This window comes from Providencia sp. R33 (assembly GCF_019343475.1).
Classification (GTDB): Bacteria; Pseudomonadota; Gammaproteobacteria; order Enterobacterales; family Enterobacteriaceae; genus Providencia.
In genome coordinates this window covers 4,026,267-4,083,937 of the sequence record NZ_CP072453.1, presented here as the reverse complement: position 1 = coordinate 4,083,937, position 57,671 = coordinate 4,026,267, and the positions used below count along the sequence as shown (strand labels likewise).

At 41.9% G+C, this 57,671-nt stretch carries 50 protein-coding genes and 1 tRNA gene (1 of these 51 only partly in view); 20 read left to right on the top strand and 31 right to left on the bottom strand.

The genetic code is table 11. From position 1 onward, the window contains the following. Positions 1-127 precede the first annotated feature (127 nt). Entirely contained in the window at positions 128-1,543 is a 1,416-nt protein-coding gene (locus J6836_RS19140) for a hypothetical protein (protein ID WP_219245439.1), read from the top strand. A 47-nt stretch (positions 1,544-1,590) separates the two neighbouring features. On the opposite strand, the gene J6836_RS19135 is transcribed toward J6836_RS19140, so the two are convergent. Together J6836_RS19135 and J6836_RS19130 are read right to left on the bottom strand one after the other, a co-directional pair. Beyond that, positions 1,591-2,805: an aspartate aminotransferase family protein gene (locus tag J6836_RS19135; RefSeq protein ID WP_219245438.1), complete on the bottom strand. Its 1,215-nt coding sequence runs from the start codon at positions 2,803-2,805 to the stop codon at positions 1,591-1,593. Between the two features lie 129 nt (positions 2,806-2,934). Continuing rightward, positions 2,935-3,510 (bottom strand): aminodeoxychorismate synthase component II, encoded by a 576-nt coding sequence (locus J6836_RS19130; protein ID WP_102138889.1) that lies wholly within the window; start codon positions 3,508-3,510, stop codon positions 2,935-2,937. A 379-nt stretch (positions 3,511-3,889) separates the two neighbouring features. Here J6836_RS19130 and J6836_RS19125 point away from each other — a divergent pair, with 379 nt between their 5' ends. Further along, positions 3,890-4,141 carry a type II toxin-antitoxin system Phd/YefM family antitoxin gene (locus J6836_RS19125; RefSeq protein ID WP_219245437.1) on the top strand — a complete coding sequence of 84 codons (252 nt, stop codon included), beginning with the start codon at positions 3,890-3,892 and terminating at the stop codon, positions 4,139-4,141. A gap of 360 nt (positions 4,142-4,501) precedes the next feature. On the opposite strand, the gene ppiA is transcribed toward J6836_RS19125, so the two are convergent. Beyond that, complete coding sequence (gene ppiA / locus J6836_RS19120; protein WP_219245436.1) at positions 4,502-5,074, bottom strand: peptidylprolyl isomerase A; 573 nt, start codon at positions 5,072-5,074, stop codon at positions 4,502-4,504. 312 nt (positions 5,075-5,386) lie between these two features. Here ppiA and yihA point away from each other — a divergent pair, with 312 nt between their 5' ends. After that, positions 5,387-5,998 carry a ribosome biogenesis GTP-binding protein YihA/YsxC gene (gene yihA, locus J6836_RS19115; protein ID WP_219245435.1) on the top strand — a complete coding sequence of 204 codons (612 nt, stop codon included), beginning with the start codon at positions 5,387-5,389 and terminating at the stop codon, positions 5,996-5,998. A gap of 112 nt (positions 5,999-6,110) precedes the next feature. Here yihA and J6836_RS23375 read toward each other — a convergent pair whose 3' ends face one another. The 5 genes from J6836_RS23375 to J6836_RS19095 form a co-directional block, all read right to left on the bottom strand. Continuing rightward, positions 6,111-6,158, bottom strand: coding sequence for a hypothetical protein (locus J6836_RS23375; RefSeq protein ID WP_438361642.1), 48 nt, complete (start codon positions 6,156-6,158; stop codon positions 6,111-6,113). A gap of 334 nt (positions 6,159-6,492) precedes the next feature. After that, complete coding sequence (gene polA, locus J6836_RS19110) at positions 6,493-9,285, bottom strand: DNA polymerase I (RefSeq protein ID WP_219245434.1); 2,793 nt, start codon at positions 9,283-9,285, stop codon at positions 6,493-6,495. Positions 9,286-9,703: 418 nt separating this feature from the next. Beyond that, positions 9,704-10,324, bottom strand: a complete 621-nt coding sequence (gene dsbA, locus J6836_RS19105; protein WP_206084827.1) for a thiol:disulfide interchange protein DsbA — start codon at positions 10,322-10,324, stop codon at positions 9,704-9,706. A gap of 33 nt (positions 10,325-10,357) precedes the next feature. After that, positions 10,358-11,353 (bottom strand): serine/threonine protein kinase, encoded by a 996-nt coding sequence (locus tag J6836_RS19100; RefSeq protein WP_275075257.1) that lies wholly within the window; start codon positions 11,351-11,353, stop codon positions 10,358-10,360. A 3-nt stretch (positions 11,354-11,356) separates the two neighbouring features. After that, the gene (locus J6836_RS19095; RefSeq protein WP_206084828.1) at positions 11,357-11,626 is read right to left on the bottom strand and encodes a YihD family protein; all 270 of its coding nucleotides are present in this window, start codon (positions 11,624-11,626) and stop codon (positions 11,357-11,359) included. 215 nt (positions 11,627-11,841) lie between these two features. On the opposite strand from J6836_RS19095, the gene mobA reads away from it, so the two are divergent. Together mobA and mobB are read left to right on the top strand one after the other, a co-directional pair. Further along, positions 11,842-12,429, top strand: coding sequence for a molybdenum cofactor guanylyltransferase MobA (mobA, locus tag J6836_RS19090; RefSeq protein ID WP_219245433.1), 588 nt, complete (start codon positions 11,842-11,844; stop codon positions 12,427-12,429). Positions 12,430-12,431: 2 nt separating this feature from the next. Then, positions 12,432-12,953: a molybdopterin-guanine dinucleotide biosynthesis protein MobB gene (mobB, locus tag J6836_RS19085; RefSeq protein WP_219245432.1), complete on the top strand. Its 522-nt coding sequence runs from the start codon at positions 12,432-12,434 to the stop codon at positions 12,951-12,953. Positions 12,954-13,012: 59 nt separating this feature from the next. On the opposite strand, the gene J6836_RS19080 is transcribed toward mobB, so the two are convergent. From J6836_RS19080 to J6836_RS19060, 5 genes are all read right to left on the bottom strand, one after another. Beyond that, a complete protein-coding gene (locus J6836_RS19080; RefSeq protein ID WP_219245431.1) occupies positions 13,013-14,023 on the bottom strand; it encodes a LacI family DNA-binding transcriptional regulator in 1,011 nt (336 codons plus the stop codon). A gap of 128 nt (positions 14,024-14,151) precedes the next feature. Next, complete coding sequence (locus J6836_RS19075) at positions 14,152-15,198, bottom strand: ABC transporter ATP-binding protein (RefSeq protein ID WP_219249553.1); 1,047 nt, start codon at positions 15,196-15,198, stop codon at positions 14,152-14,154. Positions 15,199-15,219: 21 nt separating this feature from the next. Next, positions 15,220-16,032 (bottom strand): carbohydrate ABC transporter permease, encoded by an 813-nt coding sequence (locus tag J6836_RS19070; RefSeq protein ID WP_219245430.1) that lies wholly within the window; start codon positions 16,030-16,032, stop codon positions 15,220-15,222. A gap of 2 nt (positions 16,033-16,034) precedes the next feature. After that, entirely contained in the window at positions 16,035-16,898 is an 864-nt protein-coding gene (locus tag J6836_RS19065) for a carbohydrate ABC transporter permease (RefSeq protein WP_219245429.1), read from the bottom strand. Positions 16,899-16,954: 56 nt separating this feature from the next. Beyond that, complete coding sequence (locus J6836_RS19060; RefSeq protein WP_219245428.1) at positions 16,955-18,175, bottom strand: extracellular solute-binding protein; 1,221 nt, start codon at positions 18,173-18,175, stop codon at positions 16,955-16,957. 223 nt (positions 18,176-18,398) lie between these two features. Between J6836_RS19060 and J6836_RS19055 the strand changes: the two genes are divergently transcribed. Both J6836_RS19055 and J6836_RS19050 read left to right on the top strand, forming a co-directional pair. Continuing rightward, positions 18,399-19,097, top strand: a complete 699-nt coding sequence (locus tag J6836_RS19055; protein WP_219245427.1) for a helix-turn-helix transcriptional regulator — start codon at positions 18,399-18,401, stop codon at positions 19,095-19,097. A 49-nt stretch (positions 19,098-19,146) separates the two neighbouring features. Then, positions 19,147-19,746 carry a glutathione S-transferase family protein gene (locus J6836_RS19050; RefSeq protein ID WP_219245426.1) on the top strand — a complete coding sequence of 200 codons (600 nt, stop codon included), beginning with the start codon at positions 19,147-19,149 and terminating at the stop codon, positions 19,744-19,746. Between the two features lie 223 nt (positions 19,747-19,969). Here the strand turns inward: J6836_RS19050 and gorA are convergent, their stop codons facing one another. Together gorA and J6836_RS19040 are read right to left on the bottom strand one after the other, a co-directional pair. Then, positions 19,970-21,322 (bottom strand): glutathione-disulfide reductase, encoded by a 1,353-nt coding sequence (gene gorA, locus J6836_RS19045; protein WP_219245425.1) that lies wholly within the window; start codon positions 21,320-21,322, stop codon positions 19,970-19,972. Between the two features lie 138 nt (positions 21,323-21,460). Further along, positions 21,461-22,303 carry a 23S rRNA (adenine(2030)-N(6))-methyltransferase RlmJ gene (locus J6836_RS19040; protein ID WP_219245424.1) on the bottom strand — a complete coding sequence of 281 codons (843 nt, stop codon included), beginning with the start codon at positions 22,301-22,303 and terminating at the stop codon, positions 21,461-21,463. 234 nt (positions 22,304-22,537) lie between these two features. Here J6836_RS19040 and J6836_RS19035 point away from each other — a divergent pair, with 234 nt between their 5' ends. Continuing rightward, positions 22,538-22,942 (top strand): DUF1090 domain-containing protein, encoded by a 405-nt coding sequence (locus tag J6836_RS19035; protein ID WP_219245423.1) that lies wholly within the window; start codon positions 22,538-22,540, stop codon positions 22,940-22,942. A 172-nt stretch (positions 22,943-23,114) separates the two neighbouring features. Further along, on the top strand, positions 23,115-24,104 hold the full coding sequence (gene yhjD / locus J6836_RS19030; RefSeq protein ID WP_219245422.1) for an inner membrane protein YhjD: 990 nt from the start codon (positions 23,115-23,117) through the stop codon (positions 24,102-24,104). A 45-nt stretch (positions 24,105-24,149) separates the two neighbouring features. Here the strand turns inward: yhjD and J6836_RS19025 are convergent, their stop codons facing one another. Next, a complete protein-coding gene (locus J6836_RS19025; protein WP_219245421.1) occupies positions 24,150-25,211 on the bottom strand; it encodes an NAD(P)H-dependent flavin oxidoreductase in 1,062 nt (353 codons plus the stop codon). Positions 25,212-25,296: 85 nt separating this feature from the next. Here J6836_RS19025 and J6836_RS19020 point away from each other — a divergent pair, with 85 nt between their 5' ends. Together J6836_RS19020 and J6836_RS19015 are read left to right on the top strand one after the other, a co-directional pair. Beyond that, positions 25,297-26,178, top strand: coding sequence for a LysR family transcriptional regulator (locus J6836_RS19020; RefSeq protein WP_219245420.1), 882 nt, complete (start codon positions 25,297-25,299; stop codon positions 26,176-26,178). A gap of 40 nt (positions 26,179-26,218) precedes the next feature. Then, complete coding sequence (locus tag J6836_RS19015; protein ID WP_219245419.1) at positions 26,219-27,220, top strand: serine hydrolase domain-containing protein; 1,002 nt, start codon at positions 26,219-26,221, stop codon at positions 27,218-27,220. A 52-nt stretch (positions 27,221-27,272) separates the two neighbouring features. Here J6836_RS19015 and J6836_RS19010 read toward each other — a convergent pair whose 3' ends face one another. From J6836_RS19010 to glyQ, 11 genes are all read right to left on the bottom strand, one after another. Further along, positions 27,273-28,787, bottom strand: a complete 1,515-nt coding sequence (locus J6836_RS19010; RefSeq protein WP_219245418.1) for a M16 family metallopeptidase — start codon at positions 28,785-28,787, stop codon at positions 27,273-27,275. A gap of 169 nt (positions 28,788-28,956) precedes the next feature. Further along, a complete protein-coding gene (locus tag J6836_RS19005) occupies positions 28,957-29,655 on the bottom strand; it encodes a HAMP domain-containing protein (protein ID WP_219245417.1) in 699 nt (232 codons plus the stop codon). A 196-nt stretch (positions 29,656-29,851) separates the two neighbouring features. After that, the gene (gene dppF / locus J6836_RS19000; RefSeq protein WP_219245416.1) at positions 29,852-30,856 is read right to left on the bottom strand and encodes a dipeptide ABC transporter ATP-binding subunit DppF; all 1,005 of its coding nucleotides are present in this window, start codon (positions 30,854-30,856) and stop codon (positions 29,852-29,854) included. Further along, a complete protein-coding gene (dppD, locus tag J6836_RS18995; protein WP_219245415.1) occupies positions 30,853-31,833 on the bottom strand; it encodes a dipeptide ABC transporter ATP-binding protein in 981 nt (326 codons plus the stop codon). Before dppD ends, dppF begins: the two co-directional genes overlap by 4 nt. 12 nt (positions 31,834-31,845) lie before the next feature. After that, the gene (gene dppC, locus J6836_RS18990) at positions 31,846-32,748 is read right to left on the bottom strand and encodes a dipeptide ABC transporter permease DppC (RefSeq protein ID WP_219245414.1); all 903 of its coding nucleotides are present in this window, start codon (positions 32,746-32,748) and stop codon (positions 31,846-31,848) included. A gap of 10 nt (positions 32,749-32,758) precedes the next feature. Next, positions 32,759-33,778, bottom strand: coding sequence for a dipeptide ABC transporter permease DppB (dppB, locus tag J6836_RS18985; protein ID WP_219245413.1), 1,020 nt, complete (start codon positions 33,776-33,778; stop codon positions 32,759-32,761). A gap of 168 nt (positions 33,779-33,946) precedes the next feature. After that, complete coding sequence (dppA, locus tag J6836_RS18980; protein ID WP_219245412.1) at positions 33,947-35,554, bottom strand: dipeptide ABC transporter periplasmic-binding protein DppA; 1,608 nt, start codon at positions 35,552-35,554, stop codon at positions 33,947-33,949. 605 nt (positions 35,555-36,159) lie between these two features. Next, positions 36,160-37,725 carry a ShlB/FhaC/HecB family hemolysin secretion/activation protein gene (locus J6836_RS18975; protein WP_219245411.1) on the bottom strand — a complete coding sequence of 522 codons (1,566 nt, stop codon included), beginning with the start codon at positions 37,723-37,725 and terminating at the stop codon, positions 36,160-36,162. 231 nt (positions 37,726-37,956) lie between these two features. After that, a tRNA-Pro gene (locus J6836_RS18970) sits at positions 37,957-38,033 on the bottom strand. A gap of 220 nt (positions 38,034-38,253) precedes the next feature. After that, positions 38,254-40,323: a glycine--tRNA ligase subunit beta gene (glyS, locus tag J6836_RS18965; RefSeq protein ID WP_219245410.1), complete on the bottom strand. Its 2,070-nt coding sequence runs from the start codon at positions 40,321-40,323 to the stop codon at positions 38,254-38,256. A gap of 9 nt (positions 40,324-40,332) precedes the next feature. Beyond that, a complete protein-coding gene (glyQ, locus tag J6836_RS18960) occupies positions 40,333-41,241 on the bottom strand; it encodes a glycine--tRNA ligase subunit alpha (RefSeq protein WP_004262647.1) in 909 nt (302 codons plus the stop codon). Positions 41,242-41,442: 201 nt separating this feature from the next. On the opposite strand from glyQ, the gene J6836_RS18955 reads away from it, so the two are divergent. After that, the gene (locus tag J6836_RS18955; RefSeq protein ID WP_219245409.1) at positions 41,443-42,006 is read left to right on the top strand and encodes a DNA-3-methyladenine glycosylase I; all 564 of its coding nucleotides are present in this window, start codon (positions 41,443-41,445) and stop codon (positions 42,004-42,006) included. Positions 42,007-42,211: 205 nt separating this feature from the next. Continuing rightward, positions 42,212-43,468 (top strand): valine--pyruvate transaminase, encoded by a 1,257-nt coding sequence (locus J6836_RS18950; RefSeq protein ID WP_219245408.1) that lies wholly within the window; start codon positions 42,212-42,214, stop codon positions 43,466-43,468. Positions 43,469-43,809: 341 nt separating this feature from the next. Here J6836_RS18950 and J6836_RS18945 read toward each other — a convergent pair whose 3' ends face one another. Then, positions 43,810-45,468 (bottom strand): putative transporter, encoded by a 1,659-nt coding sequence (locus J6836_RS18945; protein ID WP_219245407.1) that lies wholly within the window; start codon positions 45,466-45,468, stop codon positions 43,810-43,812. Positions 45,469-45,859: 391 nt separating this feature from the next. Here J6836_RS18945 and J6836_RS18940 point away from each other — a divergent pair, with 391 nt between their 5' ends. Beyond that, complete coding sequence (locus J6836_RS18940) at positions 45,860-46,195, top strand: YceK/YidQ family lipoprotein (RefSeq protein ID WP_219245406.1); 336 nt, start codon at positions 45,860-45,862, stop codon at positions 46,193-46,195. Between the two features lie 280 nt (positions 46,196-46,475). Here J6836_RS18940 and J6836_RS18935 read toward each other — a convergent pair whose 3' ends face one another. Then, the gene (locus J6836_RS18935; protein ID WP_255586264.1) at positions 46,476-47,783 is read right to left on the bottom strand and encodes a DUF3748 domain-containing protein; all 1,308 of its coding nucleotides are present in this window, start codon (positions 47,781-47,783) and stop codon (positions 46,476-46,478) included. 143 nt (positions 47,784-47,926) lie between these two features. Here J6836_RS18935 and J6836_RS18930 point away from each other — a divergent pair, with 143 nt between their 5' ends. Further along, positions 47,927-48,541, top strand: a complete 615-nt coding sequence (locus tag J6836_RS18930; protein WP_206085224.1) for a trimeric intracellular cation channel family protein — start codon at positions 47,927-47,929, stop codon at positions 48,539-48,541. Between the two features lie 23 nt (positions 48,542-48,564). Here the strand turns inward: J6836_RS18930 and ligB are convergent, their stop codons facing one another. Further along, the gene (gene ligB / locus J6836_RS18925) at positions 48,565-50,283 is read right to left on the bottom strand and encodes an NAD-dependent DNA ligase LigB (RefSeq protein WP_219245405.1); all 1,719 of its coding nucleotides are present in this window, start codon (positions 50,281-50,283) and stop codon (positions 48,565-48,567) included. Positions 50,284-50,594: 311 nt separating this feature from the next. On the opposite strand from ligB, the gene gmk reads away from it, so the two are divergent. From gmk to recG, 5 genes are read left to right on the top strand one after another with little or no spacing between them, the layout of a single operon-like run. Then, positions 50,595-51,218 (top strand): guanylate kinase, encoded by a 624-nt coding sequence (gmk, locus tag J6836_RS18920; protein ID WP_219245404.1) that lies wholly within the window; start codon positions 50,595-50,597, stop codon positions 51,216-51,218. A gap of 57 nt (positions 51,219-51,275) precedes the next feature. Beyond that, positions 51,276-51,551 carry a DNA-directed RNA polymerase subunit omega gene (gene rpoZ / locus J6836_RS18915; RefSeq protein ID WP_004262665.1) on the top strand — a complete coding sequence of 92 codons (276 nt, stop codon included), beginning with the start codon at positions 51,276-51,278 and terminating at the stop codon, positions 51,549-51,551. Between the two features lie 19 nt (positions 51,552-51,570). Next, positions 51,571-53,688: a bifunctional GTP diphosphokinase/guanosine-3',5'-bis pyrophosphate 3'-pyrophosphohydrolase gene (spoT, locus tag J6836_RS18910; RefSeq protein WP_219245403.1), complete on the top strand. Its 2,118-nt coding sequence runs from the start codon at positions 51,571-51,573 to the stop codon at positions 53,686-53,688. 5 nt (positions 53,689-53,693) lie between these two features. Further along, positions 53,694-54,410: a tRNA (guanosine(18)-2'-O)-methyltransferase TrmH gene (trmH, locus tag J6836_RS18905; RefSeq protein ID WP_219245402.1), complete on the top strand. Its 717-nt coding sequence runs from the start codon at positions 53,694-53,696 to the stop codon at positions 54,408-54,410. Between the two features lie 15 nt (positions 54,411-54,425). Further along, the gene (gene recG / locus J6836_RS18900) at positions 54,426-56,507 is read left to right on the top strand and encodes an ATP-dependent DNA helicase RecG (RefSeq protein WP_219245401.1); all 2,082 of its coding nucleotides are present in this window, start codon (positions 54,426-54,428) and stop codon (positions 56,505-56,507) included. Between the two features lie 98 nt (positions 56,508-56,605). Here recG and gltS read toward each other — a convergent pair whose 3' ends face one another. Then, a protein-coding gene (gene gltS, locus J6836_RS18895) for a sodium/glutamate symporter (protein WP_206084875.1) crosses the window boundary here: on the bottom strand, positions 56,606-57,671 show its 3' portion. It continues 149 nt past the right edge of the window; 1,066 of the gene's 1,215 nt are visible here — the last part of the coding sequence; the start codon falls outside the window, past its right edge; it ends in the stop codon at positions 56,606-56,608.

The following is a 57,671-nucleotide window of genomic DNA, read 5'->3' as shown; positions in this document are numbered from 1 at the left end:
AACGCTATTTCCCCAAAATACGGTTGTTTTATATATCATTTTTAATGAGTGTCGTTTCTTTATATTTTTCTGACTAATAATCAAACTAAGATAATGGGAGTTAACCATTATTAGGAGATTATTTGTTGTGAAATTAGATGTCAACGTCAATAAATTAGCCAGAATATCGAATAACACAAGTAATAAAAATATTGTTTTCCGAAGCCCGTCAATCATTGATAATTTAAGTATTATTAAGACATTCAATTCTGAGAATTATAAGAAAATAAACTTCGCGACTCTGACTTGTGAGTTTCAAGAAAGAGCACAACCCGAGCTAAATCGCCTCCCCTATTCACCACCTGTTGAAAAACTATTATTACCTTATACCTATCATGAAGATGATTTAATTTCCCCATCAAATATCGTTAAAAACAACATCACTATAAAAAATAATACGCCAATAAAAATTAAACTGGAATATACACCTATGAAAACCACCAACTCTAATGCTGAATTAATTAACATAGACCGAAAAAATTTTTTAATTAACGATTTTGGTATCAATAAAATAAAACAATTCTTTTATAATTCGATTGAAAAAGTACAATCAACAGGGAAGATTCAAGCTTTAGTAGTTAAAAACAAACTTAACCCTAGAAAGGAAGATTTATACAGCGTTAAGTTTTATAATAAAAATGAAATGACTGAAATACAAAAAACTAACAAACAAAATGCAGAAACAGTAAACGAAGAAAAAAACCCTCCTATATCATTTTCAGGTAAGGATAAAGAACAATTTAATCAAGCTAAGAACCTAAAAAATAGAATTCACGAGCTCGAAAAAGAGATATCATCCCGTAAAGATTTTAACAAATTAGGTGATAAATTTAAATATACCAAATCCACCCAAAATTTAATTAATGAATGTATTTCCTCTCCATCTAATAAAAGAGATACTACATTTAGCGCTACCATTGAAACTATGAATGAAGTTATTAATAAATTAAATAACCAACTCAGCGCCCTTAAAAAAAATGAAGAAAAAACCATAAAAATCACATCTGAAAAAAATATTTTCAATAGTAATGAGAGTCTAAATTCTAATTCCTCAGGCTATTATTCAGAAACAACCGATGAATCAGGTTATAGTTCAGAAGAAACTGAGAATCAGAATAAAAATAATATTATTAATAAAAAAAGTCATGAGTTAGAGAATTCAAAATCAAAAAAAATAGAAGAGCACCATAAAAAAACACATATTACGGTGAAACCGAAGAAAATAACGTATCAATTTAATGGGAAAATATATATCAATAGAGCAACAATGTTACGAGACATGCATATTAGCAAGGAATATAACTTCCAATTAAATGAAAATTCAAAACAAAAAATATTAAATGATAAAAAACCAGACACTAAAAATTTAGATGCTAAACTAAAAGGTGTAGAGAAAACCCTTAATGATTTAGGCCACCTTCAAGTAGAAATAAAAAAAGAAGAAACCCGTTTTACTCAATTAAAAAATCAGCTAAAAAATTTAGAGCATAGCGAAAAGGCTTAATTACGATAAAGGTGCAGAGGATCATTTCTGCACCTTTGATATAGAAATTAACCCAGCAACTTCCCAATCGCCGTCTCTAATTTTGCCATTCCGCTGTTGATTTCTTCTTCAGAAATAATCAGAGAAGGCGTAAAACGCAGTACGTTAGTGCCGGCGTTTAACATCATCAGGCCTTCCACTGCACTGGCTTGCAAAATATCTTTCGAGCGGTTTAATAGTTTGCCATCTAACTCCGCGCCGATTAATAACCCCATTCCTCTGATCTCGGAGAAAATGCCGTATTTATCATTCAGCTTATTTAAATGAGTAACAAATAGCTCGCGACGTTTTTCGACACCTTTTAATACTTCTTCAGTATTAATAATATCAAATGCGGCATTGCCCACCGCGCAAGCTAATGGGTTACCACCATACGTTGTACCATGAGAACCAACTTCCATGGTTTTCGCGATTTCTTCTGTCGTAATCATCGCACTAATTGGAAAACCACCGCCCAATGCTTTTGCTGTGGTCAAAATATCGGGTGTCACACCATAGTGCATATAAGAAAATAGTTTGCCTGTGCGCCCCATTCCACTTTGCACTTCATCGAAAATTAATAAGGCGTTATTTTCATCACACAGCTTACGAACACCTTGCAGAAATTCTGACGTAGCCGCAGTGACGCCACCTTCACCTTGTACGGGCTCTAAAACAACCGCACAGGTATTCTCATCGATCACCGCTTTAACTGCATCGAGGTCGTTAAAAGGTACATGGATAATATCCGCAGGCTTTGGCCCAAAACCGTCAGCGTATTTAGCTTGCCCACCAACCGAAACGGTAAATAGTGTGCGCCCATGGAACCCCTGCTTAAATGCAATGATTTTGGTTTTATAAGGACTGTATTTTGTGATGGCATAACGACGCGCTAGTTTAAAAGCCGCTTCATTGGCTTCTGAACCTGAGTTCACAAAAAACGCGCGATCAGCAAATGTCGCGTGGGTGATTTTTTGTGCAAGTTTAAGTGCTTGTTCATTGGTAAAGATATTACTGACGTGCCAAAGCTTTTCACTTTGCTCACGAACGGCCGCAACCAAACTTGGGTGGCAGTGCCCTAATGCTAAAACGGCAATTCCACCTGCAAAGTCAATGTATTCTTTGCCTTGCTGATCCCAAACACGGCTTCCTTCGCCCTTTACTGGAATAAACTCAGCGGGTGAAAATATAGGCAACATGACTTGGTCAAAAGTCTGCCGATTTACTGATTGTTGTTCTGTCATACCCCTCACCTGCTCTAACCTGATGCTTAAGTGAAAATATAAGCATCAAATATGAATAAAAAATCACAAAAGAGCAATAGGCAAGGGTGAAATATGCATAATTAATTTGTTATTAGCAATATTACCAAACTAATACTTTAAGAAATTATTCAATAACTCATGACCTTGTTCACTCAGAATGCTTTCAGGATGAAACTGAACGCCTTCGATTGGCAAGGTTTTGTGCCGTATTCCCATGATTTCATCAACATCACCGTTATTCAGTGACCATGCTGATACATCAAAAGAAACAGGAAGTGTCTCTGCGGCAATAACCAGAGAGTGATAACGAGTCACCGTCAGTGGCCGGTTCAAACCTTTAAACACGCCTTGATGGTTATGATGGATTGCGGATGTTTTTCCGTGCATCACTTCACGTGCTTTGACGACAGACGCGCCGAAAGCTTGGCCTATGGCTTGGTGCCCAAGGCAAATCCCTAAAATGGGCAGTTTGCCCGCAAAATATTTTATCGCCTCAAGGGAGATCCCTGCTTCATCTGGTGTACATGGCCCGGGTGAAATCACAAGATGCGTAGGCGAAAGCTGTTCAATTTCTTCGATGGTAATTTCGTCATTACGTTTTACAACAACCTCTGTCCCTAACTCACAAAAGTATTGGTAAAGGTTGTAAGTAAATGAATCGTAATTATCAATAAGTAGAAGCATAGTAGCCTATCCGACTGATTTTTATCATTATATATTATATCCCATGCATATTTTCCGCATATTAGCAATCAGAACGATGATTAAAACACCACGAAAAATGACAAAGGGCGGCTATCATAGCACAGCCTAAGCAAGAAAATAGCCTATTTAAGTCAAGGAATGCTTTTTATCCATAAAAATTTCCATATAAAAATCATGGGATTATATTTACACTCCCATAACAATTTCATGATGAGATTAAGAATTACTTTAAATACAAGGAAGTAAAAGTATTTACTAAAACGGTGAAATTCAGACAAACTTTTTGTGGATTTAATAGACAAAAATTAAATTGGAGCTAAAATTAGCACTAAAAATAGAGCTAATTATGAGGTTTAATATGTATACAGAAGCTATTCATGCAAAGAGAACCGCTTCAATAAGCGAATTCAAAAAAAATCCTGCAGCGGCGATGAAAGAATCGGAAGGGGAACCTATCGCTATACTTAGCCACAACAAACCCGCATTCTACTGTGTTCCTCCTGCATTATTCGAGCTGATGGTAGAGCAACTCAGTGATAAATTATTACTTGAAAAAGTAACTCTCCGAATGGATGAGCCTGAGTTAGACGTTAGCTTGGATGAAATCTAATCATGTCTCGTTTCAAAGTACAATGAAAGTTCAAAATTACTGCGAAAAAGGAATGGGATTCGCTCAATTCAGCAATAAAAGAAAAATTTAAAAAGATTTTAAAAAAGAGAATGGAGTCTTAAGAATCACTAACATTGCCAAAGAATCGGCTTTCACTACAGCATAGTTGCTATAAAATTAAGCTTAAAAATGACGCGTATCGTCTTGCTTATACAGTGAAAAGTGATGATTCCGGTAATATTAATGTCACCGTAACCGTTATTGCGGTGGATAGACGTGATGAAATCTATAGCGAACTTAAAAAACGACTTATTGACTAGCAAAAGTGGGTAAACTCACTCGCCTACCCACTAAACCACATTAAGGCTTTTTAATCACTTCGGCTGAAATGATAGTGATTGGCTCTACAGGGACATTTTGGTATGGGCCGACATTCTCCGTTTTCACTTTAGAGATTTTATCTGCAACATCCATTCCTTTAACCACTTTACCAAATACGGCGTAGCCAAAGTCACGTTGACCATGATCTAAGAAGGCATTATCTGCAATATTAATAAAGAACTGGCTGGTTGCGCTGTCTTTATTGGCTGTACGAGCCATGGAAATGGTGCCACGTAAGTTACGCAAGCCATTATCCGCTTCGTTTTTAATTGGTGCACGCGTTTGTTTTTGCTGTAAATCTTTATCGAAACCACCACCTTGGATCATAAAACCGGGGATCACACGGTGAAAAGTGGTTCCGTTGTAATAGCCTTCATTAACATATTGAACGAAGTTTTCTGCCGTCACTGGCGCTTTCTTGCTGTTCAATTCTAATTCGATATTACCCGCTGACGTGACTAACTTGACATAAGTTTCACCCGCGGATAATGCAAAAGATGAGGCGCTCATTGCGCAGACGGCCAAAAGTGGCACAAAAATTCGTTTTAACATGTAAGATCCCTTTCGTTATGACGCATTACTACTGCTATTAGGCAATTCTAGAGTGAAGCTGCCCAGATTGCTAAAGATTTACCTATATTTACGCCAACAACATGAAAATCACCAAATGCGTTAAATTGTAGACCTATTTTGATAAAAAGCTTCGCTGATTGTGGTTATTACCTCAATGATGACTTTTTCTACTCTTTCACACCCATTCTTAATCGGATTACACGAACGCGAATGATATTTCAAGTTGTCGGGAGAGGCTAAGCAAAGCTATAATCCCCCAGCCTTATGAGGCTAACTCAGGGAGAAAGACCAATGGCAATTAAAAATCATAACTACCAGATGGCAAAATTTGTCATCAGTGCACCTGATATCCGTCATCTACCTAAAGATACGGGTATTGAAGTGGCTTTTGCTGGCCGCTCAAATGCGGGTAAATCCAGTGCATTAAATGCATTAACGCAGCAAAAAAGCTTAGCACGTACCAGTAAAACACCGGGAAGAACACAGCTAATCAACCTATTTGAAGTTGAAGAAGGTGTGCGCCTTGTTGACCTTCCAGGTTATGGTTATGCCGAAGTTCCTGAAGAAATGAAACGCAAATGGCAACAAGCACTTGGCGAATACTTGCAAAAAAGAGAGTGTATTAAAGGCCTCGTCGTTTTAATGGACATCCGTCATCCATTAAAAGATCTCGATATGCAGATGATTGAATGGTCTGTCGCGATGAGTGTGCCCGTTTTAGTGTTGCTAACAAAAGCCGATAAACTGGCTTCAGGGGCAAGAAAGAAACAGCTGGCAGAAGTGCGTGAAGCACTGGCACCATTAGAGGGAGATATTGAAGTTGAGTATTTCTCTGCGCTGAAAAAAATCGGCGTTGATAAACTGCGAATTAAGCTAGATAGTTGGTATAACACACCAGCTTAACCTGCCGAACAAGTGGGTCGCCGATGGCTCACTTGCCCACCTTAAGTCTAATTCACTGAATTTTAGATAAAAAAATGCTCCAGTCAAAAACTTTGACTGGAGCAGCTAATATTCAGCTAAATCCGATTACGTGAAGTAAAAGGTCTGAAAGATAGAACATCTTACCTCTGTACCCTACGCCTATTAATGTACTTTATTTTTCGCTCGAAAAAAAGTCTTTTTTGTAGTTTTTTTTCAAAGCTTACAACGATTCAGCTACTTTTATATTAAAATTCAGATAAAAAATCGTATTTTTATTACATATTTATGAGAGCTAAGTCGCATAAAAATGTCGTTTATTTTTTTATTTTTCAAGTTAAATTCAGTGAATTATCGAGGAGTTATGCTCAATTTACAGTCAATAATACCAGACGCATAATTACCCGAAACGCATTCATAAAAAAAGCGCCTAATAAAATTTCATTAGGCGCTTCATAAAACTAGACAATCAATGATTAGTGGGCTTCATCCCAGTTATTACCAATGCCGACTTCTACTTTAAGGGGGACATCCAGCTTTAAGCTTTGCTCCATCAAGGCTTGTACCTGAGCTTGAACACGCTCTAACTCAGACTCTTTGACCTCAAAGACCAATTCATCGTGTACTTGCATTAACATATCAGCTTCTGGCTTTTCCGTTTGCAGCCAGTTATCAACAGCGATCATCGCTTTTTTGATGATGTCAGCTGCAGTGCCTTGCATTGGGGCATTGATAGCTTCACGCTCTGCCGCCTTACGGCGCATACCATTGCTGGATTTGATATCCGCCAAATACAATCTACGCCCTTCTAGCGTCTCAACATAACCCTGCTCAGATGCCTGTACACGTGTATTTTCCATGTAGCGTAAAACACCTGGGTAACGTTCGAAATATAAATCCATATAACGCTGTGCTTCACCACGAGGGATGCCTAACTGTCGCGCTAAACCAAACGCACTCATACCGTAAATCAAGCCAAAGTTAATGGCTTTTGCACTACGACGTTGATCGCTCGTAACTTCATCAAGAGGAACACCAAATACCTCTGCCGCCGTTGCTTTGTGGATATCTTTCCCTTCTGCGAAAGCGGTGAGCAAACCTTTATCCTGTGATAAGTGCGCCATAATACGTAATTCGATTTGCGAATAGTCCGCCGCCATGACCTTATAACCGTCACGCGCCACAAACGCTTGGCGAATTCGACGCCCTTCTTCGGTTCTCACTGGGATATTTTGTAAGTTTGGATCCCGTGAAGACAGGCGCCCCGTTGCGGTTACTGCTTGATGATACGAAGTATGAACACGGCCAGTACGCGGGCTAATCATCAGTGGTAGCTTATCCGTGTAGGTCGATTTCAATTTGGCTAAGCTTCTGTGCTCTAAAAGTAATTTAGGCAGCGCATGGTTAAGTGCCAGCTCTTCCAGCACTTCTTCATTCGTTGATGCCGCACCACTTGGGGTTTTCTTAATCACGGGTAATTGCAGTTTTTCAAATAAAATTGTCTGCAACTGTTTTGGTGATGCTAGGTTGAACTCTTCACCCGCCAGCTCGAACGCGTCTTTTTCTAGCTCAGCTAAACGTGCCGTGATCACCTTAGATTGTGCTGCCAATGTCGCTGCATTAATTAATACCCCTTTGCGCTCCATACGGACTAACACAGGCACCAGCGGCATTTCGATATTTTCAAAAATGTGCTTCAGTTTTGGCTCAGCTTCTACCTGCGGATAAAGCGCTTGGTGTAACAGCAAGGTAACATCTGCGTCTTCCGCTGCATAATTTGCCGCTTCTTCTAACGCAATTTGGTTAAATGTCAGCTGTTTTTTACCTTTACCAGCAATCTCTTCGAAACTCACCGTTTTATGGTTAAGGTGGCGATCTGCAAGGCTATCCATATCATGGCGCCCCATACCAGCCACACTATTTAACACATAGGACTCCAGCATAGTGTCATAACCAATGCCTTTGAGTTCAATGCCATAGTTTTCTAAAACTTCTGCGTCATATTTTAAATTTTGACCAATTTTGAGGATTTTTTCACTCTCAAGGATCGGTTTCATTACCTGAAGAACTTCATCCAAAGGCAGCTGGACAGGTGCATCAAGGTAGTCGTGGCCTAATGGTAAATAGGCGGCATGACCCGCATCAATGGCAAATGACATACCGACCAAACGCGCTTCTTGCGTGTCTAAACTGTCCGTTTCGGTATCGAAAGCAAATAAAGAGGCGGCGCTCAGTTTTTCAACCCAGCGGTCTAAATCAGCTTTTTCTAAAATAGTTTGGTAGTTTTCAGCGCTGAGAGTTGGTGTCGCAGGCGCCGCGGCTTTCACCGTTGCCGTTGCTGGCGTTGGAGCAGCTTTAGTACTGGCACCTTTGCCATCCATCCAAGAGCCATTTTCAACATCCGCTAACCAACGTTTAAATTCATAGCGGCTAAATAACTGATGAAGTTTATCTGCATCAATTTCAGTAACTTGTAATTCCTCACATTTTTTATCTAACTCAACATCGGTCTTAATTGTCGCGAGTTGGTAAGATAAAAACGCAAGTTCACGGTTCTCCGCCATTTTAGGGGCTAACGTTTTTGAGCCTCTAAAACCTAATGGCGCGATAGCATCAAGGTCGTTGTAAATGGCTTCTAAGCTACCAATACCTTGTAACAGTGCTAATGCCGTTTTTTCGCCAACACCCGGTACACCCGGAATGTTATCTGACGAGTCACCCATCAATGCGAGGAAATCAATAATAAGCTCAGGAGGAACACCATACTTATCTTTGACTTCATCAGGGCCTAAGATGGTGTTGTTCATGGTATTGATCAGTGTGATATTTGGCTCAACCAATTGCGCCATATCTTTATCACCCGTACTAATCAAAACAGGCATACCTTTACGGCTAGCCTCACGCGCTAAAGTCCCGATAACATCATCAGCCTCTACCCCTGAAACGACTAGCAATGGTAACCCCATAGCCTCAACCATTTCATGTAATGGAGCTATTTGTGCTCGTAAATCATCTGGCATCGGTGGGCGGTGTGATTTATAACTTTCGAATAATTCATCACGAAACGTTTTTCCCTTCGCATCGAAGACAACCGCGACATGGCTGGGCTTATATTGCAACACTAAGCTGCGCAACATGTTGAGCACACCATACATGGCACCTGTAGGCTCACCTGCGCTGTTTGTGAGCGGAGGGAATGCATGATAAGCACGGTATAGGTAGGAAGAACCATCAACCAAAATAAGGGGATTTTCTGCAATCTGAGCCATAGTCTGTCATCATCTTGTTAATCGGGAATGAAGAGTAATAGGATGCCATAATGTGGCTTCGGATACATCCCAAGTTTTACATTACGCCAACCCACTGCCGAAATTCTGTTTAAATCGCGACCAATTTCAAACAAATGATCACTAATACAAACCAGTAAAGTGATTATTCACTCTATGATTAATCACGTTACGTAAGGGAATATCCTGTGGATAACCATGTGTATATATTTACGTTGTTGATTGAATTCAACGACAAAGGCGGCGTTTGTATATAAAAACAAGAAATAAAAATCAATAGGTTAGCTAAGAAATATTTTGATCTAACACAGGATGAAGGGAGTAGTCGAATTGTGGATATTGATTCAGTCACGAAGAAAAATAGCTTGATGGTGGCAGAATTTGCCACCATCAATAAGGCTTACTTTTTATTCACTAAGAAATTCACCACATTGGAGAACTCTTTGCCATAATCTTCAGCTTTATCTGCAGAAATACCGTTGTTACGGACTTGATATTTACCGTCAACAAATAATGCTGGCACACCACGCAGTTTTAAATCTTGGGCAGCATTTTGCTGTTTTGCCACGACAGATTTGACCACGAAGCTATTCAGCGCTGCATCATATTCGTCACCAGAGATACCCGCTTTGATGAAAGCATTACGGATATCGGCTTTACTATTGATAGTTTGTGTTTTTTGGATACCTTCAAACAGAATTGGTGTCACTTTATCTTCCGCTTTCAGTACGATAGCAACCGCCCACGCCTGAGTTAAATCTGCACCTAAAGGCCCTAAGAAATCAACGTGATAACGTTCCATTTTCACGCCTTCCGGTAAGTTTGCTTCTACCGTTTGTGGCACTTTATACACGCTTTCAAACTGGTAACAGTGCGGGCAGTAAAAAGAGAAAAACTCTAAAACTTGTGGCAGGTTTTGCACAGGTTTAACATCGGTATACTCTTTACCTTCCGTGTAATTTGCCGCTGCAGCACCAAAAGACATGGCAATACCAAGCAAAGCCAACATAATTTTTTTCATAGACTACATTCTCCAAAAACAAAGACTTAAATGTTAAAACTGCGGGGTTAATTGCAAAGGAGCATCCTGCAACCGTTCAATTTGCTGCGCAAACTCAATGGATTGCTTTTGCCAAAAATCATCAGCTTGTAGCCACGAAAATGCCCGAGGAAATGCAGGGTCTTGCCAACGGCGAATAATCCATCCGAGATAATGCACCATACGCATTGCCCTAAGCGGCTCAATGAGCTTTAGCTGTTTTACATCAAAATCACAAAACTCATTATAACTTTCTAACAATGTATCTAATTGAATGACTTGCTCTTGGCGTGAACCATTAAGCAACATCCATAAATCCTGAATCGCTGGACCATTTCGCGCATCGTCGAAATCCACCATCCACGCCTCATCACGCCACAAAATATTGCCCGGATGACAATCCCCCTGCAGTCGCAAGGTGGATAAAGTTGTTGGCCATTGCAGTTTGACCTGCGCAATCAGTTTATCTAACGATTCAATAAATGGCTCTTTATCGCGTTCTTTCAACAACGAGCTTGATACAATAATATCGCGCGGCTTATCAAGGTATTCATCCATCCCCATTGTCGGACGAAATGCAAAGTTTTTGCGTTGCCCAATTTGGTGAATGCGCCCTAATAAATGCCCAACACTTTCAAGCTGAAATAAGTTATCTGTTTCATATTGCCGCCCACCAATACTCGGAAAAACAGCAAACATAAAGCCGCCAAACTCCAATACTGTTTGCCCAGCAAACTCAAGAGGAGCAGCAACAGGCAGGCCTTCATCATGTAACTCTAACGTAAAGTCATGTTCTTCTTGAATTTGTGATCGATTCCAACGCTCAGGCCGATAAAACTTCACCACATAGCGTTGGCGATTTTCGTCTTGAAACTGGAAAACACGGTTTTCGTAACTATTGAGTTCTGTCAGCCCTGATTCTAGGTAAATCCCCGCTTCCATAAGCGCGTCTAAAATCAAATCCGGTGAAATTCCACTAAAATGGAAATTCGAATGTTCTATTTCATCCATGATTTAGTCTTTTATGATCCCACGAGCACGCAAAATCGCCGTTTTAAAATCATCTTCATAATCTTTTTTCAGACCAGGGATTACATCGTTACTGTCTGTGCCACGCATTTTCAGATGATAAATCAATACATCATCCGTTAATTCAGATAAGCTGCCTTTAAAGCCCGCTTCATCAGCAAGTTTCTGCAATAATTCAACAAGGTTTAAATCTGAGTTATCTTTCCAAACAGGGTGCAGAAGCTCAATGACTTCATTTAAGCGATGGCATTTCATGTTTATTCCTTTATCACGAATATTCGATACAAGTTATCAATAATCATACAAGAGAAAAAGCGAACTGTTGTCAATCTACGTAAAGTTTAGCGCCAATACGTACGAATATTCATTGATTTTATAGCAAAATAGAATAAATTTTAGCAATTACTATACGCGAAAGTGTTTACAGGTAAGTTGAAACATTTTCTTGAAGATATTCAAGGATATTGAATATGTCATTTCGACAGTCAATTACAGGGGTCATACTGGCAGGTGGCCGCGGAACACGTATGGGCGGGCAAGATAAAGGTTTAGTCCCTTTGTTAGGCAAGCCTTTATACCAATATATCCTCGCACGCCTAGCCCCCCAAGTTAACCAAGTGATGATTAATGCCAATCGCAATCAAGATGAATATCGTCAAAGCCAATTGACGGTTATTACGGATTTAAATACGGATTTTTCAGGCCCTTTAGCGGGGATGCAGGCCGCGCTTCACCATGCAAAAACCGATTGGCTGTTATTCGTGCCTTGTGATGTGCCTTCGTTCCCCTTGAATTTAGCGGAAAAAATGTTCATGGAAAAAGAGCAGCATATAGCCTGTTATGCGCAAGATGCAGAACGCGAGCACCCAACCTTCGCCCTATTACACCGTAGCCTTCGGTCACAACTTGATGATTATCTCGCCAGAGGTGATCGCAAACTGATGCTCTTTATGCAGGAAATCAATGCAAAAGGCATCACGTTCTCGTCAGAAACCGGATCATTCGCTAATTTGAATACACCGGAAGATAGCCGTAACTGGGAGTTACAACAAAAATAGCCATGAAGCAAAATACTCTACCTCTACTCGGAATTACCGCTTACAGCGGCACCGGTAAAACCACCTTATTAAAAAAAGTCATACCGTTGCTTAGGCAACGTAACGTACGTGTCGGTTTAATTAAACATACTCACCATGATATGGAAGTGGATAAACCAGGCAAGGACAGCTTTGAATTACGCAAAGCAGGCGCTGATCAAACCCTTGTCGCCAGTGAAAAACGCTGGGCACTAATGACAGAAACACCCGAAGCCAAAGAGATGGACTTGTATTATTTAGCGAGCCGTTTTGATCCCGCGTCTTTAGATCTGATTCTCGTTGAAGGGTTTAAACATGAAACGATCGATAAAATCGCCTTGTTTCGATCAGAGGTTGGAAAGCCACTGAATGGCCTGATCGATAACTATGTGGTCGCTGTTGCCAGCAATGAAATTATTGATACGCAAGTTCCCCAATTAGACATCAATAATCCCGAGCAAATCGCAGATTACATTGTGTCTTGGTGGCAAAAAAGTCAAAAATAACGCATCGATGAATTACACGGGATAAACGCATTCCCGTGTAAACACCACTTGAGTACGCACTAAGTATTACGACGTTGCAAGTAAGGTTCTAACCGGATATGGGTATGTATATTCTCGGACTTAGCCCAAATTTTCTCTAACAGTACGATGACATTACTCGCTATTTCCACCACCGGCTGGGCAACGGTTGTAAGTTGGTAACCTTGCCAGGCCGCCATTGGCACATCATCACACCCGACAACACTTAAACGCCGAGGTATTGGTATGTCTAAAATTTGCCGACAGCAATCAATCACCCCCATCGCCAGCGCATCTGACGCACAAAAAACACCGTCTAAGCGATGCAAATCATCACTTTTTTGAACTGCCATCGCAAAACCCGCTTGGTAATCATAACTTCCGGCATCTAAACAAATAGGGATGATCCCACCTTTGTTTAGTAGCCGATTTTGAAATCCCATTAAGCGTTCAACCGATGCTTGACCATCAACTCGCCCAGCAACAAAACCGAGCTTTGTAGATCCCTGTTTGAGTAAATAATCTGCGGCTATCTCACCCGCTTTGATATTATCGGTTTGAATAGAAGGAATGATCCCACGTTCATCAGTTCGACCTAACGTAACAAGAGGCAGCGATAACTTAAGGCACTGACTGAAATATTCAACTGGTAGTGATCCCACTATCGCGATCACCCCGTCAACTTGATAGCCTGAGAGTTGCATAATTGCATTTTCTAGATCATGAGCTTGCTTCACATTAAGTAAAATGGGTTGTTTACCATGGGCTTGTAAAGCCGTTGTGAGTGCCTCAAACAAGTAAGATTCATACGGATTTGATAAACCACTCACTAAAATGGCAACAAGATGGGAGCGTTTCCGTGCCGTTGGCGTACTGAGGTTTCTCGCAAAAAAATTAGGTTGATAACCTAATACTTTAGCTGCTGCTAAAATCTTTTCCTGTTTAATCGGATCAATACTTGCACCTTCAGTAAAAGCACGAGAAACGGCTGAACGCGATACTCCCGCATACAGAGCAACATCGGATGCGGTAATTTTTTTGTTCTGCATCATAAATAAAAAACCTTAGTCACTCCGATCCCTTTGCGCTATTCAAAAGTTGACTTGATACGGTTACATCCCCATCAAGCTATAAACTGAAACCTTGCTCTCGCGTCTGCAATACAAGGCTCAATTGCGTACTAGGCAGCATCCACACCGCCTAATACAGCGTTATCTATTCTCACCTCATTTTCATCAAAATAATGGATCACTGAGCGGCCCAAATTAAGTGGTAGTGATCCACCCACCGAGTAAAGTTCCTTGCTCTCGACCAAAAAGGGAACACCGTGAAGCTGGCCATAATACAAACGGGCATGACCTAATGGCTCAACGACAGAAATCGGCATTAACACATCCGGAGAGAGCGGGTCTACGATGACCTGATTCGGTCTTATCCCTAAAAATGCCACATTATTTGATAACAAAAGCGGAAACTTAATCTGCTCTGCCGTTTGTTTATTTAAAAAATTCATGACTGGTGAACCAATAAATGAAGCCACAAATTTATTCGCAGGTTGTTGATATAACGTTTCTGGTGAACCAACTTGTTCAATGCGACCTTGGTTTAGCACCACAATTCGATCCGCTAACGTCATCGCTTCCACTTGGTCATGCGTCACATAAATTATCGTCGCTTTTAATTTTTGGTGGAGCTGTTTGAGATATACACGCATTTCACCACGTAGCTTTGCATCAAGGTTAGATAACGGTTCATCAAACAAAAAAAGGGCGGGATCACGTACTATTGCACGGCCAATGGCGACCCGCTGACGCTGGCCACCTGATAATTCGGAAGGTAAACGGCTCAATAAATGTGTGAGTTGTAAATTCTCTGCAGTTTCTCGTACCTTCTTATTCACCAAAGCCCTACTTTCTCCCGCCATTTTCAGAGGGAAAGCCATGTTCTTTTCCACACTTAAATGGGGATATAACGCATAAGATTGAAACACCATGGCAACTTGCCTCAATGAGGGATGCACATTATTTAAGCAGCGATTATCAAGGTGAATTTCACCCTCAGAGATAGATTCTAGCCCCGCAATCATTCTCAGTAATGTTGATTTACCACACCCCGATGGCCCAACGAATACCACAAACTCCCCTTCATTAACGATAAGATTAACCTTTGGGATAACAGTATGCTGCCCATAAGATTTACCAACATCACGCAATTCCAGTTTTTTTATTGTCGTTTTCATTATAAATACCTACTTCAATCCCATTGAAAAACCACGGAGTAAATAGCGCTGCATATAGCTCGCCAATACCAACATCGGTAACGAGGAAATAATACCAATCGCCATCATTTCTCCCCATGCAGTGCCATCCTCTGTCATAAAATTGGAAATAAACAAAGGAAGGGTGAATTTATCGGGAGTGTGGATAAACAGCAGCGAAAACAGAAACTCATTCCATCCTAAAATCATCGAAAAAATCGCGGTTGCCACAAGGCCTGGCGCACAAAGAGGAAAAACAATATAGGCTAATCGTCGTAGCAAGTGTGCGCCATCCATTGCGCCCGCCTCTTCAATTTCCAATGGAATATCACGAATAAAACCCAGTAGCATCCAAATACAAAATGGTAATGTATACACTTGATAAGAAAGTATTAAACCTATTCTTGTATTCAGTAATCCCACAGAGTTCATCAATGAATATAATGGAATGGCAATTACAATGGGTGGCATCATTTTGATAATTAGAACTGACAATAAAAACACGTTATCGAGCTTTGCAGGAAAACGGTAACGTACCAACGCATAGGCCGCAAAGAAAGCAAAAATGACGGAGACCGCAGTCGCACCCACGGAAATTAATACGGTATTCCACACCATCAAAGGCACATTCCCTTCAAGTAGTTTTTCAAATGACGCTAAGCTCAGTTGATGAGGTAAAATATTGGCACCGGACGCTAAAATATCAGCTGGGGATTTAAAAGCGGTGCCGAACATCCAAATGATTGGGAGTGTCAATAACAGTACGGCAAACCAAACAAGCAATGTATGAAACTTTGCTCTCATGATTATTTCCCTCTCATCACATTTCTGGCGTAAATCAATGTCATCAGAAGTGATATAGCAAGCATGACCAATGCCGCCGCACTGGCCATACCCAAATCAAAAAAGCGAAAACCGTACTTATACACAAACATTGAAAGGGTTTCCGTCGCATTGCCTGGTCCACCGCCCGTCATCACATACACTTTATCAAAGAGCTTAAAGGTATCGATTGAACGAAGCAGGAACGCCAACATAAGTTGCTTTTTAATCAATGGTAATGTGATATAAAAAAAAGCATTTACCCCTTTAGCGCCATCAACCATTGCCGCTTCACCGATATCTTTAGGGATCGACTGTAAACCAGCCAAAATAATCAAAAATGCCATTGGTGCCCACTGCCATGTGTCCACTACCGCGATTGCATACAACGCAAAATCAGGGTTAAAAAGCCATTCTTGAGCCGGCAGCCCAATGGAAACCAACACACTGTTGAGGAAACCAAAATCATAGTTATACCAAGAACGCCAAATCGAAGCACAAACCAATGTTGAGAGCATCATTGGATAGATAATGATAGGTAATGCAAACCGACGACCAGGAAACTGACGATGAAATAAAAGGGCTAATACGAGCCCAAGCAACACTTGCGCAATCGATGCAACAACAGTAAATACAAAGGTATTTTTTATTGCGGCGAGAAAAAAGAAATCATCAAATAATTCAGAAAAATTATTCAACCCTATAAAATGATAAGTATCATCAATGTAGTCAACCTGCCCAAATGCATTATAACCAACTGAAATTATTGGATATAGTGTCAATAGCATTAAGATAATGAGCGCAGGAAGGAGCAATAAGAATAGCTGTTTACGGTTTTCAAATAACATATTGAGCATCCATTATGGTGCTAGCGTCACCGCTTAGCACCACCTTATAAAATTCACTATTTCTTCATTGTGCGTTCAATACGCTTTTGTGCTTGCTGCAATGCCTGATCAGCGCTCATCTGCCCCATCATTGCCATTTGTAGAAAATCACCAAGCGTGCTCTCCACCTCTGCCCAATTTTGGATGCGAGGGCGTGCTTTTCCAGCACTAAGGGCCGCGGCTTGCTGTGGATACCAACGATATTTTGCTGTCAGCTCTGGGTCTTCATACACACTGCTGCGCGTTGGTGGGATCCCAAAATTCAGGGATAATGCTTTTTGCATTTGAGGGCTACTTGCAAACGCAATAAATTGTTCTGCATCAGCCTTATTTTTAGCATCACTAGGAATAGCAAGTTGCCAGATCCCTAGCATTGGCGAAGGTTTTCCTGTTTCTGCAGGTGGTGACATCATTTCCATTTTGCCAACAACTTTTGATAACTGTGGATTATCTAAATCAGGCACCCAAGCAGGCCAAACCTCGATTGCCATTGCCGCCGTTCCTTTTTGGAGCGCATCTCGGACTTCGTCTGCGTTATACACATCGACCCCTTTTGGCGCATATTGTTTCATGGCGAGAAAGGTCTCCAACGCGCGTTTTGCTTCCGGTGTATTTAATGTTGGTTTTCCCTGCTGATCTACGACATCCCCACCATATCCCCATAAGATTGGTAGAAAACCTGTCACAATCGGGTTACCTTTAACCCCACGGTAAACTACACCGCTTGCTTTTCCGCCTTGATTGATCGTTTTTGCCGCATTTATAACATCCGTCCAATTTTGCGGCTGCTTCAATTGGTACTGCTCAAAGAGATCCTTATTCCATGCAAACATCGCCACATTTCCCACCATCGGAACAGCATAAGCCGCACCCTTTACATCGGGGTAACGCCCAAGATTCACCGTCGACGGAATAAAGTCATTGCTGACGATTTCTTGATTCAGTGGCGTTAACCATTGATTAGCAAGAAATTCAGGAGCCCACGTGTCATCCATTAAAATCACATCATAATTACCTGTTTTCTCACGCATGGATAACACAACACTTTCATATAACCCTTTACTTGGGCGCTTCACTAACGTGATGTTTGCTTGCGGATCGGCTTTTTTATACTCATCAACAACAAACTGCATCGCATCCCCATAGCTGCTATCACGTCCTGCAATCACTAACTCTGTTGCATTAGCACCAAACGTTATGGCTAGTAGGGTTGATGCTAATAATGTCTGTTTAACCATTTATTTTTCCTCGCCTCACTTGTTCTTGCTGTTTTTTGCACACGCGTGCAATTCATTAGGCGCAGGCTACGTCTTGAATATGACAAAATAATGAAAGAAAAATGAACGTTTCATGGAGAGCAAAAAAGTGAGATTAAGCACGTCGATTCTTATTGGCATGCACGACATTGTTTTTTATTATGATCCAATAAGCTATGAATTATTCATTTAAGTAGATGACACAATGACTCGCACACAGCGCCTACTCACTTTATTGCAGATCCTAAAAGAAAATCGCTATCCCATTACCGCCGATACCCTTGCTTTACAATTGCAAGTCAGTGTTCGTTCCATCTACCGTGATATTGAGTCTTTGCGCGACCAAGGGGCTGAAATTGTTGGGGAAGCGGGCATCGGTTACCAATTAAAAACAGGGTTGTTATTACCGCCGCTAGCCTTTGACGAAAATGAATTGGAAGCATTGGTTTTAGGTTTACGTTGGGTAAAAAGTAATGCGGATAGTGAGTTGAAAAACTCCGCCATGCGGGCGATCAGCAAAATCAATGCTGTAGTAGCCGGGAATGCCCAGAAAATCCTCAATCAAAATACCTTATTTGCTCCTACAACCCATTATTATGATATCAATGATAAGGTTGCTAAGGATTTACGCTCAAGTTTGCGAAAAGAATGTAAAGCCAAAATGACTTATCTTGATGGCCAAAACCAATCAACCGAACGAATTATTTGGCCAATTGCGATTGGTTATATGAAGGACTCCCAAGTCTTAGCCGCGTGGTGTGAATTACGCGAAAGCTACCGTCATTTTCGCTTGGATCGTATTCAGTCCTATCTTGCACTTTCCGATAAGCTACCGTATCCAAAGGAATATTTATTAGCGCGGTGGCAAAAAGAAGTATTGTGCGTGTCTCCTGACAATTTCTGACACTGCTCTCCCTTATAGTAAGCACTCAACTCCATATAAGGGAATAACCATGAGCGAACTCGTCCTTTTTACTAATTCAATGTCACGCGGCAATACTGTCGATTTATTATTAAAAATCTTAGATGTGCCTTACAAACGCATTGAGTTAGGTTATGGTGCAGACATGCATACTGCTGAATACCTCGCGATTAACCCAATGGCAAAAGTACCTGCGCTAGTTGATGGTGATACCGTTGTGACAGAAACTGCAGCGATTTGTACTTATTTAGCAGACAAGTTCATTGAAAAAGGCTTAGCACCTGCATTGAATGACCCAAGACGAGCTGATTATTACCGTTGGTTTTTCTTTACCGCTGGCCCAATTGAATCCGCCTTTACTATCAGTAATTTAGGTATTCAATTAAACGAAGAACAACAAAAATCGTCTGGCTTTGGTTCTGTAGAACGCACAATGGCTTGCTTAGAAGTCGGTTTAAACAGCGCTAAACCGTTTATTTGTGGCAAACAATTTACTGCAGTGGATGTGTATGTCGGTGCATTTGTGATGTTTTTAATCAAATACCAAATTATGGAAGCCACTCCTGCAATGAAAACTTACATGAAAAGTTTGTCAACTATTCCTGCAATTGCAGAGCTGCTGGAAAAATAATCTCAAAAAAAAGCTAAGCTCATCAGAGCTTAGTTTCAGACTGCTAACAAACCGATTAGGTTTGGCGGCAGGTTAGATTGATTTTGAAAATAAACTAGGAAAATCAATTTATTGATTTTCGGCTGATAACACAAAGCAGGAAAAACCACGTTTTTATCCTGCTTTGTCAACAACCTCAAGCTAAGCTCATCAGAGCTTAGCTTTCAATTCTCGATACCCAAACTTAACGCATCGTTACAAACTCTTCCGCAGCGGTTGGGTGGATTGCCACAGTATTATCGAAATCTTTCTTGGTTGCGCCCATTTTTAATGCAACTGCGAAACCTTGAAGAATTTCATCCATACCAAAACCAATACCATGAATTCCGACAATTTTTTCATCTTCACCGACACAAACAAGCTTCATGCGGCAAGGCTGGCGATGAGAAGTGACCGCGGTATACATCGCTGTAAACGATGATTTATAACTTTTCACGTTATCCGCGCCGTATTTTTCAACCGCTTCTGGCTCGGTTAAACCGACAGTGCCAATTGGTGGATGAGAGAATACAACGGTTGGGATGTTGCTGTAATCTAAATGCTCATCTGGTTTATTGTTAAATAAACGCTCAGATAAACGACGACCAGCGGCTACCGCAACTGGCGTTAACTCAACTGCACCTGTGTTATCACCAACAGCGTAAACACCTGCAACGTTGGTGTTTTGGTATTTATCGACTTTGATGTAGCCTTTATCGTTTAGTGCAACACCCGTTGCTTCAAGATTCAGGTTATCTGTCATTGGCTCACGACCAATAGCCCAAATTAATGCATCAACAGTTTGTTCATGGCCGTTTTCTAATTTCAACGTCAATGAACCATCCGCATTTTTCACCACTTCTTTTGGAACTGACTCGGTGTGCAGTTTTGGCCCTTCGGTGTTCATCACTTCCACCAGCGTTTCGACAATCAGTGGGTCGAATGAACGCAGTGGCGCATGTTTACGAACAAACAAATGCGCCTCCGCTCCTAAACCGTTTAACACACCCGCCAATTCAACCGCGATATAACCCGCGCCAACAACTGCCACACGTTTTGGTAAATCCGCCAGTTCGAAGAAGCCGTCAGATGTCATGCCATGCTCTGCCCCTGGGATCGCTGGGATCACAGGACGGCCACCTGTTGCAATCAAAATATGATCAGCTGTATAAGTTTCTCCATTCACTTCAACAGTATGCGCATCGACAAAACGAGCAAAACCGCTGATCACATCCACTTTATTATTTCCTAATACACGGTCATAAGATTGGTGAATACGATCAATATAAGCAGTACGACTCTCAATTAAGGTTTTCCAATCAAAACGATTGATGGTTGTGTCGAAACCATAATCAGGGCCATAGTTGCGAATGGCTTCTGAAATCTGCGCAGCATGCCACATCACTTTTTTCGGTACACAGCCGACGTTAACGCATGTTCCGCCTAATGCTTTCGCCTCAATTAAGGCACATTTTTGTCCATACATCGCCGCACGGTTCATCGATGCAATACCACCGCTTCCGCCACCAATTGCAATATAGTCGTAATGTTTGCTCATAATTTGGTTATTCCCATTTATTGAATGACTTATTTTTTCATTTTCTCGCAGGTCGCTATCTATTGTCATGAGATAAATGGCGATTTGCGATAGACCACACCTGTTATTTCAATTGGCATGGCCTATTAATTAGGTGAATTACTCAGGCACGATCCACTCGACTAAGGTATGCCCTGTTCCTTCTGGAACCAATGTTTTGTGCAACCATGGCAGCACATTTTTCATTTGCTGCTCGAGTTTCCAAGGCGGATTGATCACAATCATCCCTGATGCCGTCATACCACGCTGGTCGCTGTCAGGACGCACTGCTAACTCAATTTGTAGAATCTTACGAATGCCTGTTGCTTGCAATTGGTTGACCATGCGCTTAATTTGCTGGCGCAATACCACTGGGTACCAAATCGCATAAGTTCCTGTTGCAAAGCGTTTATACCCTTCAGTAACTGCTTTCACTACCGCTTCATAATCTGATTTCATCTCATAGGGTGGGTCCATCAAGGCGAAACCACGGCGGCTGTGCGGTGGTAATTTTGATTTCAATTGTTGATAACCATCTTCGCGAGAAACTTGCGCACGGCTATCTTTCAAGAACTCACCACGTAATAAAGGATAGTCGCTGGTATGTAATTCGGTTAATACCAGTTTATCGTGTTCACGTAATAAAAATTTGGCTAATAACGGCGAACCTGGGTAATAACGTAAACGTCCACCATCATTAAGGCGACGCACGATATTCATATACGGCAATAATTCTTCAGGTAAATCCGGCTGCTCCCAAATACGTGCAATTCCGTCGAGGTATTCACCGGTTTTTTCTGCATGTTCACCCGTTAATTGGTAACGACCCGCTCCTGAGTGCGTATCTAAATACAAAAACGGTTTTTCTTTCTCTTTAAGAGATTCGATGATCAAGCTCTGTACTGTGTGTTTTAACACATCAGCATGGTTGCCTGCGTGAAAGCTATGACGATAACTTAACATGTAACGTTTATTTCCTGAGGAAATTCAACACTAACCACCATTGTGGTTACTATTAAATAAATGCGTAAAAGAGCGCCTTTTTGAATAAAAAATAGGCCGTATTGATTCTTGTGCGCCATTATAGCGAAATTTGCTCATAATTGTCACAGTCATAAAATCAGTAAAATCCGCATGACCTAAATGCGATAAAACGCTATCCTAAACACAAATTTTGACACATTTAAGGGAAAAAAAATGAAAAAGTTACTCATCGTCACCGCAATTTCTGCTGTTTTTTTTACTAGCACATCAGCAATGGCCGCTAAAGGCCAAAATGGCTGCGAAATAAAAAAACAAAATATTGAAGAACAAATTAAATACGCCAAACAGCATGGCAACCAGTACCGCGTTAATGGTTTAGAGCAGGCGTTAAATAATGTAAATCGTTATTGCACTCCTGAGTCTTTATATCGTGATAGCCAAAAAGATGTTGCTGAGAAAACCGAAAAAGTCCAAGAACGTGAAGCAGAATTACAAGAAGAAAAAATCAAAGGCAATGACCGCAGTAAAATAGAAAAACGTGAGCGTAAATTAGCCGAAGCGCAAGAAGAACTGAAACAAGCACAAGCAGAATTACAAACCTACAAAGACGCACTTTAGTCTTTCTCATTTCATTATTAACCGCGCTTCAATGCCTGTTTTCATTGAAAAATAGGCGTTGGAGTAAAGTTATCCCCAAATTTACGCTATAGTAATGGCAGGTTATCGTTAATAAACAGCAAATTGCTCGAAATACTGCATCTATTTAGCAGTAAAAATAAGAGGGACATCAATGTCAGATATGCAGGAAGACGAACAAAAAGAAACCAACAAACTGAAAGCGACACTGACAAAAAGCCTCGATGGCAGTAAAAAAGCCCTCACTGTTTCAATGCGTGTGGTGAATTTTATTACCGCTATCCCTTTTATTGCACACTTAATTCGTACCGCGCAGCGCTTTACTGACCGCATGGGCAACCAGTTTGGTGCTGCTATTACTTATTTCTCTTTTCTCTCGTTAATCCCAGTATTGATGTTTTCCTTTGCTGCCGCGGGTTTTGTGTTAGCCAGTAACCCTGAGCTACTTGAGAAGCTCGTGCGAGGTATCTCTGCCAATATTACTGACCCTACCCTCGCCAATACGTTGGAAAGAACCATTGATACCGCAATTCGCCAGCGGACAACTGTCGGTTTAACGGGTTTAGCATTAGCCGTATATTCAGGGGTTAACTGGGTAAATAACTTACGGTTAGCGATTTTGGCGCAATCAAGACCTGTTTGGGAACGAAATCAAGACGAGCAAGAAAATATCATTTTCCGCTATATTCGCGACTTTTTTGCTTTAATTGGCCTATTAATTGCGTTGATTGTCACCATTACGCTGACATCAGTGGCGGGTTCAGCCCAAGCCACCATCGTCAGCACGCTGGGTTTAGATGGCATTGAGTGGCTAAAGCCGGCGTGGACGCTAATTGGTTTAGGGATATCCATCACCGCGAACTTCCTGTTGTTTTTATGGATATTTTGGATCCTACCGCGCATGCAACATCGCCGCCGCTCCTTGTTCAAAGGCACATTATTAGCTGCGATTGGCTTTGAAATTATTAAATCGGTAATGACGTGGATTTTACCAAATTTAGCGTCATCACCTTCAGGTGCCGCATTTGGTTCTGTACTGGGTCTGATGGCGTTCTTCTACTTCTTTGCTCGCTTAACCTTATTTTGCGCAGCGTGGATTGCGACGGACGAACCTAAAGGCTCACAGCAAGAAGCCACACTCTAGTCATTTGTTTAGGGGGATTTATCCCCCTGATTTCCCTGCACCAAACTATGCTTGTAGCTCTTTAACCAGTGTCTTGACAAGTTCAGCGGCTGGCATTTCACGTACCTTCGCCACGTTTTGCCCAGCCCAATGAGCCGCATATTCATCACTCCCTGATTTTGTCGCGGCGGCATTAAGCTGCTTACCCACATCATAGGCGATTGGGTAATCTGGCAATTTGCTCAGATCATACTGTGCCCCTGTTTCAATAAACGAGTTAACAATCCCCCGAGCTGGACGCCCTGAAATTGCCGACGTCAATGTCGTGTTATCTGCGGTTTGCTGTTTTAAATTGGCACGATACCCCGCATTGGTTGCAGATTCAGGGCATAACAAAAATGCGGTGCCAAGCTGTGCGGCTGCCGCGCCATTGTCTAATGCAACTTTGATATATTGACCATTCATAATACCACCCGTGGCAATAATAGGCAGGTGGGTGTGCTGTGCCAATAATTTCACTAACTCTTGCGTCGTCAGTTCATCATCAGCTGCTTGTACATCAAACATCCCACGGTGCCCGCCCGCTTCAATCCCCTGTGCAACTATCGCATCAATCCCTGACTTTTCAATCGCCTGAGCTTCTTGCAGATTGGTTGCCGCCGCCATGGTGTAAATCCCCTGCGCTTTTAGCTGATTAATTACCTCAACCGATGGCACATTGAAATGAAAACTGACTACAGGGGGTTTCATCTCAAGGAATAGCGCCAACATCTCGGGGTTATCAAGGAAAGAGAGGTAGATTTCCCCCAATTGTTCAGGTGGTTGAGTATTGAATTGAGAGAATTGTGGCGATAGATAATCCACCCAAGCTTGTTCATTTTTCTGGCTACGCTTTGGCGTTAAATGGCAAAATACATTCACATTAAAAGCTTTATCTGTTAACGCTTGGGTTTGTGCAATCAATTGTCGAGCTTGCTCAACAGAGCTCGCCCCTAGCGCCAATGAACCTAAGCCGCCTGCTTCTGAAACCGCTGCAGCCAATGCGGGTGTTGATACAACCGCCATCGGTGCTTGAATAATTGGATAGCGTAAACCTAATCGCTGTAGAAATACATTTGAGTTATTCATTATCTTTCCTTTGTCTCAATGTCAGGGTACACTTAATATTCTTTATTTAAGAATAAACATAGCACAACATTCACATAAAAAGAAAATGAACTCTGAATCGCTGAAAATATTTTGCACTGTTGCCGCCGAACTCAGTATTACACGAGCGGCAACTCGCTTAGGGCGCGTCCCATCAAATATCACCACTCGTATCCAACAATTGGAGGCAGATTTAGGTGAGTCTCTTTTTATTCGTCAAAATAAGCGCTTGGAACTTTCTGAAGCAGGTAGGCAATTTCTCGATTATGCGCAGCGGTTGCTGGCTCTAGAAGAAGAGGCTCGCCATGTGATCAGTGGCCGCCAAGATGGGGGGCAATTGCGTATTGGGAGTATGGAAAGCACAGCGGCCTGTCGATTGCCTTTACCACTAGCGCAATTCCATCAACAAAACCCAACAACGCGCTTATTATTACGCACGGGATCTTCTCTATCACTCCTTGACCGAGTGCATACAGGGAAACTGGATTGCGCTTTTGTTGCCCTACCATCTTCGCTCTATGAGCCTAGCCAGTTTTCACAAATGGGTATCAAAACGGAGGTTATTTGGCAGGAAGAACTGCAATTACTGCTTCCTGAACATGACCAGTATGCGAGCAATAATACCGACATTAAGACACGTTCACTCGCCGCCTTTACTCAAGGGTGCAGCTATCGCAATATTGCTGAGCAATGGTTGGAGATCCCCGCCAATTTGGATTGGAACATTCAAGAGATGAATTCTTACCATGCCATGATTGCTTGTGTCACGGCAGGCAGTTGTGTCGCGCTGTTGCCAAAACAACTCATCGAATCAATGCCAATTTCATCATTACAGTTAGGCCGTATCCCAATCACAACCTGTGACACGCTTTTGATTTATCGTGAAAATTACCACGTCCCCGCATTTAGCGCATTTAAAGCGTGCATCACATCTTTGCATAATGGGTAAGATGGGAAATTCCCAATTGACCGTCTGATGAGGACTTTTGATGACAAACGTAGCCCAACAACTGGAAAGCTTACCCTGCGGGGTGGTTCTCTATTACCATAATCAACTGAAAAATAGTGTTGGTACGTTTTGCGCCAGAGGTGCATCACTGGATAATGCCCCGCTTACCGTTGATACGCCATTACGCATTGCCAGTAATAGCAAAACCTTTACTGCTGCGGCAATTTTGCGTTTAGCTGAAATGGGCAAAGTTAATATTGATGATGCAATCTCCAATCTGATTGACCCACAATATGACGTATTACTGAGCACGCAATACGATACCCAGCAAATTACCGTTCGCCATTTGCTCAATCACAGTAGTGGGTTACTTGACCACGCGGATACGGATTACCTCAAAGAGGTGATTAAGCGCCCTGATTACCAATGGAGCCGCCTTGAGCAGGTTGAGATGTATGTGCGCAAACAATTCCCTTTCATCCCCCCTTCTGAGTCCTTTATTTATTCAGATACTGGGTACATTTTACTCGGCGATATTATTGAACGAATAACGGGTCAATCCCTTGGGCAAGCCGTCAGGGAGTTACTGAAATTTGATAAAATCGGCCTAGAAAGTGCTTACTGGGAATATTTAGAACAACCACCGAAAAGTGCGATGCCAAGGGCAAAACAATATCTAGGTAAATTCGAAGGGACGCATATTCATGCCTCTATGGATGTCTATGGCGGTGGCGGGTTGATTATGTCTTCCAAACAAATGGCTCAATTTTTAGAGGCCTTATTTGAAGGGCAAATTTTTGCATCACCTAAGACGCTAGAAACCATGCTAAGTGTAGGCTCCCATGAAGATGCTGAGAGCTACCGCTTGGGTATTATGGTGAGTGAAGTCAACGGTATCACCCTTTATTCACATTTAGGTTTTTGGGGATCTGTCGCCTACTATTCACCATCAACTAAAGTCAGCGCCGCAGGCTTTGTGGATAACAAAGACTCAAGAGCCACATTGATTAGCGTGATTGAAACATTATTAACTGAACAATAATTGGCGGGAAACAAGATAGCCTATGCATTTACACAGGCTATCTTTTTATCGATTATTGAGCCGCTGGCGTTGCAGGTACAACCTCAGTTGACTCTGGCGTTGCAGGTGTAATATCCGTTGGCTCTGGTGTTACAGGGGTTTGTGGCCAAAGGGTTTTATTGAATTTCTGACGAATTTGCTCTGCATCCATCGTTTGTTTATCTTTCGGTTGCGCTAAAACAAATGCAGGCTCTTGAGACAACAAACGACGGGCTTCCATATTCACTTGTTCAAGGCTTTGCGCAGCTAAAAACGTTTGTCTTAAACGTTGATATTGTTCAGGCGCAATATCCACTACACCATTTTGTTGTGAAATTAAACGCTGGCTAATTAACACATCGGTGCTGGTGCGTGCATATGCCGCAAACAGTTGAGATAGCTGTACTTGTTTCTCTTTAAGCATGCTATTAAACAGTTCAGGATCGATACCATTTTGATTAATCGCCACAAGTTCATTTAGCACAATATCTGCTACTGCAGCCATTTTTTCCGGTGCAGCCGTTACTGTTAGCGTACACGTGGCCTTTTGGTATTGCACTCGGCAATCTAAGCCTGGAGCGACCTCATCTTGATTGAATTTTTGGTTAAATGATTTTTGCAACGTACGATAAACCGCTTCACGCGCTAAATCGCTTGCCCAGTAACGTAATAAAACGTTTGAATCATTAATTGGTAACCAATCGATATCCCAAATTAAAGACAGGGTATCTTGTGCCGGTTGATCTTGCAGGATATCAATGGACTGTGGTTTCACAGTAGATAATACCGCAACAGAAACAGGTTCTGAGCGTCTGCCTTGCAGCCCTGAGAACGTTTGTGAGATTGTATCGGATAGCATCCGTGAATCCACATGCCCTGCCACATACAGCGTCATAACATCTGGGGTGTACCATTTTTGGTAAAAATCATTCACACCAGCAAGGTCAACATTTCCATTCGGCTTCTGACCAGGGTCATACCCCATCATGGCAGATCCTTTCAAACGCGCACGCCAAACTGGGTCATTCGCATTTAAAGGTAATGTGGCAACAGGGACTTTTTGTGCTTCCAACCCATTGCGTAAAGCCGCCTCTGTGTAGGTCGCACCCGCCACAGAATTAGACAACCAGCTAATTGCCTGTTTGAGCAAATCAGGGCGGTTGTTCGGTAAACTTAAGCTGTAAATCGTGTAGTCATAAGAAACTACTGCAGGCGGAATTGGCATATCCGGATCGGTTGCTTGACGCCAAAATTCTTGTAACGTGGCAGCTGGGAATGCTTCTGTTTGCTGAAACAGCGCCATTTTCGGGATCAAATAACTATAGCCTTTTTCGCTCGCTTTTTCGGATAATGAGCCTGTTTTAATCGCTAACCGAAGCTGAATACGGTCATTTGGGCGCTGTGGTGTTTGTAATAATTGCCAGCTAAAGCCATTTTCTAGCTTCCCTTGCTGCCATGCTGGATCGGGTTGCAATGGCTCAGCCTGCGCAAATTGCGCTACTGACAGTAATACAACACTGATAATATACCGAACTTTCAAGCCCTGCATGTAAACCCCTATGTGTTTTATATCTTTATATTTAACCGCAAATTACGACAAATAAATTAACGAAAAACGCGAACTTACTGGGTTAAATGATATCGTATGGCTTTATCCAATCTGTCATTGTCACCACTCTAACGATATTAGACCATAAAGCTGAGAGCATGTTCATGGCTTAGTCTGAATTTTGTTGTTTTCTTTGACGATTATAACCTTTTGCCAATAAACCAAGCTCATCATCGTGATGATAGCGAGATACCGCCACCTGATTAACAGATTCGTTTGTCTGCAATTCAATGGCAATTTTACGCAATGGCCTCACAATCATCCTGCTGACGCACCATGTCATCCCAATTGCAATAATGAGCACTAACAATAAATAGGTGGTCGTCATCAGAGCAAGGGTATTTAATGCAAACCGATAAACACGGTTCGAGTCGACCTGTAGTGTTAAATAGCCTTGGGGCTTGGCTTGCAGCACAACATTACCATAGGCATATAACGGCACTGTCATTTCCACAGGAATACCCACAATATACTCTGCCCATTCAGGTATCGGCTTCGGCGTCGCAAAACTTAAATTCATGACAGTTGCATCATCAACCGTAACAATCGCTTTTCCCATAATGCCGGAGGTTTTTAAGCTCACAAGCAACCTTTTAGCTTCGTTAAGATCTGAGCTTAGCAGAGAATCTGTCAATGGTTTTTGAATTTGCACAACAGCATTACTGAGCTGCCCCAAGTAATCCTGCTTACGTTGCTCTAGTAAGTAACTGAATTGAATAGCTAAAAAAAGCGCAAGTGAGATTAATGTAATCGCAAAAAATGCAACCATACTTTTTAATGTTAGTGAGCGTTGGACTCGCGTGTTCATTTGGCCACAACCTTCCTAATCAAGCCGCTTTTTAAGTAAGAACGAGAAACATCCGTCAGTATACTTGATTTTATCTGCAAAGGAGCAATTTAAAAAGAAAGATTGGATATTTAGGATAAGCGATAGCCTGAAGAGAATTAAACACTAACTCCACAAATAAAAGGGCAGAAAGAGAGACTTTCCGCCCTTCAAAAGGTTAACTTACAACAACCGTTTGTTTTTCGTCTTCATCCACCGCAAAACACGCGACAAGCTGTTGGTCATATTCTTTCAGTGTAGGCTGAAATTGCGTACATTGGCCAAATGCACGACGGCAACGAGCAGCAAAAGCACAGCCTGGTGGCGGGTTCAACGGGCTTGGTAATTCTCCCGTTAATTTAATGCGTTCACGGCGCGAGTCTGGGTTTAACCTTGGGGTTGCAGAAAGTAACGCTTGTGTATAAGGATGTAGAGGATTGTTAAAAATCTGCTCTTTCGTCCCTTTTTCAACACAACGCCCCAAATACATCACCATTACCTCATCCGCAATGTGCTCTACCACCGATAAGTCATGGGAGATAAACACATAAGACAATCCTAAATCTTGTTGCAGGTCCATCATTAGGTTTAATACTTGTGCACGTACAGAAACATCCAGTGCAGAGACGGGTTCATCAGCCACCACAATATCAGGGTCAAGCATCAAACCGCGGGCAATTGCAATACGTTGGCGCTGACCACCAGAAAACATATGCGGATAACGGCTATAATGCTCTGTTTTCAAACCAACCTTTGCCATCATCGATAATACTTTTTCTTTCCGCTCCTCTTTCGAAAGCGATGTATTAATCACTAATGGCTCTTCCAAAATTTGCCCCACTTTTTTACGTGGATTCAAAGACCCATACGGGTTTTGGAAAACAATTTGAATTTTTTGGCGGCGTAATTTTTCAGCCGCTTTATCTTTGATTAACAGGTTTTGATCTTGGTAATACAACTCGCCATCAGAAGGTTGCTCAATCATCGTCAGCAAACGGCCTAATGTGGATTTACCACAACCAGACTCGCCCACAACGGCTAATGTTTTGCCTCTTTCAAGTTCAAATGAAACACCATCCAGTGCTTTTAGCGTTTTTTCTGCACCAAACACACCTTTTTTGACGGAATAATACTTTTTCAAGTCCACCGCTTTTAGCAGTGGTGTCGCATGTTTGTCACTCATAGTGTTGGCCTCCCCATATCATCCAGCGGCATATGGCATTTAACTTGGCGATCACCAACGGTTTGTAACATTGGCTCTTCTTGGCGGCATTTCTCTGTAGCATACGGGCAACGAGGATTGAGCAAGCACCCCGTTGGCCTATCATATTTGCCGGGAACCACACCAGGGAGTGAAGCTAAACGTGATTTATTCGTCGCAAATTCAGGAAGCGCACGTAATAACGCCTGTGTATAAGGGTGACGAGGATGCTTAAAAATATCACTCGCTTTCGCTGATTCAACAACCTGCCCCGCATACATCACGATAATGTGATGTGCTGCTTCTGCAACCAATGCAAGATCATGAGTGATAAGTACGAGAGCCATATTTTCTTGTTGCTGTAATTCCAACAATAATTCAATAATTTGTGCCTGAATAGTCACATCCAGCGCGGTTGTCGGCTCATCTGCAATCAACAATTTAGGGCGGCATGCAATCGCCATCGCAATCATCACTCGTTGGCTCATCCCACCCGATAGCTGATGCGGATATACATCCAAACGCGACTCAGGGTCAGGGATGCCCACCATATCAAGTAGGTCAATCGCACGCTGCTTACGGGTGCCTTTATTACCACCTTGGTGGACCTTAAGCGCTTCCATGATTTGATAACCCACTGTAAAACATGGATTTAAACTGGTCATAGGGTCTTGGAAAATCATCGCGACATCGGCACCGACAATTTGCCGACGCTCTTTTTCAGGGATAGATAATAAATCGCGACCATCGAACTTTAATGAGTCCGCCATCACTTTTCCGGGGTAGTCAATTAACCCCATAATAGCTAAAGAACTCACCGACTTTCCTGAACCTGATTCACCGACGATACCGACGACCTGGCCTTTTTCAACGCTATAGCTGATACGGTCAACCGCGCGAAACGGTGCTTTTTCGTCGCCGAAGTGAACCGAAAGTTGTTCTACATTTAACAGTGCCATTAGATTACCTCATCACTGCTTGAGTTTTGGATCAAATGCATCACGTAAACCATCGCCCATCAGGTTAAACGCTAATACAGTTAATAAAATTGCTAATCCCGGGAACGTCACAACCCACCATGCGCTCTGTGCAAACTGCAACACATCAGACAGCATTGTTCCCCACTCTGGCGTTGGAGGCTGAGCCCCCATGCCGAGGAAACCCAAAGCAGCCATATCTAAAATAGCATTCGAAAACCCTAACGATGCCTGAACAATCAAAGGCGCAAGGCAGTTAGGTAAAATATTGACAAACATCTGGCGAATAGCCCCTGCGCCCGCAACACGCGAAGCCGTCACGTAATCGCGGTTCACTTCAACCAACACCGCCGCTCGCGTCAAACGGATATAGTGAGGCAATGCCACGAATGTCAGTGCAATAGACGCATTCACAATGGAAGGGCCAAAAATGGCCACCAGCACTAAAGCTAATAGCAGGCTTGGCAATGCCAACATGATATCGACAACACGCATGATCAATGCGTCAACGACACCACCGAAATAACCCGCAATCACACCGATTGTTACCCCCATGATCAGCGAAAGCACGACCACAAGGCAACCAACTAACAGGGATAAACGTGCGCCATACATTAAGCGGGATAATAAATCACGCCCAACGTCATCGGTGCCTAAAATAAATTGCCACGTTCCTCCCTCTTGCCAAACTGGTGGCGCAAGTAAAAAGTCGCGGAATTGTTCATCTGGGGCATGAGGAGCAAGAACTCCTGCAAAAATTGCGATTAGCACCATCAGGACGATATAAAACATCCCAGCAACGGCCCCTTTGTTGCGTTTAAAATAGTGCCAAAATTCTTGTAACGGCGTCATCGGCTGCGGGGCGCTGACAACGGTTGGCTCAGTAGATTGAGACATTTAGCGCTCCTTATTTCTTATGACGAATTCTTGGGTTTACAATGCCGTACAGCACGTCGACCACTAAGTTAACGAAGATAATCAATGTGGCGACAAGCAATACACCACCTTGAACAACAGGGTAATCACGGCGTTGCAGCCCTTCGATTAACCAACGCCCCAGACCTGGCCATGAGAATATAGTTTCGGTCAAAATTGCCCCAGCTAACATAACCCCAACCTGTAAGCCAATGACCGTGACGACCGGCAACAAGGCGTTACGCAGTGCGTGAATCAAGATAACCCGCGCACGACCTAAACCTTTTGCTCTCGCGGTACGAATGTAGTCTTCACCTAATACTTCCAACATTGATGAGCGCGTCATTCTCACAATAACGGCTAATGGGATCGTCCCCAATACAATAGATGGCAAGATAAGGTGTTCTAACGCATCGATAAAATCGCCGCTCTCACCCCAAATTAGGGTATCAATAAGCATAAAACCCGTGAGTGGCTGAGAATCATCAAGGAATACTGTGTCACTCACCCGCCCTGCAACAGGCGTTAGGTCAAGCTGTACCGACACTAACATAATGAGCATGATCCCCCACCAGAAGATTGGCATTGAGTAACCCGTTAAGGAAAGACCAATCGCGGTGTGATCGAAAATTGAACCGCGTTTAACCGCGGCTAACACCCCGACAGGGATCCCGACAGAAATCGCAAAAATCATGGCACAGGTGGCTAATTCAACAGTCGCTAAAAAGCGTGGGACAAATTCTTCCCAAACGCCAATACGGCTTTTCAGGGAAATCCCTAAATCACCATGGAATATGCCATTGATATAGTGCAGATATTGTTTCCAAAGTGGCTGATCGAGCCCTAATTCAGCCATTAAATAGGCGTGCCTCTCAGGGGATAACCCTCTTTCGCCCGCCATGATCATGACGGGATCGCCTGGGATCATATGAACAAAAGCAAATGTGAGTAATGTAATACCGATAAACGTGGGGATCACAAGCCCCAATCGTCGGAGGATAAATTGCAGCATATCCTGAATCTCTTTAATAATGCCGTTGACGGCTCTTAGTCCGTTTGGCTACTCAGAAAATCACTTTTCCGGGTGCTCACAAACAACTGAACTTCTCTGCTTCTTTTAAAGAAGAAAACGCCCTTCGTTCCAAACCAGCAACGAAGGGCATAGGCAGATTAGATACGATTACTTCTCGATGTCGACGTTTTCGAAGTGGTGTTTACCTAGTGGATCGACCACATAGCCTTTCACTTCTTTACGCACTGGTTCAAACACGGTTGAGTGAGCAATGATCAGCGCTGGCGCTTGATCATGCATGACGACTTGTGCTTGTTTGTACAGTTCAACACGTTTGTTATGATCTGCTGTCATACGAGCAGGCTGGATCAAGTTTTCAAAGCTTTCGTTACACCATTTGGAGTAGTTTGAACCTTGTTTTTTCGCAGCACAGCTAAATAACGTAGCAAAGAAGTTGTCTGGATCCCCATTGTCACCCGTCCAACCCATCATGACCGTTTGCGGTTCACCGTCTTTAGCACGCTTGAGGTATTCACCCCACTCATAGCTAACAACTTTTGATTTCACGCCAATTTTTGACCAATCTGCTTGGATCATTTCAGCCATACGGCGTGCATTCGGGTTATACGGACGTTGAACTGGCATCGCCCACAGGTCAATTTCAAAACCATTCGGGAAGCCTGCTTCTGCTAACAATGCTTTGGCTTTTTCAGGATTGTATTCGTAATCCTTCACCGCATCGTTGTAGCCCCACATGGTTGGCGGGATCAGGTTTTTCGCTTTTTGGCCAGCGCCTTGGTAAACCGCTTCGATGATTGCATCTTTGTTCACGGCCATTGACAATGCTTGGCGAACTTTTTGGTTATCCAGTGGTTTTTTCTCTACGTTATAAGAGAGATAACCCACGTTCAGACCAGGCTGCTCTAACAAGGTAATATCTTTATCTTGTTTCATGCGCTCTAAGTCAGCCGGATTTGGATACGGCATAACTTGGCATTCATTTTTTTGCAGTTTCGCATAACGTACAGATGCATCCGGTGTGATTGAGAACACTAAACGCTCAAGTTTTGGCTTAGTTCCCCAATACTGGTCATTGGCTTTATACAGAATACGCGAGTCTTTTTGGTACTGTTGCAGAACAAAAGGACCTGTACCGATAGGGTTTAAGTCAACTTTTTCTGGTGTTCCCGCTTTCAACATTTGGTCGGCATATTCCGCAGACAGGATGGAAGCGAAGTCCATTGCCATATCCGCTAAGAATGGTGACTCTGGGCGAGTCAGTGTAATTTTCACTGTGTTATCATCGACTTTTTCAACTTTATCGATAATTTTGTCCATATCCATCCCCATAAAGTATTCATAGCTACCGCCAGAAACTTTATGGTATGGGTGGTTTGCATCTTTTTGACGCATAAACGTGTAAATTACATCATCCGCATTAAGGTCGCGGGTTGGTTTGAATTCTTTGTTTGAGTGCCATTTCACGCCTTTGCGCAGATGGAAGGTATACACTTTGCCATCATCACTCACTTCCCAGCTTTCAGCTAAGCCTGGCTCAATCTCAGTTGTGCCTAATTTAAACTCGACTAAACGGTTATACAGTGGAATTGAGCTTGCATCGTATGTTGTACCCGACGTAAATAACTGAGGGTTAAAGCCTTCTGGCGAACCTTCTGAACAGTATACTAATGTTTTAGCTTGCACTGATGCCGAAACCGCTAATGCTGCGAGCGTTAATCCTACAGAAAGTAGACCTGTTTTTTTAATAGAGCGCATCTGTATGCTCCTGTGGTATTCATGTTGTTTTTGCTCGATGACTAACCCCGTCATTAAAATGACAGAAATAGTGTCTGTATTTTTTGTTATTCATTGAGCAATTAATCAACTGTCACCCACTTCGTCAATAGCCACATTAACGTAGAACACACAAATCTCGTAACATATTAGAAACAATTAGCATGCTAACTTAGGCTAAAATATCAATGAGCAGAGCAATTAGTAGGCATTATAACCATATTATTAGTGGTGATTAGTGTTTTATGCTTAGCTTATTTATTTTTATATTTGTGATTAAGTGCTGAATTACTGAACGAATATAGCGTTTTATCCAACGGCTGCTGAAATAAAACACTAAAGGAAATGAGGATTGAAATTATTTTAGTATGTTATTATTTAGTTTATTTTTTATCCATATTAAAAACATTCGCCTGCTCATACTAAACATAATTTTAACCAATTGATAACCTAAAGAATAAAATAACTTTTATCTGTCCATTTTAATCAATTAGACTGTATGCATAAAATTCTATGATATTGTTGTTAAAAGCTACAATTAGCTAAGACGCTCAACACGCTCTCCCATACTACTGCTAAGCTATTGATTAATAACTTATACTGGCTTGGAAACCTGAATGAAGGTTATTCGCAACAACCTGATTAGCCTGCCAAACGGGCATCTCAATGAAAGCATGATAATTAATTGCCCCTATAGCGCCCCTCACGCCAGCCTTGCAGCCCAATAAGGCATTTTTTCGCCAAAATGTTGCTCTATCATTTGCCGTTACTCCCATCCCAATCGAACTGTACAACTGAATGAATTTCCATGGCATGTCCCAACTAACCTCATTGTGAAGCTTTAAGCTATTGTCCCCCATCTCAATGTCATCGAAGCTTGAAAAGCCCTGTACACCACCTTTTCCAAAAAAAGCGTTTCGCTCTAACAACCCATCAAGCTGAGAACGGCTCAACTGAATATCTAGGCTATTCTGATAATAAACAGGCGAGCTTCCCCACTCAGATGAAAATGATAACTGGTAAATTTGAGGGCGTTCTAGCCCCGTAATTTGAGCTGCATTGGCACCAAACCAACTATTCCCTTGCTTATACCCCAAAGATACCGTCGCTTGACCTTGTGAAAAAACCTGCTGGTAGACAAACTCACCAGACAGATAACTCGCTAGTCGCCTTTGCGTCATCAACCGTTGCCCTGCTAAAAAAGTATCAAGGGTTTGAATTTGCGAGCTAATACTGAATGAAGTCACGCTATTTTCAGCGCGATTAAGAATATATTGAGAGGTGAGTAATAATGCTCGCTGACGTTGCTGCACATCCAGTGCAATATCATTAATTAGAAGCTCTGCTTGGCTATTTTGATAATGGCTGTAAATAGAAAGCAACCAATAGCGATATGGCGCCGAATAACCAAGCGCGATGGCTTGTCGTTTATTTCTTTTCGAAGAACCTAAAGAATGATTTATTTTTAAATAAAGCAGATCATTTATCTGTAATGGATTGGCAAAAATAGCGTCATGGGAGATGACAGTTTTAGTTTTTTCATCAAAGGGATAAGACTCTATAGACAGCTCTCCTCTTTGATCCCGTCGATTCCCGCCAACAACAATAATTTCAGTCGCCTGAGGCTCCAAGCCATCAGACATTAACTCAATACGATAAGGGACCAAGGCTGCATTCTGTAAATTGTACAAACCTTGTTCAATATGTCGTAAATTTAAAACATCACCAATTTCGAAAGGAAGAATATTAGTCACTCCCTGATAGTGAATATTCGAAATTGTCCCTGTAATGACTTCTGCCTGTAAACTCCCAAAAAATAATGCTTGTGCGGGGTAAGACAAATAAGAGGTTAAATAGCCAGCTTGAATGAGTTCTGTATTTATATAATCAGCATAGGTAAGCAACTCAGGCTGAGTCATACATTGACCTTCAATCATTCCACGCCATGTTTTTATTTGTTTAGGCTTAATCTTGGGTAACCGTTCCATTCCCATTAACTTAAATACATTAATGATGATGCAAGGCTGGGTTGTAAGTTGATTGGTATCCATGTTTTGCTGATTTTCCACCGCAAAACCCTTAGGCATTACAGCTATCAATGCAGCTAGATAAACGATAAGAAAAATAGAGGGATTAATAGGTTTGGTTTTCATTAACGGGTCCTTGTCATGAAAAATACATTTACTAGCAACTCAAGCTAATAAATAAGCGTTACTGTAGCCAGTACGTAATTCATGAGAAAAACTCAAACCGTAGATGGGTATAACACCAAATGCAGCAATAAGTTGCAATCAAAGTTAGTCTGAAAAATAACGGTCGAAAAGTTTAAATTTGAGGGGGACTAAAACGAGAAAACCCACCTCAATGAGGTGGGTTTTGGAATTTGGTCGGCGAGAGAGGATTCGAACCTCCGACCCACTGGTCCCAAACCAGTTGCGCTACCAAGCTGCGCTACTCGCCGAAAACGGTGTGAATAATACTGCCAAGAATGAGGATCGTCAACCCATTTTTATCTAATTCAGTTCGTTTGCTGATAAAACCATCAAAAGGGTAAGGTTTCTTAGCTTTTTTACAAAATTCACTAAAAAAATAAGCGCTAAATACAATTTAGCGCTTATTTATCAAACAGATTAACTTTTATAAAAAGACATTTAATTGAGTATTAAACGTGCAATTTTGTCTTATTGTAGTAAAGAAATATCTGCCACCTTTAAAAACAGCTCACGTAACTGGCTTAAAAGCGTTAAACGGTTGACTCGAACCGCTTGGTCTTCATCCATTACCATGACATTTTCAAAGAATTCATCGACAACATCACGCAAAGAAGCTAACTCAGCAAGTGCTTCTTGATAGTTTCTTTCTGCAAACATTGGTGCCAGCTTATCTTGCAGGACAACAACGTGTGTCGCCAGCTTCACTTCTTCTGGCGTTTTTAGCACTGAGGCTAAAACAGTATCAGAAAGTTTTTCATCTGATTTGCTCAGAATGTTTGAAACGCGCTTATTTGCGGCTGCAAGTGCCTGTGCTTCTTCCAATGTACGGAAGTGTGTTACCGCTTTCACGCGCGCATCAAAGTCTGCAGGCTGCGTTGGACGACGTGCTAATACGGCTTGGATTGTATCAATACTGTAGCCCAATTCTTGGTACCAAGAACGGAAACGGCCAAGCATGAATTCAACCACGTCATTCACAACGTCTTTGTTGGTTAATTTATCACCGTATAAACGTGCCGCTTCTTCAGTCATTTCAACTAAATCAAGCTGATAACCTTTTTCAACAATAATACGCAGAACACCTAATGCCGCACGACGCAAAGCAAATGGGTCTTTATCCCCTTTCGGGTGCTGACCTATTCCGAAAATACCTGCTAATGTGTCCATTTTCTCAGCGAGTGCTAATGCAGCTGAAACATCGGTAGAAGGCAGTTCATCACCCGCAAAACGTGGTTGGTACTGTTCTTTAAGTGCTAATGCAACATCTTCTGATTCACCATCATGGCGTGCATAATGCATCCCCATAACACCTTGTGTATCAGTAAATTCGAAGACCATATTGGTCATTAGGTCACATTTCGCTAATAACCCTGCACGAGTCGCATGGTTAACATCTGCACCAATTTTACTTGCTATCCAACCTGCTAGTGCTTCTAAACGATCCGTTTTATCACGCAATGTCCCTAATTGTTTTTGGAACAAGACCGTTTCTAGGCGTGGTAAATTATCTTCTAAACGTTGCTTACGGTCGGTTTTAAAGAAAAACTCCGCATCGGCTAAACGAGGGCGAACGACTTTTTCGTTACCCGAAATAATCTGTTGTGGGTCAGAAGATTCAATATTCGCCACGAAAATGAAGTTCGGCATCAAATTGCCTGCGTTATCATAAACAGGGAAATATTTTTGGTCGCCTTTCATGGTATAAACCAGCGCTTCTGAAGGAACTTCTAAGAATTTCTCTTCAAATTTGGCTGTTAATACCACTGGCCATTCAACCAATGAAGCAACTTCTTCTAATAAGCTTTCTGTTAAGTCTGCTTTGCCACCTAATGCTTGTGCCGCTTTTTCTGCACCTGCTTTGATAACTGCTTTACGCTCTTCGTAATCCGCCATGACTTTACCGCGTTCGCGTAAAATAGCCGGATATTGCTCAGCATTATCAATCGTAAATTCAGCTTCACCCATAAAGCGGTGACCACGAATGGTACGAGCACTTTTGATGCCTAAAATCTCACCGTCAATAACATCGCTGCCTAGTAGCAATGTGACAGTATGAACAGGACGTACAAACTGCGTGTCTTTATCTGCCCAGCGCATCAATTTTGGAATAGGTAATTTCGCTAATGAACGGCTGACCATATCTACTAGCAATTCGCTGACAGCTTGGCCTTTCATTTGTGCACGATACAGTAACCATTCGCCTTTATCTGTCGTCAAACGTTCTGCTTGATCAACGGTAATACCACAACCACGCGCCCAGCCTTCAGCAGCTTTAGTCGGCTGACCATCAGCACCAAATGCTTGAGCAATAGCAGGGCCGCGCTTTTCAACTTCGCGGTCAGGTTGCGATGCTGCTAAATCAGCAACTTTAAGCGCCAAACGACGTGGAGCAGCAAACCAAGTTACTGCGCCGTGAGCAATGTCAGCCCCATCAAGTTCCGCAGTAAAGTTTGCAGCAAATGATTCAGCTAATGAACGAAGAGCCTTCGGCGGTAACTCTTCGGTGCCGATTTCCACAAGGAAAGTCTGTTGAGTCATGACAGCCTCTTAGTTCTTATGACACATAGGGAATCCAAGCGCTTCACGTGAAGCATAATATGCCTCAGCAACCCCTTTAGTGAGGGTACGAATTCGTAAAATATAGCGTTGGCGTTCAGTAACCGAAATGGCTTTACGCGCATCCAGTAAGTTGAAAGTATGAGCGGCTTTTAAGATGCGTTCATAAGCTGGCAATGGAAGAGGTGTTTCCAGTGCTAACAAATGTTGCGCTTCTTTCTCATATTCTTCGAAGCATTTGAAGAGAAAATCGACATTTGCATATTCAAAGTTATAGGTAGATTGCTCAACTTCATTTTGGTGATAGATATCACCATAAGTGGTTTTGCCTAACGGGCCATCACACCAAACAAGGTCGTAAACACTGTCGACACCTTGAATGTACATTGCCAAACGTTCTAAACCATAGGTAATTTCACCCGTTACTGGTTTACATTCAAGCCCACCGACTTGTTGGAAGTAAGTAAACTGAGTGACTTCCATCCCGTTTAACCACACTTCCCAACCTAGTCCCCAAGCACCAAGCGTTGGGTTTTCCCAGTTATCTTCAACAAAGCGGATATCATGGACAGTTGGGTCTACCCCTAACTCTTTCAACGAGCCGAGGTACAGTTCTTGGATGTTGTCTGGTGATGGTTTGATGATCACCTGAAACTGATAATAATGTTGCAGACGGTTTGGGTTTTCACCATAGCGACCATCAGTTGGCCTACGAGAGGGTTGAACATAAGCCGCAGCAATAGGCTCAGGGCCTAATGCACGCAAACACGTCATTGGATGGGAGGTTCCTGCGCCGACTTCCATGTCCAGTGGTTGAACAATGGTACAGCCTTGACGCGCCCAATAATCCTGTAATGTCAGGATAAGACCTTGGAAGGTTTTGGTATCAAACTTTTGCATGTTAGATCCGCACGCGATACGTTAAATTTAATGAAAGTACGCCAGTATACCCTTTGACCGGCAGATATACAGCATTGAATATGTCTGTATTTATTCTAAAAATAAAAAAATATCCTTTCATCCCTTTTAAACTGGTTATTTATACAGTATAAATATTATGTTTTTGAGGCAAGTTGATTGTGATTGGAAAAAGGATGAAAAATGGATACACCACCGACACGTTGTCATTGGGTCAATCAAGATCCTGAATATATTGCCTACCATGATGATGAATGGGGCAAACCAAATCATGATAACCAGCATTTATTTGAAATGCTTTGTTTAGAAGGGCAGCAAGCGGGGTTATCTTGGTACACGATTTTAAAAAAACGCCAAAACTATCGGGAATTATTCCACCAATTTGATCCTCAACATATTGCATTAATGAATAAAGACGATGTTGAGCGACTAATGCAAGAGCCACGTATTATTCGAAACCGCTTAAAGATCAATGCGATCATTGCAAATGCAAACGCTTATTTAGCCATGCAGAAAAATGGAGAAGACTTCTCAAGTTTTCTCTGGGAATTTGTCGACAGGCAGCCAATAATCAACCACTGGGAAAATTCGTCCCAAGTCCCCGTGGAAACAGAACTTTCAAAAAAGCTCTCCAAGGCACTCAAAAAACGAGGGTTTAAGTTTGTTGGCTCAATCACCTGCTACGCCTTCATGCAAGCGACTGGCATGATAAATGACCACTTAATTAACTGTTGCCAATTTAAATGATTCAGAATTTATAGATGGATCATACCGTTGAGAAAGAAAAATAAACTATCAAAACATTAACAATTAAAACCATATGTCTGTTTATTTCTTTATTTGCGATATTTTAAGTTATAAACAAATAAAAATAAGCGGTTGAACTCTATGATTGGGCAGAGTATGTTTTAAATTCCATTAACAACCTAATAGACATATGTGAATAAATGCAATGATATTTTCTAAATTTGGTAATAAGTTCGCTCAAAACTCAGGAATTTCATTATTAATGAAAGACCTGAATGAGGGCATCAGAACCCCTGGCTCGATCATGCTTGGTGGTGGTAATCCAGCTCATATTCCTGAGATGGATAAATACTTCCAAGAATTATTAACTGAAATGTGTGCAAACGGTCAATTGACGGATACGTTATGTAACTATGATGGTCCTCAAGGCAAAGATGCCATGTTGAAAGCGCTTGCGGCAACGCTAAAAGCAAAACTAGGCTGGAATATTAGTGCGAAAAATATCGCGCTAGCGAATGGCAGCCAAAGTGCTTTTTTCTACCTATTTAACCTGCTAGCAGGTCGCTTTGAAGATGGTATTACTCGCAAAGTTCTCTTTCCTCTAGCCCCAGAATATGTCGGCTATGCGGATTCAGGCCTCGATGATGACCTGTTTGTTGCGAATAAACCGCAAATCGAATATTTACCTAATGGTCAATTTAAATATCGCGTTGACTTCAATACATTAGAAGTCACTGATGATATTGGTGTTATTTGTGTTTCTCGCCCAACCAACCCGACAGGGAATGTGATTACGGATGAAGAAGTTGAGCATTTAGATAAATTAGCCAAACAACATAACATCCCGCTACTGATAGATAATGCGTATGGTGTCCCTTTCCCAGGGATTATCTTTAGTGAAGCTACACCATTTTGGAATGAAAATGTCGTTCTTTGCATGAGTCTATCTAAACTTGGTTTACCCGGTACACGTTGCGGTATCATTGTTGCCAATGAAGAAATCATTGAAGCTGTCAGTAACATGAACGGCATTATTAGCCTTGCTCCTGGAGGGGTTGGTCCTGCTTTAGCACTCGAAATGCTGAAAAGGGATGATTTAATCTCACTGTCTAAGAATGTCATTGGGCCTTTCTACAAACAACGTGTTGAAGAAGCTATCGAGATCATTCGACGTTATATACCTGAAGATAAATGTCTTATTCACAAGCCTGAAGGTGCTATTTTCTTATGGCTATGGTTTAAAGACTTACCAATTAGTAGCTTAGAGTTATACCAACGCTTGAAAAAACGTGGTGTCCTGATGGTTCCTGGCCACTATTTCTTCCCGGGCATTGAGCAAGACTGGCCACATGCACACCAATGCATGCGAATGAATTATGTTCCTGAGCCAGAAATCATTGAGAAAGGGATCAAAATATTAGCGGAAGAGTTAGAAAAGGCATATCAAGAAGTGACTTGCTAGGCTAGTAAAACTCCGCCTTAACAATGACTCGCCCTCAAATTTAAAAAAAAAAAGCCCTTTCAAATAGAAAGGGCGAAAAATTAGCGAGAACTCCGTAATTGAAATCAAATAACGTTTTCAATACGAATATCATTCAAATCTATTAGAACATCTTTTTTGTTTGGTTATAGCTTGAACAGAAGCACTTTTAGCCGCTATATGTTTGGATACCTCATTTCACTGTCTGATCCCCTACCTTACCTACAACTCATTATCTAATTGAAATATTAAATATTTTAACTAGATAAAACGAAAAGAAAAACGCTCTCCAGCAAAATAGAGAGCGTTATTCCTCGTAAGGCTTAAATAGTCCAAAATAGAATCGCAAGTAGTTGCGGGGAAATAATCCGTAAAAACATTGCTAATGGGTACACGGTGGCATAGGACAGTGCAGGAGCACCACTCGTTGGGTGAATATTATTAGCAAATGCAAGCGCAGGAGGGTCTGTCATTGAGCCTGCTAATACACCACATAGACTCAAATAGTTCATTTTACCAAATACCCTTGCCACGATACCGGTAATAAATAAGGGAACGAACGTAATCAGTAGGCCATAACCAATCCACGTTAATCCATCACCTTTTATCAGTGTTTCAATAAAATCACCGCCTGAATTGAGCCCAACAACCGCAAGGAACATCACAATACCAAGCTCTCTTAATGCAAGGTTAGCACTTGGTGGCATAAACCAATACAGGCGACCAATCGTACCAATCCGCCCTAAAATAAGAGCGACAACTAGCGGCCCACCAGCAAGCCCCAATTTTAATGCAGCAGGAAAGCCAGGTACAAAAACTGGGATTGAGCCAAGAACTACACCAAGCCCAATACCTAAAAAAACGGGTAGCATTTGCACTTGCTGTAATTTTTGTTTGGCATTTCCTAGCAATGCTGTGACCGCTTCAATAGATTCGGGCCGCCCAACAATATTTAAAATATCACCAAATTGCAGTACTGAATTATTACTCGCAACTAAATCAATCCCTGTTCGGTTTAACCGAGTGACAACCACATCATATTTTTGTTTTAAGTTTAGGTCCTTAAGCCTTTTACTCAATACCGCATCATTAGTAATCACCACACGAACAGAATGCAAAATGGAACTTGATGTAGATAAAGAAGCGTCAACCTCCTCCCCTAATATCAAGCGCACTTTATTTAGGTCATCTTTTTGCCCAACAACATGGAGTAAATCACCTAAATGAATTTCCGTCGTTGGTTGAGGAACAACCAGCATATCGCCACGTTTTAACCTTGAACACACAATCGCTTCACTACCAAGTAATGGAATATCTTGCATCATTAAGCCATCAAGGTTGGCATTACGGATCGCAATATTCATGGTTTGCAATGCATCGCGCTGTTGGAAATTTGTACTATTAAAGGCAGAGTCTTCTTTATCTACTGAAATTCTGAAGATAATCCGCACTAGCCACATCACTAACAATATTCCACAGATCCCCATTGGGTAGGCCATTGCATACCCCATCCCCATTTGACCAACCAGGTTTGGGTCTGAGCCTAAATCAGTCAGAATTTGCTGACCCGCCCCTAATGATGGGGTGTTTGTAACTGCACCTGAAAAAATACCAAGAATAATAGGGAGTGGAATATTGGCAACTTTATAAATAATGGCAGTCACTATTGCACCTAAAGCCACTATCATTAACGCGAAACCGTTAAGTTTCAGCCCTGAAACACGAAGTGAAGAGAAAAAACCGGGGCCAACTTGAATACCAATAGTATAAACGAACAAGATTAAACCGAACTCTTGAATAAAGTGCAGCATATCCTTATTGAGCTGTAACCCATAACGTTGAGCAAAGTGCCCGACAATGATCCCCCCAAAAAGAACACCACCGATCCCCAATCCAACATTACGGATTTTCCAGTTACCTATCCATAACCCTAGAGCGGCAGCCAACGCCAACAAACTTACAGTAAGAGCTAATTCACTCATAGACCGCATCCTTTTGACGACAAGTTACCCATAAACCAAGCCTAAATCGGCGATAAAACATACTACTGAATCGATTATGCCAAATAGCAAAAGAGTAAGATGTGTCATAGAGCACACTTTAGAACGAATTAAAATCTCTATGTCTTTGAATTTTCAGATTGATAACAAATATCAAAATAATTATTCTTTATTTTTTTAAGTCCTTCACAACTCATAAGAATAAATACAAAAAAGAAACAATCTTCCTCAATAAGATATAATTAAATATTCATTAAAAGAATGTATGTCATTTAATTAAATAATAATGCAACACTGAGATTGTGAATTTTTTGTTTTTCGATATGATGGATGAAAGTTAGTAATAATTAGCAAAATATAGGTTAACCACCGTATGCCGAGTTTAAATACCGCACAAATAATTGCTCTTATCACACCGTTATTTTTAAGCGGTTGTTCTAGTATTATGACTCATGCAGGCCCTTCAGATGGTTATTACCCTGGCTCTAAAAACAGCCTTAAAATGATTAAAGATGATGAGACTGGCTGGGTAGTTAGGCCACTTCTTGCAATTGACCTCCCATTTTCTATCGTTATGGATACACTTCTAATTCCTTTAGACTATGCAAAGTCAGGTGATGATGGAAAAGAAGACTCCCCTAAAAAACGTTTAGAAGACATTGATAAAAAAGAAAAAACAGAAAAAAAAAGTAATATTCATTCGGAATGAAAATTCATCTTATTCATTAATTGAAATGTGGAATAAATAGGGCCTGAGCTAATTCCTATTTATTAGTTATGCAAATTTTTGAGATTATTTTCAGAGAAACAATACACTGCTACAACTTAACTTAAATACCTCCATATTAAACATTCAGTTTTTTTTAAAATCACATTGTTAAAATCTAAAATAATTAGAGCGCTATTTAGTATAAAATAAAGTTATTTATGAATAAAAGAGCTTACAACTTCTCTTTTATTCATAACAACAGTAAATAACTGATAAATACCTAACAATGTAGACCCGTTTCTACAGTATAAAGTTGCCTGAACCCATCAACATCCCGCATAAATGCAATAAGCTTGTCATTCGGTGAAAATACAACCGCATCAGCACTAGGTGCTTGCTCAGTACGCTCAGTTAATTGAATTAACTTTTTTGTCGCAATATGACAAATGGCCACACTATTTTCGTAGACGAAACAAACATGCTCACCTTGACTATCCCAATTAAACGCGGACTGTATCGAAGAATCGCCCTGAGTAATCTGATTCAATTCCCCTGTAACACTATCAACTAACCATAGCTGCACATTGCCAAAATCATCATGCATCAAACAAGCAATTGATTTACCATTTGGTGATGTACGAAGCCAATGTCTCGGCAGTTTCGCCAAACCTGGGTACTTACGCTGGTGCGTATAAGTCAGTCGCTTTTGGTGCACACCTTTTGGTGGAGCTGGCAAACTTGATTCCGTCCCTTGAAGTGGTTTTTCCCCTGAAATCATGCAAAGTTGGGGCTGTGAAGGTAAATCTACAATGAAAACTTCTGGGATCACCTCACCATCCTGAGTATGTGTATCCCCAATAAAAACAAGTGCTCTTTCTTGCCATTGACCATCTTGTTTTTGGTAACCCCGAAGCCCAACCCAGCCTTCCTCATATGCACGACTAATTTCATCACTATCAGGCTTAGGCTCTGCTGTAGTCTGAGTCACAACGCAACAAAAGTAATCACCATCATATTCACGATTATGTTTTTTCGGCTCAACATTAACAACCCCCGCAGGTACAGCAATAGCGACATTCCGCTGATCCAGCTTCACATCTAACTCATGCATCACATGGTCGTTATACGTAAAACTTAGCCATTTACCGTCAGGGCTATACACATGGACATGAGTTCCCCCCCTAAGGGCTCCTGCAATATAAGGGGGAGAAATACACATCGCATCAATAGGATAAGTCACATTCAGTTGATCGTCATGGACATAGACGCCACGACGATGGTGAAAATCATAATGCCATTGTTCGTCGGGGTAATCTGGGCCATGAATAAAGGCATATTGAGGGGGTTGATGCGAACTCACGGTAACAACACCAACATGAGCACCATGGCTAGCACGATAAATTTCTATCTCTTGCAGTGTATTTACATGAATTTTTTCTATCGATAAGCCAGTAAATGAACTGCCATTTGGCCGAACATCATAAGCTATCCACTGGCTATCAGGTGTCCACACATTAATATTTGTGAGCTGATGACTGCGCCTACCATTCGTTAAACGTGTTTCTTTATAAGGCAATTTACTATTCAATCTGTTATCCTTTCACATCATTTAATATAGCTGTCGGATTACTTTAACTAATCTAGTTTGCATGGTACTAGAAAATCTCAGTCGAGAAATTTCAAAAGTAATATTACCCTTTAGCAATAACTTTAATATTGAATAAAACCATTATGTTATTAAGTGTGCTTTATATTATTGGTATCACCGCTGAAGCTATGACTGGCGCTCTTGCCGCTGGTAGACGTAAAATGGATGTCTTCGGTGTCATTATTATTGCCTCTGCAACCGCGATAGGCGGTGGCTCTGTGCGCGATATTTTACTTGGACATTATCCATTAGGTTGGGTCGCACACCCAGAATATATCCTAACTGTTGCTGGCGCCGCTGTTGTCACAATCTGGATAGCACCGATGATGAAACACTTGCGCCGCCTATTTCTTATTTTAGATGCTATTGGATTAATCGTTTTCTCTATTCTTGGTGCTCAAATCGCACTTGATATGAATTATAGCCCTATTATTGCCGCAATTGCTGCCGTTATTACGGGTGTATTTGGTGGAGTCCTTAGGGACATGCTGTGTAATACCATCCCTTTGGTTTTCCAAAAAGAAGTCTATGCTGGGGTCTCTTTTGCTGCCGCATGGATTTATATTGGCCTATTGCAAACCCCACTGCCCCAAGACATCGTCGTTATCATTACCCTTGTAGTCGGATTAAGTGCACGGTTAATCGCAATTCGCTACCGACTTGGATTACCGATATTCAACTACGAAAACCAAGATTAGCCTTCATCTTATTGAGTCATTAATTATTCAGTTAATGACTCATTTGCTTTTAATTTCTGTATAGCCTGCAACGCAAGTTGAATCTCTGGCGTAGCTAACCATTTTTCTAGCTTTTCCTTTTGCTTTCGAGTTAAGCTCAATCGCTCAATTTCAACGCTATCATGAAGCCCTTCTAACCTTATGAGTTGCTCAATTTTCGTTTTTGGCAAAGGGATACCTAAACCTTTTAACCATAAAGGTGTTAATTGAAATTTAACTGATTGAAATTGTTTGATTGAAGAAGAGTTTCTTTTATTTTTCGGTAATGCGTTTTGCCAATCCTGCCGTAACCAAGTCGTTAACTCAGTTAATTGATGATTTTCAACCCAATCTCGCCATGTAACCTCACTGATCCCTTTAATTTTTAAGCTTTTACCCAGCCAAGTTAAACGCGCAACAAACTGTTGTAGGCAGTGTTCTGTATAGGTGAGGCAACTGAGTGAGTTGAAGCGCTCAAAGGTAGAAAGGTCTGGGTAGACGCGTGTTTCAAGTCGCCAAATTACATTTTCTATTTTTGGTGTTCCTAGACCTGAAAGGGAAACAGTGACTTTATCCCCCTCAATTAAATCTTTCTTTTCCCATGATGCCAATGACCCAACACTCACTTTGGATATATTTTTCCCTTCAAGATTGATTGGGTTAATTGTTGCAACCACACTGACCCGCCCTGTTCGACCAACTTTAAACTGTAAATGCTTAACCTCTGAAACAACACTACGTAATGGGTATTTCCATGCAATTGCCCAACTATTTTGATTTGGTTGCCACGCCAATACATCTGGAAATGGATAATTTTTTAGTACAATGCCATCCGTGGCAAAAGGGAGCTTACTTTGGTAGTAGTACTCACGCCATTGCTTTACTTGGGCTTTATTTTCAATTCTGTGGCTATATTGTTTTGCTAACGGAAACCCTAGCAGGGCTAAATGCTCAAATTGCTTTTCAGGTTCTGATTCACCACCTGGCCATGCCCAAATAAAAACTCCGATATTTGGTTCATTTTTTTGGGGGCTTGTCTTTCGCATTAGCCAACCCGCTATTTTATTTCGAGCATTAATCCCCCCATCCTTTGCTTGTATGTGTTCGTTCAATTGCCAGAAAAGCTCACCTTGTAAAACAACATTTTTTTGTAAGCTAATCTGCTTAGGGATAGCAGAAATAAAGTCTGCTTTATCTCGCCATTCTAGGCCTTCAATACCGTTCCCACGGCTGATCATGGAAATGAGATGACCATTTTGATAGACAAGTGTAACTGCCACACCATCAACTTTAGGCTGTAACCAAATTTCACGGCGAGAATCGACCCATTCATATACCTTAGATTCTGTGAGTTTTTTCAACCCTGTATGGGGAGTGGGATGCTTCGTCAGCTGTGCCTTTTTAGGTAGCACAACTTCGGGAAGTTCTTCAGAGAGTCCCAAACAACGACGTAAAGATTGCCACTGATAAAGTAATTGGTCATACGCTTCGTCACTAATTTGGCTATTTCCAGATAACCGATAAACTTGATTCCATTGCTGTAGCTGAGCACCTAACCGATGGCTTTCTTGCTCAATTTTACTCATCCCACCTAATTTGCAGCGCTCATCTAATTCAACATTACTGGCAGCAAAGGTTATATTTCCAATCCCTAAAAAACCAATAGCACAAAAGCCTATAATAAACGCTAAGTTACCCCTACATTTATCCATAAAATATGCCATAACAACTCCTTGTGAATAACTAACTACTCCATATACCCACCACGCTTTATATCTTGAAGCATGAAAGCATTCTTCTTAACTCTCACACCAAAATGTGTTTTTTTTGCGAAAAGCTTCGCAAGACAAATAAGATTTGCAGGAATAAACAATTAATTTCTGGAAGCGGCTCGCAAATTACTCATAGATCAAATTTCTATTCTCTGTTATTCATGTTTTATTGATATCGCTGCATGTTGATAGAAGTATGTGTATACTATGTGGGGTTTATCACCATCTTTTATGTTTAATCCTCGACTATTCAAGAAATCATCATGATACAAGGTACGTTATATATTGTTTCTGCACCTAGTGGTGCAGGTAAATCAAGCCTCATTCAGGCTCTACTGAAAACACAACCATTGTATGACACACAAGTTTCTGTTTCTCATACAACACGAGCTGCACGCCCAGGTGAAGTTCATGGTGAGCACTATTTCTTTGTATCAGAGACTGATTTCTTACAAATGGTCGAAAATGGTGACTTTTTAGAGCACGCTTGTGTTTTTGGAAATTACTATGGAACGTCTAAACCTATTATTGAAGACGTTTTAAAAAGTGGAGTGGATGTTTTTCTCGATATAGATTGGCAGGGAGCGCAACAAATTAGGGCTAAAATGCCGGAAGCGCGCAGCATTTTTATTCTCCCACCATCAAAAGACGAACTCTATCGTAGACTACGTGGCCGCGGCCAAGATAGTGATGAAGTAATTGAAAAACGAATGTCACAAGCAGTAGGTGAAATCGAACACTTCAACGAGTATGATTACCTTATCGTTAATGATGATTTCAACACTGCATTAGGCGATTTACAATCCATTATCCGCACTGAACGCTTAAGATTAGGGCGCCAAGTACAGAGACATGATGCTTTAATCAGCAAATTACTAGCAGACTGAGAATAGTTTCAGTATCATATCAGGTCATTTTTTTATTTCTTTTGGAGTAGCACACTTATGGCACGCGTAACTGTTCAAGACGCAGTAGAAAAAATTGGTAACCGCTTTGACCTCGTATTGGTTGCAGCGCGTAGAGCTCGCCAGTTACAAACCGGTGGAAAAGACCCTTTAGTTCCTGAAGAAAACGATAAATACACAGTTATCGCGCTACGTGAAGTAGAAGAAGGTTTAATTAACGGTCACATTTTGGATGTGCGTGAACGCCAAGAACAGCAAGAGCAAGAAGCGGCTGAAATGCAGGCAGTTTCTGCTATCGCTGAAGGTCGTCGCTAATTACTAAGGTGGGTCTGCCTTGTATCTGTTTGAAAGCCTTAATTTAGTTATTCAAAAGTACCTCCCTAAAGAGCAAATTGAATTACTAAAACAAGCCTATGTTGTCGCACGGGATGCCCATGAAGGACAGACCCGTTCAAGTGGTGAGCCTTATATTACTCACCCTGTCGCTGTTGCTTGTATTCTTGCTGAAATGCGTCTGGACCATGAAACATTAATGGCTGCGCTACTTCATGATGTGATAGAAGATACTCCAGCAACATTTCAGGACATAGAAGAATTATTTGGAACAACCGTCGCAGGTCTTGTTGAAGGTGTTTCCAAACTTGATAAGCTAAACTTTCGCGACAAAAAAGAAGCTCAAGCAGAAAACTTCCGCAAAATGATTATGGCGATGGTCAAAGACATTCGCGTCATTTTGATAAAACTGGCAGACCGCACTCACAACATGCGCACTTTAGGCTCATTAAGGCCAGATAAGCGTCGTCGCATCGCTCGTGAGACCCTTGAGATTTATAGCCCGCTGGCACATCGGCTGGGCATACATCATATAAAAACTGAGCTCGAAGAGCTTGGTTTTGAAGCGCTTTACCCTAACCGTTACCGAGTTATCAAAGAAGTCGTTAAAGCGGCTCGTGGTAACCGCAAAGAGATGATCCAAAAAATTCTCTCTGAGATTGACGGTCGACTCACTGAAGCAGGTGTTCCTTGTCGTGTCAGTGGTCGAGAAAAACACTTATATTCTATCTACCGCAAGATGCACCAAAAAGAGCAACGTTTCCATTCCATCATGGATATCTATGCCTTTAGGGTCATCGTCAAAGACGTAGATACTTGCTACCGTGTTTTAGGTCAGATGCATAGCTTATACAAACCGCGTCCGGGGCGTATTAAAGACTATATTGCCATCCCTAAAGCCAATGGTTATCAATCCCTCCATACCTCCTTAATTGGGCCGCATGGCGTGCCAGTTGAAGTCCAGATTCGTACAGAAGATATGGACCAAATGGCAGAGATGGGGGTTGCAGCCCACTGGGCTTATAAAGAGCAAGGCGAGCAAGGTACTACCGCGCAAGTCAGAGCGCAACGTTGGATGCAAAGCCTGCTTGAATTACAGCAAAGTGCAGGTAGTTCATTCGAATTTATCGAAAGCGTGAAGTCAGACCTATTCCCTGATGAAATTTACGTTTTCACCCCTGAAGGTCGTATTGTTGAATTACCAACAGGTGCAACCCCTGTTGATTTCGCTTATGCAGTGCATACCGATATTGGCCATGCCTGTGTTGGTGCGCGTGTTGACCGCCAACCTTATCCACTTTCTCAGTCATTAGCAAGTGGCCAAACTGTTGAAATTATTACTGCACCGGGTGCTCGTCCAAATGCCGCTTGGCTTAATTTTGTCGTCAGCTCAAAAGCTCGTGCTAAAATTCGCCAGTTACTGAAAAACTTAAAACGCGAAGATTCGATTAATCTTGGTCGCCGACTGCTTAATCATGCGCTAGGAGCGGGTAATAAACTCACCGATATTCCACAAAGTAATATTGATGCAGAACTGGCGCGTATGAAGCTCAACTCTATTGATGACCTACTCGCCGAAATTGGCCTAGGTAATGCAATGAGTGTTGTCGTCGCAAGGAACTTGCAAAACAACCCACAAACCACACCTGAAGATCAGGTTGTCGTTGAGAGCCGTAATAAGCTTTCTATTAAAGGTGCAGATGGCGTCTTAATCACCTTTGCGAAATGTTGTCGCCCTATTCCTGGTGACCCTATCGTGGCGCATATTAGCCCTGGTAAAGGGCTAGTTATCCACCATGAATCTTGCCGTAATATCCGTGGCTATCAAAAAGAGCCTGATAAATTTATGGCAGTTGAATGGGATAACGAAACAGACACCGATTTCATCGCTGAAATCAAGGTAGATATGATTAACCATCAAGGTGCGTTAGCAAATCTTACGGCTGCAATTAATGATGCCAACTCAAGCATTCAGAGTATGAATACTGAGGAAAAAGATGGCCGCGTATACTGTGCCTTTATCCGCCTTACCACTAAAAACCGTGTTCAACTGGCAAATGTTATGCGTAAGATACGTATCATGCCGGATGTTCTACGCGTAAGCCGAAACCGTAACTAACGAATATGAATGAACGCCGCTACCGCCGCATTTGCCAAATGATGGCGATGCGGCAGCCAGACCTCACGATTTGCCTTGAAGAAATCCATAAACCTCATAATGTTTCTGCGATAGTCCGCAGTGCTGATGCTGTGGGTATTCACCAAATCCATGCTATTTGTTGGCCTGATCAACACGTCAAATTATCTGTCTCTTCCGCTGCTGGCAGTAACAGCTGGGTAAAAGTTACCTCTCACCAGTCAACTGAAGAGGCTATTTCACAAATAAAATCACAAAATATGCAGGTATTAGCAACAAACTTGTCCGAACATGCCGTTGATTTTCGTGAAATTGATTACACCCGCCCAACGTGTATTATGATGGGGCAAGAAAAAAAAGGAATTTCACAAAAAGCACTCGCACTGGCAGATAAGCACATCATCATTCCTATGGCAGGCATGGTTCAATCATTGAATGTTTCCGTCGCCTCCGCCTTAATACTCTATGAAGCGCAAAGACAGCGGCAATTAGCAGGAATGTACGATCGTGAACATAGCGTTTTATCTGAACAAGAACAACAAGAGTGGCTGTTTGAAGGGGGTTACCCCGTGCTTGCCGAAGTGGCTAAACGCAAAGGTTTACCACGCCCGCATATCAATGAACAAGGGCAAATTGAAGCCACTGATGATTGGTGGGTACAAATGCAGCTAACTGAAAAAATGAAAAGACAACAATTTGGTTAAGGAAAAGGAAAGAACATGAATAATGGGTTACTTGATACCATTTCACTGACCTCTCTGCATGGAATAGGTGCCAGCCAGTCAGAAAAAATGCGTAAAATCGGTTTGAACACCGTTCAAGACCTACTTCTTCATTTCCCCCTTCGCTACGAAGACCATACCCGTTTGTACCAAATCAAAGACCTTTTACCCGGAACTACCGCCACTATTATTGGTGAAGTGCTCCAAACAAAAGTGGTTTTTGGCCGAAAGCGTATGATGACCTGCCTCATAACTGATGGCACAGGTAACTTAACACTACGTTTTTTTAATTTCTCTGCGGCGATGAAAAATAACTTAGCAGAAGGCCGGCAAGTTACCGCCTATGGTGAAATTCGCAGAGGTAATACAGGCCCTGAAATTATTCACCCTGAATATAAAGTATCCCAAGAGACAGGCAACATTCCGTTGCAAGAAAACCTTACGCCAGTTTATCCTACGACTGAAGGCGTTCGCCAAGCCACATTACGCAAAGTGATGGACCAAGCTCTGGTCATGCTTGATAACGGAAAGATTCAAGAGCTACTTCCTGAAGAACTTAGCCGTGGCATGATAAGCCTGCCTGATGCAATACGACTCCTTCATAATCCACCACCGAATGTGGCACTCAGTGAGCTAGAAAAAGGCCATCACCCTGCACAAAAGCGTTTAATACTTGAAGAATTATTAGCTCACCACTTAAGTATGTTAGCGATCCGAGCAGGCAACGAACGTTTGTATGCACAGCGGCTAACCTCTAGCGGAAAACTAAAGGCACAGTTGCTCGCACAATTGCCTTTCTCGCCGACCAATGCGCAAAACCGTGTGGTGGGGGAAATTGAAGCTGATCTTGCAAAAGATGCACCAATGATGCGTTTAATTCAAGGAGATGTGGGCTCGGGAAAAACCCTTGTCGCCGCATTAGCCGCTGTCTGCGCTATTGAAAATGGTAAGCAAGTCGCCTTAATGGCACCCACTGAAATTCTAGCGGAGCAACATGCTAATACCTTCAAACAATGGTTCGAGCCATTGGGTATCAAAGTCGGTTGGCTTGCGGGCAAACAAAAAGGCAAAGCACGGGAACAGCAGCAAGAAGCTATCGCAAACGGTGAGGTTTCGATGGTGATTGGTACTCATGCCATTTTTCAGGAGCAAGTAAAGTTTAATGCTTTGGGTTTAGTGATCATTGATGAACAACACCGTTTTGGCGTTCACCAGCGCCTCGCTCTGCGTGAAAAAGGTGAACAACAAGGGTTTCACCCTCATCAACTCATTATGACCGCTACGCCAATTCCACGCACACTAGCGATGACAGCCTATGCTGACTTAGATACTTCGGTGATTGATGAGCTCCCACCGGGACGAACGCCCGTAACGACCGTCGCCATCCCTGATACACGACGTAACGATATAATTGAACGTGTACGCCAAGCCTGTATTGATGAAGGCCGCCAAGCCTATTGGGTATGTACGCTCATCGAAGATTCCGAATTATTAGAAGCCCAAGCCGCTCAGGTAACCAGTGAAGAGTTGGCACTTGCGCTCCCTGAACTTAAAGTGGGTTTAGTCCACGGGCGAATGAAGCCTACGGAAAAACAAAGTATTATGGCGGCATTCAAAAATAATGAAATCCAGTTATTAGTCGCAACCACCGTGATTGAAGTCGGGGTTGACGTCCCAAATGCCAGTTTAATGATCATTGATAACCCCGAACGTTTAGGTCTTGCTCAACTTCACCAGTTAAGAGGCCGCGTAGGCCGTGGTGCAGTTGCTTCTCACTGTGTTCTTTTGTACAAAACGCCCCTAACACATACAGCAAAACAGCGCCTACAGGTTTTACGTGATAGTAACGATGGTTTCGTCATCGCCCAGAAAGACTTAGAAATTCGTGGGCCGGGTGAATTATTAGGGACAAGGCAAACAGGTAATGCTGAATTTAAAGTGGCAGACTTACTTCGTGATCAGTATATGTTGCCAGAAGTGCAACGTATTGCCCGCCATATTCAACAGCAATACCCTAAAAATGCACAACAAATTATTGAACGCTGGCTACCTGAACGTGAACAATATGGGCATGCTTAATCCCATAATCAAACTTCTGAATACATCTCTTTAAACGAAAATTGCCGTGAACTTATTCACGGCAATACCTGTTTTACTATCAATTATTAGAATATAAATTATCCCGCTATTGTCGGGAAAACGGGCAACATTAAATACAATTTAATGACAATAGCATTCACAATATCAATAAAGAATGCACCAACCATTGGTACAACTAAGAATGCTAAGTGAGATGGCCCTAATCTATCTGTCACTGCTTGCATGTTTGCAATCGCCGTTGGCGTCGCGCCAAGACCAAAACCACAGTGACCTGCCGCTAAAATAGCAGCATCGTAGTTTTTACCCATGACTCGGAAAGTGACAAAAATCGCATATCCTGCCATTACGCACGCTTGTACCGCAAGAATGACAATCATTGGAATTGCTAATGATGCTAATTCCCATAATTTTAAGCTCATTAATGCCATGGCTAAAAATAACGATAAGCTAACGTTACCTAATACGGAAACTGCTCGGTCAAATACCCGATAAAAACCCAGTATAGATAAACCATTACTGAGGATCACACCCACAAAAAGAACACACACAAATTTCGGTAAAGCAAAAACCGTTTCCGCTAATAAACCCGAAAGGTAGCTACCGACCAGTAAACAAATAGCGATTAAAGCGATAGTTTCAATCAGTACCATTGAGCTTATCATACGGCCTGATTGTGGCTTTTCAAACGCTGTTGGCACGTCTTTATCGTCTTCTAAGGTACCCGGCGTTGGAATATTTCGCGTTAGGAAACGTGCAACAGGGCCGCCAATCAATCCACCTAAGACTAACCCAAATGTTGCACATGCCATTGCGACTTCAGTTGCACTTTTAAAGCCATAGCTCTCAGAGAAGATTTTCCCCCATGCCGCACCAGTACCATGGCCGCCAGAGAGTGTGATTGAACCAGCAAGTAACCCCATTAATGGGTCTAGTCCCAGCAATTTAGCGAGGGCGATCCCCACTGTATTTTGAACAAGCAATAAGCCGACAACCACAAAAATAAAGATAAACAGGGCTTTACCACCTGCTTTCAAACTCGCTAGGTTGGCATTTAAACCAATGGTGGCAAAGAAAGCTAACATCATCGGTTCTTGCAGTGATAAGTCGAAAGATAAGCTCCAGTCAAACATTTGCTTCAGCAAA

Excerpts from the sequence above, each read along its gene's own strand:
- J6836_RS18975 (WP_219245411.1), bottom strand. The coding sequence starts at position 37,725 with ATGAAAACCAAACCTATTAATCCCTCTATTTTTCTTATCGTTTATCTA.
- rpoZ (WP_004262665.1), top strand. The coding sequence starts at position 51,276 with ATGGCACGCGTAACTGTTCAAGACGCAGTAGAAAAAATTGGTAACCGC.
- gmk (WP_219245404.1), top strand. The coding sequence starts at position 50,595 with ATGATACAAGGTACGTTATATATTGTTTCTGCACCTAGTGGTGCAGGT.
- J6836_RS19095 (WP_206084828.1), bottom strand. The coding sequence starts at position 11,626 with ATGAAATGCCATCGCTTAAATGAAGTCATTGAGCTTCTGCACCCTGTT.
- J6836_RS19020 (WP_219245420.1), top strand. The coding sequence starts at position 25,297 with ATGAACTCTGAATCGCTGAAAATATTTTGCACTGTTGCCGCCGAACTC.
- gorA (WP_219245425.1), bottom strand. The coding sequence starts at position 21,322 with ATGAGCAAACATTACGACTATATTGCAATTGGTGGCGGAAGCGGTGGT.
- J6836_RS19135 (WP_219245438.1), bottom strand. The coding sequence starts at position 2,805 with ATGACAGAACAACAATCAGTAAATCGGCAGACTTTTGACCAAGTCATG.
- glyS (WP_219245410.1), bottom strand. The coding sequence starts at position 40,323 with ATGACTCAACAGACTTTCCTTGTGGAAATCGGCACCGAAGAGTTACCG.
- J6836_RS18940 (WP_219245406.1), top strand. The coding sequence starts at position 45,860 with ATGCCGAGTTTAAATACCGCACAAATAATTGCTCTTATCACACCGTTA.
- dppA (WP_219245412.1), bottom strand. The coding sequence starts at position 35,554 with ATGCGCTCTATTAAAAAAACAGGTCTACTTTCTGTAGGATTAACGCTC.
- dppC (WP_219245414.1), bottom strand. The coding sequence starts at position 32,748 with ATGTCTCAATCTACTGAGCCAACCGTTGTCAGCGCCCCGCAGCCGATG.
- J6836_RS18945 (WP_219245407.1), bottom strand. The coding sequence starts at position 45,468 with ATGAGTGAATTAGCTCTTACTGTAAGTTTGTTGGCGTTGGCTGCCGCT.
- J6836_RS19035 (WP_219245423.1), top strand. The coding sequence starts at position 22,538 with ATGAAAAAGTTACTCATCGTCACCGCAATTTCTGCTGTTTTTTTTACT.
- J6836_RS19055 (WP_219245427.1), top strand. The coding sequence starts at position 18,399 with ATGACTCGCACACAGCGCCTACTCACTTTATTGCAGATCCTAAAAGAA.
- J6836_RS19080 (WP_219245431.1), bottom strand. The coding sequence starts at position 14,023 with ATGATGCAGAACAAAAAAATTACCGCATCCGATGTTGCTCTGTATGCG.
- J6836_RS19060 (WP_219245428.1), bottom strand. The coding sequence starts at position 18,175 with ATGGTTAAACAGACATTATTAGCATCAACCCTACTAGCCATAACGTTT.
- J6836_RS19050 (WP_219245426.1), top strand. The coding sequence starts at position 19,147 with ATGAGCGAACTCGTCCTTTTTACTAATTCAATGTCACGCGGCAATACT.
- polA (WP_219245434.1), bottom strand. The coding sequence starts at position 9,285 with ATGGCTCAGATTGCAGAAAATCCCCTTATTTTGGTTGATGGTTCTTCC.
- J6836_RS18955 (WP_219245409.1), top strand. The coding sequence starts at position 41,443 with ATGGATACACCACCGACACGTTGTCATTGGGTCAATCAAGATCCTGAA.
- dppB (WP_219245413.1), bottom strand. The coding sequence starts at position 33,778 with ATGCTGCAATTTATCCTCCGACGATTGGGGCTTGTGATCCCCACGTTT.
- J6836_RS19010 (WP_219245418.1), bottom strand. The coding sequence starts at position 28,787 with ATGCAGGGCTTGAAAGTTCGGTATATTATCAGTGTTGTATTACTGTCA.
- ligB (WP_219245405.1), bottom strand. The coding sequence starts at position 50,283 with ATGGCATATTTTATGGATAAATGTAGGGGTAACTTAGCGTTTATTATA.
- J6836_RS19015 (WP_219245419.1), top strand. The coding sequence starts at position 26,219 with ATGACAAACGTAGCCCAACAACTGGAAAGCTTACCCTGCGGGGTGGTT.
- dppF (WP_219245416.1), bottom strand. The coding sequence starts at position 30,856 with ATGAGTGACAAACATGCGACACCACTGCTAAAAGCGGTGGACTTGAAA.
- recG (WP_219245401.1), top strand. The coding sequence starts at position 54,426 with ATGAATAATGGGTTACTTGATACCATTTCACTGACCTCTCTGCATGGA.
- mobB (WP_219245432.1), top strand. The coding sequence starts at position 12,432 with ATGAAGCAAAATACTCTACCTCTACTCGGAATTACCGCTTACAGCGGC.
- J6836_RS19040 (WP_219245424.1), bottom strand. The coding sequence starts at position 22,303 with ATGTTAAGTTATCGTCATAGCTTTCACGCAGGCAACCATGCTGATGTG.
- glyQ (WP_004262647.1), bottom strand. The coding sequence starts at position 41,241 with ATGCAAAAGTTTGATACCAAAACCTTCCAAGGTCTTATCCTGACATTA.
- J6836_RS19125 (WP_219245437.1), top strand. The coding sequence starts at position 3,890 with ATGTATACAGAAGCTATTCATGCAAAGAGAACCGCTTCAATAAGCGAA.
- J6836_RS19065 (WP_219245429.1), bottom strand. The coding sequence starts at position 16,898 with ATGTTATTTGAAAACCGTAAACAGCTATTCTTATTGCTCCTTCCTGCG.
- yhjD (WP_219245422.1), top strand. The coding sequence starts at position 23,115 with ATGTCAGATATGCAGGAAGACGAACAAAAAGAAACCAACAAACTGAAA.
- yihA (WP_219245435.1), top strand. The coding sequence starts at position 5,387 with ATGGCAATTAAAAATCATAACTACCAGATGGCAAAATTTGTCATCAGT.
- J6836_RS19025 (WP_219245421.1), bottom strand. The coding sequence starts at position 25,211 with ATGAATAACTCAAATGTATTTCTACAGCGATTAGGTTTACGCTATCCA.
- ppiA (WP_219245436.1), bottom strand. The coding sequence starts at position 5,074 with ATGTTAAAACGAATTTTTGTGCCACTTTTGGCCGTCTGCGCAATGAGC.
- J6836_RS19130 (WP_102138889.1), bottom strand. The coding sequence starts at position 3,510 with ATGCTTCTACTTATTGATAATTACGATTCATTTACTTACAACCTTTAC.
- J6836_RS19005 (WP_219245417.1), bottom strand. The coding sequence starts at position 29,655 with ATGAACACGCGAGTCCAACGCTCACTAACATTAAAAAGTATGGTTGCA.
- J6836_RS18930 (WP_206085224.1), top strand. The coding sequence starts at position 47,927 with ATGTTATTAAGTGTGCTTTATATTATTGGTATCACCGCTGAAGCTATG.
- J6836_RS19100 (WP_275075257.1), bottom strand. The coding sequence starts at position 11,353 with ATGGATGAAATAGAACATTCGAATTTCCATTTTAGTGGAATTTCACCG.
- mobA (WP_219245433.1), top strand. The coding sequence starts at position 11,842 with ATGTCATTTCGACAGTCAATTACAGGGGTCATACTGGCAGGTGGCCGC.
- dppD (WP_219245415.1), bottom strand. The coding sequence starts at position 31,833 with ATGGCACTGTTAAATGTAGAACAACTTTCGGTTCACTTCGGCGACGAA.
- dsbA (WP_206084827.1), bottom strand. The coding sequence starts at position 10,324 with ATGAAAAAAATTATGTTGGCTTTGCTTGGTATTGCCATGTCTTTTGGT.
- J6836_RS19070 (WP_219245430.1), bottom strand. The coding sequence starts at position 16,032 with ATGAGAGCAAAGTTTCATACATTGCTTGTTTGGTTTGCCGTACTGTTA.
- J6836_RS18950 (WP_219245408.1), top strand. The coding sequence starts at position 42,212 with ATGATATTTTCTAAATTTGGTAATAAGTTCGCTCAAAACTCAGGAATT.
- trmH (WP_219245402.1), top strand. The coding sequence starts at position 53,694 with ATGAATGAACGCCGCTACCGCCGCATTTGCCAAATGATGGCGATGCGG.